The following is a 57,671-nucleotide window of genomic DNA, read 5'->3' on the forward strand; positions in this document are numbered from 1 at the left end:
CTTTGACCAGGTTGATTCGCGGGGAAATGTACCGCATGGGTCGTAGCAGCGTAAGCTGCCGGAGCGCCCATCGGTGTAGTCGCCCCGCCAGTCACCGTTCTAAAAATAGCTTTGCCAGCACTCTCAAAATTTCATGATAGTGCTCACCCAACAAGTGACAACGTAACGCCCGTTTAATATCTAAACGGGCGTTTTTTTATGCTTTAGCGCGTGAATGAAACACTAGCTCAAGATTGCTGAGCCAAATGCGCCCTGCCAGTCATGCTCAAACTGTTCTACTGCCGCTTTAACCGCTGGGGTGCTGATAAACTGCTCGGCGACATCCACGGGAATGGTCACGGACTGGCAACCCGCCAACAAGCAATCCAATACTTGCCGAGGAGTACGGAAGCTGGCTGCCAGCACTTTAGCGCCCGGCGCATGTAAGGTCAGCAATTGCTGTAATTCACGCACCATCGCGATGCCATCACCGCCTTGCGCATCTAACCGGTTAACATAAGGTGCAACGTATTCGGCCCCAGCCAATGCAGACAATAACCCTTGCCCGGCTCCGTATACCGCGGTCCCTAGTGTTGGAATCGACATCGTTTTCAGTTTCTTAATTGCCGCTAACCCTTCGGCAGTGGCTGGCACTTTGATAACCAAACCAGGAATACGCTGAGACAGTAATACTGCCTCTGACACCATCAGTTCGCTGTCGCTGGCCAACACTTGGGCGAAAAGTTTACCGGTTCCACCCAAAGCATCGCGCAACGCAGGGAGCACCTCCCAGATAGGTTTACCCGCTTTCGCCAGAATACTGGGATTGGTGGTGACCCCCTGCAAAGGTAGAATACGCGCCAGGCGTTTAACTGCGGCCACATCCGCTGTATCAAGATAAAGCTCCATAACAACCTCCGGTTTGAATGAGTGAAACAGCCAGACTGATTAAACAAATAACCAGTAAAGCAAATAGAGTGACGAAGAATCATTAGTCGCAATCATAGACCACTCCGTAATCAATAACGTGACTCTGATCAAATCTATTTCATTCGAAAGTAAATTATACTTCAAACGAAAGTTTATTTATTTGGCAGGCCTATGATGAACCCAAGACAGCAAACGATTTTGCAACAGGTGAATGACAACAAACGAGTGAGTGTCAGCGAATTATCCCAAGTAACCCATGTATCAGAAGTCACCATTCGGCAAGATCTCAATCTGCTGGAGAAACGGGGTTTACTCAAACGCGTGCATGGCTTCGCTGTTGCCCTGGAAAGTGATGATATTGATGTGCGCATGATGCGCCATTTCTCAACGAAGCAAAAACTGGCTAATCACGCTGCCTCGCTGGTTAACGACGGTGAGACAATATTTATTGAAAGTGGCAGCAGTAACGCTCTCCTGGCCCATCAGCTGGCAAAACGCCCCGGCATCACATTAGTGACAGTGAGCGGCTATATTGCCCGACAATTAAAAGACTCAGCTTGCGAAGTTATTCTATTGGGCGGGATCTATCAGAAGAAAAGTGACAGCATGGTTGGCCCACTGACACTACTGTGCTTACGTCATGTGAATTTCAGTAAGGCATTTATCGGTATCGACGGTTACCAGATAGATACCGGATTTACTGGGCGAGACGTGCTGCGGGCCGAGGTCATTAATAGCGTATTAGCCAAAGGTGCCGAGAACATCATTTTGGCGGATGCATCAAAGTTTGGTCAGGTGCATCAGAACCTGTTGACCCCTATCTCTGCCGTCAACAGAGTCATCACGGATAATCGCCTGCCCACCAGCTATCAACAACAGTTAGCAAACTATGGAATTCAAGTCGATATTCTAAGTGAATAAGACACAGATACTCTAAATAATTCGAGTTGCAGGAAGGCGGTAACTGAGTGAATCCCGATGAGCTTACTCAGGTAAGTGATTCGGGTGAACGAAAGCAGCCAACGCACATGCAGCTTGAAGTATGACGAGTATAAATAATTATCGGAGCAGCAATGGCAGACATCACCTTCACCCGCGAACAAACCCAACGCATGACATACAAGCTGCAGCGTTATCTGGAGCAAGAGCACAATATTGAGTTGGAAGATTTTGACGCCGAATTTTTACTGCAATTTATCAGTCGGGAATTGGGTGCACATTTTTACAATCAAGGAATCAATGATGCGATCGCGCAAGTCGAGGCAAAAATACTCGATATCAGCGACTCGATATTATGGTTGGAAAAGCCCGTGCACGACTAAACACGGGCGGAGGCCAAACTTAGTTTTTATTGCCCATAATAGGCATTTTTCCCGTGCTTGCGCAGGTAGTGTTTATCCAGCAATTGGGGCTGCATATCCCCCAATTGCGGGTTCAACTGGCGTGAGAAAATCCCCATATAAGCCAGTTCTTCTAGCACAACCGCATTGTGTACAGCATTATTAGCATCCGTTCCCCAGGCAAATGGCCCGTGTGAATTCACCAGAACGGCGGGCACATCTTCTGGCTTAATGCCTCTCTCAGCGAATGTCTCGACAATGACATTACCGGTTTCCCATTCATAACGGCCAGCTATCTCTTCTGGTGTCATCAGGCGGGTACAGGGGATTGCGCCATAGAAATAATCCGCATGCGTGGTGCCCCAGGCGGGTAAATCCAAACCTGCCTGCGCCCAGATGGTGGCGTGGCGTGAATGCGTATGCACAATGCCGCCGATTTGAGGGAAATTAAGGTAAAGCACCCGGTGTGTGTCGGTGTCCGATGAAGGCTTCTTACTGCCCTCCACTACTTTGCCGGTTTCCAACTCCACCACCACCATGTCAGCCACCGTCATCACGTCATACTCAACGCCCGAAGGTTTAATCACCAGCAGGCCGCTTTGCCGATCAACAGCACTAACATTACCCCAGGTAAAAGTGACCAGATTATGGCGTGGCAGTGCCAGATTAGCAGCAAGCACCTGCTGCTTCAGTTCGTTGAGCATCGTCGTATCCTGAATAACTGAATTTATCTCATTTTCAGTGCCACAGGTGAGAACCGGTATGGGAGAAATAGCTATAAACTGCGTGCGGATTGGCTGGAAAGTGGAGTCTGAGAGATGGGCAACCCATATAATCTGTTTTTTTTGAGTACAGACAACGAGTTAATTGTGCCTGTGGCTTCAGATAAGCCTTAATTACCCCCCTGGGCGGGTCAAATTAGGACTATTTACCTATTAAATGAATTACAGGCAATTATACTAGATTCTATTGATGAAGAAACCAGTTCTCAATATTAATTCCAAATTTAAATCAAAATGGCGTTTTTTATTCTAAGCACAAATGGAATAAGCTGACGCCTAATATTAATATAATACCTATACTGAGTAAGGTAAGTTTAATTCAGTATGGATTTGTACTTAGCCAACGTGAGGAAAATAATTATGATGATCAATAAGAGATTTGCGACTGCCGCATTGGCACTAACGCTGGCCCTATCACTATCCGCATGTTCCAACATGTCCAAACGTGACCGTAATACCGCAATTGGTGCCGGTGCTGGTGCAGTTGGCGGCGCAGTATTGACTGGCAGTACCTTAGGGACGCTAGGCGGTGCTGCTATTGGTGGGGTTATTGGCCATCAGGTGGGCAAATAAATCTCCCCGTTTTACTTGGCGTTGCAGGGGTGTTAGCTACGCTCACTCACCCGAATCACTTACCTGTGTAAGCTCATCGGGATTCGTTTGCTTGCTGCCTACCTGCAACGCCAATTAATTAGGGGAGAACTGTTAAATGAAACTCAGACTGCTGACAACTCCCAACGACTCGATCTTGTAAGGTGAGGACAGGTAGAAGAGTAAAGCGTCCGCGCCACGGATGGCGCGGCTCGAGCCCCCAGGGAAGGGTTTACGGCGTCTTTACGATCTACCTGTTTTCACCGCTACGGGCACTTTGTCATTAACCTCAACTATAAATTATTCTCAACCCCCCGCCAGTTTGACTTTCATCCCTTTGGCTTCGAGCAGTTGCTTAAGAAGATCGCGTTTATCTCCTTGAATTTCAATGATACCGTCTTTAATTGAGCCACCGCAGCCGCACTTCTTCTTCAATTCTGCTGCCAGTTTCTCTAGCATTTCATCACTGCCATCAATACCGGTAATCAAACACACGCCCTTGCCTTTGCGCCCACTGGTTTGACGCTGGATGCGAACAATACCATCGCCTTTAGGCCGTTGCGGTTTGACCTCGGGTTCAGTGATACGCCCGGTATCGGTTGAATAGACCAAGCGGCTATTATCATGGCTCATTTTGCCCCCTTACCCAAAGAGGCCAGAATGTCGGTTAAGGTTTTTTCCGGATCAGGAGATTGGGTGATCGGACGCCCTATCACCATATAATCTACACCTGCCGCTACAGCTTGTTCTGGTGTCATAATACGGCGCTGATCGCCAGCATCACTGCCCTCTGGGCGAATCCCCGGTGTCACTAGTTTGAAATCCTCGCCACACACCTGCTTTAAGCGCACAGCTTCGTGGGCAGAACACACTACGCCATCTAAACCGCAATCCCAGGTTAATTTTGCCAACCGCTCTGCATGTTCAGCTGGGGTGATATTAATACCAATATCACGTAAATCCTCGCCATCCATGCTGGTTAGCACCGTCACGGCAATCAGTAATGGTGCTTGTTGGCCAAAGGGTAATAACGCTTCTTTTGCTGCGGTCATCATGCGCATCCCCCCAGTGGCATGGACATTTACCATCCACACACCCAGTTCCGCCGCCGCCGCAACCGCACGGGCGGTAGTGTTAGGAATATCGTGGAATTTCAAATCCAGAAAGACCTCAAAACCGCGCTGATGCAGGTCTCGAACAAGTTGCGGGCCATATAAAGTAAACATCTCTTTGCCTACTTTTAATCGGCAATCTCGTGGGTTAACACGATCAGCAAAAGCTAACGCCGCGTCTTTATTGGCATAATCCAGTGCAACAACGATCGGGGAAGATATTGAGCCACTGTTATTAGTTTTAGTTGCAGACGTCATTTTCAAGCCTTTTTCAGTCAGTTAGTCATGATAACAGCAACATTCTACAGGGTGTGTCACTGAAATTACAGCAGTCGGCAGTGTGAGTTTAGCCACCCTTTGTCAGGCTTCTTCTGGTTACGTAGATTTATGCAAAAGCAGGCGTACTTCTTATACCCGCAGTTAAGTAAAAAAGTTTCAAGAAACGTAAAATGTCATTCGAATTTTTTGATGATAAAAATCAATTTTTTGTGATTTTATTTAAACAACCCTGCGCTATGATGCACTCCATCGCCAGACATTGATTGTCTATATCATGATTTAAATAATGATTTATTATTTAAATGGTAAATAAGTAACAGGAGTTTCACATGAAAAATATTAAATATATTGTCCCTGCTTTGGCCCTTTCTTTGGCTTCATTTGCCAGTGTTGCTGCCACACAGATCCAGCATGCCCCTGCAACAGGCTCGAATGAGATTGGCATCGTTGCCGCCAGCAATGCCGGAACATTAACTGAATTAGAGAACGCACTGGCGAAAAAAGCAGATGAAGCCGGCGCAACCTCATACCTGATTACCTCTGCAACCGGCAACAACAAATTGCACGGTACGGCGATCATTTATCGCTAATAGGTGACGAAGGGGAAAGGTGGTTTCAGCCACTTTTCCCCGCGAGTAAAATTCTGTTCCCCAGGACGGAAACAAACTCAACTTTTCCCGGCGCTGTGTACTGCTTTGCGCGCCGGGAGGTTGAGGATCAGATGTGTAATGATGCCACCGACCAGCCCCCAAAACGCAGAACCAACCCCCAACAATGTCACGCCAGAAGCGGTTATCAAAAACGTGATAATTGCTGCATCACGCTGACGTTCATTTTCCAGCGCACGATACAAACTACCCGCAATGGTGCCAAGTAAGGCCAGACCGGCAATAGTGTGGATAAGCGCGACCGGCAGTGCGGTAAACACCATACCGATTGATCCACCAAACACACCGGCGATCAGATAGAAGAACCCGGCAGCGACCGCCGCCATATAACGTTTTTTCGGATCAAGATGGATATCTTGCCCCATGCAGATCGCCGCAGTAATCGCCGCAATACAGACGGTAAAACCACCAAACGGCGCTAAAACCAGTGCGGTCAGTGCTGTCCATGAAATCAGGGGGGAAACAGGTAGATTGTAACCATGCGCTTTCAATGTGGCGATACCCGGCGCATTTTGTGAGGCCATTGTCACCACGAAAAACGGAACACCGATGCCGAGAAGAGTTGAAATCGTGAAATGTGGCATGACAAAGACGGGGGTGGCAAAAATCAACGTCTGGCCGTGCAGCGCAATATTACCCTGTAATCCGGCCACCATCAGCCCGGCGACCAGTGCCAGAACAATCGCATAGCGCGAAAGGGTTCGTTTTACTAGTAGATACACCAGACACATGGTGCCAGCTAGCGCGAAATCACTTTGTAACGAGGTAAAAGCATCCAAGCCAAACCGCAACAAAATCCCGCCTAACATCGCCGCCGACAGTGCCTGAGGAATATAATGCATCAGTCTGGCGAATAAGCCGGTCACGCCACACAGCAAAATAAGCCCGGTGGCAAACACAAACACCCCAATAGCTTCATTGATCGATGTACCGGGCAAGCTGGTCACCAGTAACGCAGCACCCGGTGTTGACCAGGCAGTGACTACTGGCGTGCGGTAATAGAGCGATAAACCTATGCTAGTCACCCCCATTCCCAGCCCAAGCATACTCAGCCAACCACCGATTTGTGCCACACTGGCACCTGCTGCCTCCGCTGCCTGAAAAATTATTGCCGCTGAACTGGTATAGCCGACCAGGACAGCGACAAATCCGGCGATAACCGCAGAAAAAGTTAAATCTTGCAAACGGAAACGCGATGCCATCGGGGAAAATCCTTCTGATTATCGAACGCGAGCAGTATGCTATTGTGCGTTATAACGTACATCTATTGTATTCAACATATCACCGTGCGTTATAACGCACAAATGTGTTCGATAAAGAATTGTGTTCGATAAAGAGTCACGCTGAAGGAGTCAAGATGAAGGAACTCGCCCACCATATTGGCAGCCAACTGAAAAACGTGCGCCGCGAACGAGGCTGGAGTTTGAGCCAGACGGCGGAGCAAACCGGCGTCAGTAAAGCGATGCTAGGGCAAATTGAACGCGGCGAATCCAGCCCGACAGTGGCGACGCTGTGGAAAATCGCCAGCGGCCTGAACGTCTCTTTCTCACAATTTCTTGAAACACCGCCTGCGCAATCTGCTGCACTGCACCGTCATGGCTTACTCACCACATTCAATAGCGAAACATCGGGAATGCGCGTCGTCCCCCTGTTTCCTTATGACGCCACACTGCGCATGGATATGTTTGTTATCGACCTCGCACCGGGTGGATGCAGTGAGTCAACGCCACACGAAGCCGGCGTGATTGAACATGTGATTGTTATTGAAGGGGAACTGATACTCACCGTCGATGGCGTGACCCGAACTCTGACCACCGGTGAGGCGCTACGATTTGCGGCTGATTGCCCGCACAGCTATCGCAATGAAAGCGGCCATTCTGTGCGCTTCCACGACCTGATACATTATCCACACAGTCGCCCGTAACCTGCATATTTCTCCGGCGTAACTGGCCTTTCACGTCGGTTACGCCAAACCATAATCCTCCATCACTTCAGGTCACCTAATCTTCTGCGCATTGTCTATTTCTGAAACCGCCAATGTGAATTTTTTGTGACAATTGTGTTATCCCCTAGACAGTTTCACTTCCCTCGCTTAGCTTGGTATTTTCCCCTAAGTTGAAGGTTATATGATGAGCGAAATATCTACCTTAACCATTAAAATCCCTCTGGAATTAAAAGAGAAAATTAAAGCTGCCGCCTTAGAAAAACAGTTTTCTCTCAGCACCGAAGTCTGCGAAAGATTAGAAAAAAGTTTTGCGGTTGATGTTAAAAACGGTAAGAGCGGCCATAAAGATGCCAAATTGCATCACAGCGAGATTGATAACCAAGGCGTAGAAGAAATTTCAGAACAGCCGTTAAGCCAGAAAGAATTGAAGAAACTGCGCCAATTGCTAAAAGCGCCGCAGAAGAAAAAATAGATCATTTCATCGTAATACAGTATCTATACCCTAGATAATTCGAGTTGCAGGAAGGCGGTAACTGAGCGAATCCTCAGGAGCTTACACAAGTAAGTGACTGGGGTGAACGAAAGCAGCCAACACACATGCAGCTTGAAGTATGACGGGTATATCTGTCGGGTGATTCAATTCACCCGATATCCCTGAATAACCCACACTTATTGACCATCCAACCCTCTAATAGGCTTAACAGACGCCCAAGCACGGCAAGATGGGCAATGCCAATAGAGTGAGTGCGCGGTAAAACCACACTTGTGGCAGCGATAACGCGGTTTGGTACGGATTTGCTCGCCAACCATATCGCGCAACAACAGTAAGCTCTCTTTCGCCCGCCCTTCTTCGGCATCTGCCAGATGATAGTCCATCAAACGATAGAAAACACGCATGGTTGGATGGCGTTGCAATTGGCGATTAATATAAGTTTGCGCCACATCACGGCCTTCTTGCTGTTCAAGAATTTCCGCCAACATTAACTCAGCCGCCGCGCCAGTGTTATCTTCAACACAGCGTTTCAGGAAATTAGCCCAGGCTTCGGGTTGCTGTAGGTGTTGATAGCATTCACTCAGCATCGGCAATGCTTCACTGACCACTTCTTTATCTTGCACTAACACGCGTTCCAGCGCTTCTACGCCTTTCGCATACTCACCCTTGGCCAGATACACCCGACCTTGCATAATGGACACTCTGGCGCATTGCTTGTCTGCTGAGGCTGCTTTCTTCAACAGGCCCATTGCCTTGTCGAGGTCATCACTTCCCATGGCTTGCAGTGCCAATTCACAATAAAAGTGGGCAATTTCCAGTCGCTGATTCTCTTTCCCCATCTTGACCAGTTTTTCTGCCACTTCGATGGCATTATTCCAATCACTGGTCGCCTGGTGGATAACCAATAACTGTTGTAATGCGCCAAGCCGGAAATCTTGCTCTTCAACCAATTGGTTGAACATATCCTCCGCCCTGTCATATAAACCAGCCGCCATATAATCGCGCCCCAATTGCTGGATCGCCAACAGACGTTGTTCAAAAGTCAGAGAGGCACTTTCCATCAAGGCTTGATGAATGCGGATAGCGCGGTCAACTTCACCACGAGAGCGGAACAAATTACCCAACGTCAGATGTGCTTCAACTGTTGAACTGTCTTCTTTCAGCATTTCAAGAAACAGATCAACCGCTTTGTCTTGCTGGTTTGAGAGAAGGAAGTTAACCCCGGCCACATATTCACGAGACAAGCGGTTAGCATCCTGCTGCTTATCCTGCTGAGCACTTCTGCGCCCCATATACCAACCATAGGCGGCAGCGACTGGTAACAGCAGAAACAGCATTTCTAACATAGAAAATTATTCCTTGCTGACGGCAGGTGTGGATGCAGTCGCACTGGGTTCAATCGGTAGCTCTTGCTGCGATTCAAGGCGTTTAATTTTCCGTTCTGCGCGCCCCAATAAAATGCGAACCCGCAGATAAAAAAGTCCACAAATAATCCACCCCAGAACCAAACCGGCGGCAAACAGCGTTGCTAACAAGGTAGAGACCCGATATTCGCCCTGAGCCAATAAATAATTGAAGGTAACGACCTGATCGTTATTTGCTCCGAGCGTGACTGATATCACGAAAATGACGAGCACTAACAAAAAAATCAGCAAATATTTCACGTTTTTTCCTAAAGGCCGAATCAACCTGATGAATTATGCCAAAAATGTGGCGTCCTTACTCAACAAATTAGCACTTCCTTGCCCCGCAAAGAAACCCTGCACCAAGATAAAGCGCCAAACTGATGCTCAATAGAGATTATTTTAAGCAACTTAATTGCGGATACTTAATGGCAAATAATAATTAATCGCCTCATTTTAGTCATGATCGCGTTTTTCAATCTCATGCTCTTCTTGCGGCGGAATATTCAACGAGCCAAACCATCGCTGCACCAAACTGCATACCATCGCAACTAACAATCCGCTAATTATCGTGGCGGCCATCAGATCGCCAGGCCAATGCATACCTAACACCAGACGGCTCATCATGACCCCCTGCGCCCAGAACATCAGTAAAATAACCGTTTTATAATGTCGCCGTGGCCATAACAAACCGACGGCCAATAATGCCCAACTGGCGGCAAAAACCGTGTGGCCGGAAGGAAAAGCAAAGCCAGTTTCAAACTGCCAATGGCTGCTCAACCACGATGGGATTGCAGATTGATTCTGCAACTGCTGTTTAATCAATTCGCTGCGCTCGGCGCGAGGTAAAGAATAGAAAAAATGGTTATCGATATGATGCTCGGCTTCAAGCCACACCACAAATGGCCGTGGCTCCTGTACCTGTTCTTTAATCAGCGATTTCACTCCCTGGCCCACAACAATAACCACGCCCAATATAACCAACAACCCAATAGCCGGTTTGAGTCGAAAGCGCAGGCACCATAAAAACCAGCCCCCCAGTAGCACGCTGGTGAGGATGCCCCACGGCGCAGTAACGGTTTCTGTTACCCAAAACAACCCTTTTAACCAGCTTTCAGCCCTCCCCGGCTGCCACTGCCAACCGGAAAGCCAAATGACAAAGGTTGGCAGCAGCAAAATAAGTGCTCCCAGAGTAATGCGTTTTGCTATATTCCACATCTGTTACCCTTTCTTTCTGGCAATATCCACAACATATTACCTGTGGTGATAGCACGATTTATATAAGTGCTATATCGATAAAATATAAGTCTCTCTATCCATTGATAACATACACAAATTTTTATCATTTCTAAAATAAGTCTTAGCCAGACATTCTCGCTAACCTTATTGCTGCTTTGTTGAACAGCAGCATGTCAAAAGTTATGGCAATATAACTAATAATGATCGCAGAAAATTTTTATTGAACCTTATCCCCTAAAGCAAAAGGGTATAGCAGGCATTCACGGTAGGGTATGCGACAACCTATCTAAGGGTATGAAGTTATAATATGAACAGCAAGATGCAGCTAAAACGTGTAGCAGAAGCCAAATTACCGACCCCTTGGGGTGATTTCCTGATGGTCGGTTTTGAAGAGTTAGCCACCGGTCATGACCATTTGGCATTAATTTTTGGTGATATTAGCACCGATGAACCGGTGCTCTCCCGTGTTCACTCTGAGTGTCTGACGGGTGATGCCCTCTTTAGCTTGCGTTGCGATTGTGGTTTCCAGCTAGAAGCTGCACTGGCACATATTGCCGAAGAAGGCCGAGGTGTACTGATTTATCATCGTCAGGAAGGCCGCAATATTGGTTTACTGAATAAAATCCGCGCTTATGCTTTGCAAGACTTAGGTGCCGACACCGTTGAAGCTAATCATCAACTCGGTTTCGCTGCCGATGAACGCGACTTCACGCTATGTTCTGATATGTATAAGTTATTGGGTGTCAAAGCCGTGCGCTTGTTGACCAATAACCCGAAGAAGGTCGAAATTCTCTCCGAGGCTGGGATCAATATCGTCGAACGCGTTCCGCTGATTGTCGGGCAGAATCCTAAGAACGAGCACTATATGGCGACCAAAGCCGCCAAGATGGGCCATTTGTTGACCAAATAATGGCCTGGCCCTTCAGATTGCTGACAACGTCAAATGAAGGGGAATCGTGCCGTTGGGGGCGCAGCGACGTAAGTCGCCGAAGTGCCCCCAGGCGCGGTAACCCCTTCACTCACTAAATCGTGATGCTGTCACGTAACTATCAATTTATTACAACATTTTGCGGATCACATAATGCAGGATGCCGCCATTTTCGAAATAAACCAATTCATTGCCTGTATCAATACGACAGCGGGTATCAACCTTTTGTTGCCGTCCATCTACATAAGTGATGGTGACAGGGACTGTTTGCCCCGGTGCCAGACTTTGTAACCCACTGACACTAATAGATTCATCACCGGTCAGGCCTAACGTTTTACGATTGATACCTTGTGGAAATTCCAGCGGCAGAATTCCCATTCCGATTAAATTAGAGCGGTGAATACGCTCAAATGATTCCGCGATAACAACACGCACTCCCAGCAACCTAGGCCCCTTCGCTGCCCAGTCGCGGCTAGAGCCTGAACCATATTCCTTACCGGCAATCACTGCCAGCGGCACATTCTCTTGCTGATAACGCATTGCTGCATCATAGATAGCCATTTGATTTTGAGATGGAATATGGCGAGTGATCCCCCCCTCAACACCGGGCACCATTTCATTGCGAATACGAATATTGGCAAAGGTTCCGCGCATCATCACTTCATGATTACCGCGACGAGAACCGTAGGAGTTAAACTCTTTAATTTCCACGCCGCGATCACGCAGATAACGACCCGCCGGGCTGTCCAGTTTGATATTACCCGCCGGAGAAATGTGGTCGGTGGTAACAGAGTCGGCCAAAATAGCCAGAATACGCGCGTGATGGATATCCTGCACCGGTTCCGGTAATGCTTTCATATCACTGAAGAATGGGGGCAAACGGATGTAAGTGGAATCACTCTGCCAATCGTAGGTTGGTGTGCTATCGACTTGAATGCCCTGCCACTCTTCATCACCATCAAACACCGCAGAATACTCTTTGCGGAACATATCCGTTTTCACTTCTTCAACCGCTTTGGCGATCTCAAGGCCGGTCGGCCAGATATCTTTCAGATAGACCGTATTGCCTTGAGGATCGTTGCCCAACGGATCTTGCGTCAAATTGACATTCATATTGCCAGCCAAAGCATAAGCAACCACCAGCGGTGGTGAGGCCAGCCAGTTGGTTTTGACCAAAGGATGAATACGCCCTTCAAAGTTGCGGTTGCCAGACAGGACAGCACCTACGGTTAAATCTCCCTCTTTGATGGCTTTTTCTATTGGTTCTGGTAATGGGCCAGAGTTACCTATACATGTGGTGCAACCATAGCCCACCAGATTAAAGCCCAAACGATCCAGATAAGGCGTTAAACCGGCTGACTTAAGATATTCAGTGACGACTTTCGAACCGGGAGCTAATGACGTTTTCACCCAGGGCTTGGTTTTAAGCCCTTTTTCTGCGGCTTTTTTGGCCAGTAAGCCAGCCGCCATCAATACGCTGGGGTTGGATGTATTTGTACAAGAAGTAATGGCCGCAATGACCACAGCGCCATGTTCCAACTCGTGAGTTTTGCCATCCTGGGTGAAGGACACATGACTCACTTTATCTTTTTTGCTATTAACTTCCAGTTCTTCAAAAGCATTAAACGCCAAAGGGACTTTTGGCAACGCAACTCTGTCTTGCGGGCGTTTTGGCCCCGCCAGACTGGACTCAACAGTGCTCAGATCAAGTGATAACTGACTGGTGAACACCGGCTCATCTCCCGTATGACGCCATAATCCCTGAGCTTTACTATATGTTTCCACCAGTGCTATCTGTTCATCACTACGGCCACTTAAACGCATATAAGCCAGAGTGACATCATCGACCGGGAAGAAACCGCAGGTAGCACCATATTCCGGTGCCATATTGGCAATAGTAGCGCGATCCGCCAGGGGCAAATCCGCCAGACCATCACCGTAAAACTCGACAAACTTACCCACCACACCATGTTTTCTCAGCATCTGAGTAACGGTCAGCACTAAGTCAGTAGCGGTGATCCCTTCCCGCATCTTGCTGGTCATTTTGAAACCGACGACATCAGGGATAAGCATGGATACCGGTTGACCCAACATCGCAGCTTCTGCTTCAATACCGCCCACGCCCCAGCCCAGAATCCCCAGACCATTAATCATGGTGGTGTGAGAGTCGGTTCCTACCAGGGTATCCGGATAAGCCACCTCTTTATCGCCCTGTTGTTCATGCCAGACGGTTTGCCCCAGATACTCCAGATTCACCTGATGACAAATCCCGGTGCCCGGCGGCACCACGCGAAAACGGCTAAAGGCTTTTTGCCCCCAACGCAGGAAGATATAGCGCTCGTGATTACGTTCCATTTCCAAACGGACATTTTCACCAAATGCCGCTTTATAACCAAACTCATCAACAGTGACCGAGTGGTCTATCACCAAATCAACCGGTGATAACGGGTTAACCTGCGCCACATCACCGCCAAGGCGTTGTACCGCTTCGCGCATTGCGGCCAAATCTACCACCGCCGGGACACCAGTAAAATCTTGCATTAAGACCCGGGCGGGTCGATAAGCGATTTCTTTATCAGCATGGCCGGTCTGTTGCCACGCCACAATGGCTTTAAGGTCATCCTCCTGAACCTGCTCACCGTCCAGATGGCGTAGCAAGTTTTCTAACAACACTTTCAGTGATTTAGGTAATCGGTCGATATCCCCCAGCACTGCCGCCAATTGCGGCAGGCTGTAATAGTGATATTCGTGATTGAGGGCGACCAACCTGGCCATACTCGTTTTTCGCAAATCCAACGACATAGCGCCTCCATTATTTCTTATCGTGTTCTAAGCCACATTCATCATCACAAGGCTATTCCCTTGAAATTATGAGGTCTGTATTAAATATAACACAAAGAAACGTTAACATTTTAGCAACAATGGCACTTACTGGCAGCGATAGGTAGAAACGATGTTAAGGGATAATATTTTAAATATTTAGTCAGTATTACGGTGATCACTGCGGCTATTTCAGTCTCAGATAAGTTAATAAATCAGCATTATTAAATAATGATATTATGAGTATTCTCCTGCCCTAACCTGCAGCCCCATTCAGATAGGTATTATTGATTCCTACACTCGGTGATGGGTAACATATTTAATCCATAAAGAAATTTACTATCGTATATAAAATTAGAATTAATAATAAATTATCGGAAATCCTTTTAATTCTCTTTTGAATTCCCACTAAATATTTTTTTTAAGGTAAACCCATAAATTAAGATTTTAAACTATTTTTCATGACATTTAATTTGAATGGAAACCTGTTTATTTATACAGTTAGTGAGATGTAATGTTACTGATCTATTAAAATGCGACATCAAATACGACCTATAAATTAATTGAGATTAAATAATGTCAAAAAATACCAAGAAAACATCAGCCTCGGTAGCTTCACTCGCTGCACAAATCCTGAAAGATCCTACTGCTTCTGCTATCGAAAAAAGTCTCGCGGGTTCAGCCCTCTCTCAGACGAATACTGATAATCAAACCGGTGCATATATGGAAGATGTGGCAGCACAAGTATTGGCAGAACCAAAATCCAGCAAGCTGGCCAAAACATTGGCAGGTTCTGTACTCGCACAAGCGAACAAGAAGCGCTAATTATACAAAAAGCCCCGGCAAAGGGGCTTCAGACTGCTGAAAAAGTCAAATAAAGAGACAGAGTGCCGTTGAGGTTGCTCTGAGTTCCAAATACAAGTAAGTAAATCATCGGTGCCCTAGGTACGGTAACCCTTTCACTCACTAAGCTATTAATCGCTTTGTTATCAACTCAGCCCCAAATATTCTTTAATTAAAAAATCATTTCGTCGGCAGTTTAATATCTTTAAACATTGCTTCGATATCTTCATTGGAGCGTAGCGCGACCGCTTTATCTACTACATCGCGCGTCAAATGAGGCGCAAAACGTAAAATAAAGTCATACATATAACTGCGCAGGAAGGTACTGCGGCGAAAACCAATTTTAGTGGTGCTATAAGTGAAGATATCACGCGCATCCACTGTCACCAGATCAGGGTCTTGAATCGGATCAACCGCCATGCTGGCAATAACCCCGACACCCAGCCCTAATCTCACATACGTTTTAATCACATCCGCATCGGTGGCGGTAAAGACAATACGTGGAGTCAAACCTGCACGATTAAACGCAGTATCCAGTTCAGAGCGGCCGGTAAACCCAAAAGTGTAGGTCACAATAGGATAAGCGGCTAATTCTTCAATGCTGACATGGGCTTTCCCTGCTAATGGGTGATCGGGCTTCACTACCACCGCCCGATTCCAGTGATAGCACGGCAACATAATCAGGTCGTCATATAAATGCAGCGCTTCTGTCGCAATAGCAAAGTCAGCACTGCCCTTGGACACTGCTTCCGCTATTTGCGTCGGTGAGCCTTGATGCATATGCAGCGACACGCGAGGGTAGCGCTCAATAAAGCCCTTAATCACATTCGGCAATGCATAGCGCGCTTGCGTATGGGTCGTCGCCACATACAAAGACCCTTTATCGGGATAAGTATGTTCGCCGGCAACCGCTTTAATGGCATCAACTTTTGATAAGACTTCACGGGCAATACGGATGATTTCCAACCCTGCGGGGGTCACCTGCGTGAGATGTTTACCACTGCGGGCAAAAATTTGGATACCCAGCTCATCTTCCAACATGCGAACCTGTTTACTGATCCCAGGTTGCGAGGTGTATAGGCCTTCAGCGGTGGACGATACGTTAAGGTTATGATTGACCACCTCAACAATATAACGGAGCTGCTGCAATTTCATAGCTATACCATCCTAGGTTAAACACTGTGGAGACCCACAGCTTGGTATATCGGAATCACCCGGTATCCCGAGAAGTTATTAACTGAAACCCATAACTGCATGATGCTAAAGTGGTCAGTATTGACCTTATAATAACATTAAGTGATAAAAAAATATTTTATATAACTACTATATCATTTCATTCGCAACTGTATATACCCATATTATCGTCGCGTTATCTCGTGCTCATCGAAAGCGGACGCCAATATGCATACCAGTGCCGATACTGGTTTAAGATAGAGAATATTAGCTTAAAAAAATCGCATTTTTCAGCCCAGACAAGCTGCATTAACAATTAAAAACTTCAACAGTTTCACCATGACTATAAAGCACTCGGATAGATTAGCCCAATAAAAAACCAGCCCGAAGGCTGGTTTAAACTGGTTTCTTAATGACCTATCCCAGTAACTCGCTATTTTTTAGCTTCGACCCATTTGCCATCAATATAGAAAGCAGACCAGCCGGTCGCTTTGCCCTCTTTCTCTGAGGAGACATACTGCTGTTTGGTTTTGCGGCTAAAGCGAACCAGAGTCTTATTACCTTCTTTATCCGTCACTGGCGCATCGGCCAGATAACGTAATTTTTCCGGTAAACGATCCTTAAAGCGAACCAGTTCCTCAACTAATGGTGCACGAGTTTCGCGCGATTTCGGGAACGTATTGGCCGCCAGGAAGACACCAGCAGCGCCATCGCGTAACACGAAATAAGCATCTGACTTTTCACAAGGCAGTTCTGGCAAAGGTACTGGATCTTCTTTCGGCGGTGCAACTTCACCACTGCGCAAGATTTTACGAGTATTTTTGCACTCATCATTGGTACAACCCATGTATTTACCAAAACGCCCCATTTTCAGATGCATTTCAGAACCACATTTCTCGCACTCAACAATCGGGCCTTCATACCCTTTAATACGGAACTCACCTTCTTCAATCTCATAACCATCACATGCAGGGTTATTACCACAAACATGTAATTTACGTTGGTTATCAATCAGGTAACTATCCATTGCCGTGCCACACTTCTGACAGCGACGTTTGGCGCGTAATGCGTTAGTTTCTGCATCATCGCCTTCCAGAATATTAAGAACCTCAGCTTCTGGCACCAGATTAATGGTGGTTTTGCAGCGCTCTTTCGGCGGCAATGCATAACCTGAACAACCGAGGAAGACCCCAGTACTGGCAGTCCGAATCCCCATCTGACGACCACAGGTTGGGCAATCGATGCTGGTCATGACCATTTGATTCGGGCGCATACCGCCCTCTTCAGGATCTTTTTCAGCTTTCTCAAGCTGTTCACTGAACTCGGCAAAGAAGCCGTCAAGCACAGCCTTCCACTCAGCCTGATCATTGGCAACCTGATCCAGACCACTTTCCATGCGCGCGGTAAAGTCGTAATTCATCAACTCGCGGAAGTTTTCTTCCAGACGGTCGGTGACGATCTCACCCATTTTCTCAGCATAGAAACGGCGGTTTTCTACCCGGACATAACCGCGGTCCTGAATGGTTGAGATAATCGACGCATAGGTAGACGGGCGGCCAATGCCCCGTTTTTCCAGCTCTTTTACCAATGACGCTTCGCTGTAACGCGCAGGCGGTTTGGTGAAGTGCTGGCTTGGGATCAATTTTTGTAAATCCAGTTCACTACCCACTTCAATCACTGGCAAGGTTCTGTCTTCATCGCCTTTGCGCAATGCTGGCATCACCTTGGTCCAACCATCGAAGCGTAAGGTTCGGCCTTTGGCACGCAGTTGGAAATCGCCAGCCTGTACTGTCAGCGTGGTGGAATCATACTTAGCTGGCGTCATCTGGCAGGCCACAAATTGACGCCAAATCAGCTGATACAACTTCTGGGCGTCAGCTTCCATATCTTTTAGCTGCTCAGCCAGCACATTCACATCAGACGGACGAATGGCTTCATGCGCTTCTTGTGAATTTTCTTTGCTGCTGTATTGATTCGGTGCAGATGGCAAGTATTTGTCGCCAAAGTTATCACCAATATAACCGCGCACCATGGTCAGAGCATCCTGACTTAAGTTGGTGGAGTCAGTACGCATATAGGTGATATGCCCTGCTTCATACAAGCGCTGCGCCATCATCATGGTTTTCTTCACACCAAAGCTCAGGCGGGTACTGGCAGCCTGCTGCAAGGTAGAAGTGATAAACGGTGCCCCGGGCTTGCTACTGGTCGGTTTATCTTCGCGATCCAGCACTTTATAGCGGGCGTTTTCCAGCAGTTTAAGCGCGGCGTGGGTCTGCTCACGATTGACGGGTTTAAACGGCTTATTGTGAGCATGGGTGACTTCCATCTGAATAGGAACTTCACCTTTTGCCAGCAAATCGGCATGCAATTCCCAGTATTCTTCAGGAACAAACGCTTTAATATCTCGCTCACGTTCAACCACCAAACGTACCGCGACTGACTGTACACGCCCTGCAGACAGGCCACGCGCAATCTTTTTCCACAACAGTGGCGAAACCATATAACCCACAACCCGGTCCATAAAGCGACGAGCTTGTTGGGCATTCACCCGGTTGATATTCAATTCACCCGGTTGATTAAATGCCTGTTGGATAGCATTCTTCGTGATTTCGTTAAACACCACTCGACTAAAACGCTTATCGTCCCCCCCAATCACTTCACGCAAATGCCAGGCAATTGCCTCTCCTTCGCGGTCAAGGTCGGTTGCGAGATAGATATGATCAGCGTTTTCGGCTAATGCTTTTAGCTCGGCAACTACTTTCTCTTTGCCGGGCAAAATTTCATACTGCGCTTTCCAGCCATGATAAGGATCGACACCCATGCGATTAACTAACGCAACCTTTTCGTCTTTCTTTACTTTAGTTTTGGGCTTGTCGGCTTTCTTGGCTTTATCTTCTGTTGGGGTAGCGCTCTTCTTACTGGCTGAGCCACTGGTCGGTAAATCACGAATGTGACCGACGCTGGACTTAACCACGTAGTTATTCCCTAAGTATTTATTAATAGTTTTGGCTTTTGCCGGGGACTCAACTATTACGAGAGCTTTGCCCATAATTACCTTTACCTAAATTATTTCTTCTAAAAGAAGGTTTTTATCTTGCCGTACCGCGGCATTCTGAATCTCTTTTTTATATTGCGGTACTTTTTCAGGAGATCAACCTGTTTTTTTGATCGGAGCCATAAATGTACCTTCCGAAGTCCGGTTGACTATCCCGCAAAATCTTTGCTTGCGCCCAATACAACAGCAGTGAATTCTGCCCCATGGCGTCAACAAAACCTTCCACCTAATAGTATAAAATCCCACACTGTACCTGATAAAAAGCGTCACGCAACCTAATTAGTTAGGAATCTGAATTTATCCAATTGCGGTGACAAAACCACCAATGGCTCGAATAAACATTAGTCGGTTTGCGAACAAATGCTAACCCGCAGTAGAATAGGTAAGAGAAATTACCTTGTTCTGAGGAAATATGATTGTTGTGAGGAGATATAATGTTTGGAAACACAGCACCTATTGAGCGTAATAAATTATTGGCAGAAGCCAACGAGATTATTCGTCAACATGAAGATTATCTACACGGAATGAAAGCGACTGAAGTTGAGCAAAAAGGGGCTGTTTTGGTATTTCGCGGGGAATTCTTCCTTGATGAAGAAGGCTTACCTACAGCAAAAACCACCGCCGTATTTAATATGTTTAAACATCTCGCACACGTTTTATCGGCTAAATATCATTTAATCGATTAATAGCAGATAACACCTTTTACTGCTTCTTCCTTTAGCCGCTAAACCAAAAATAACAGGGGGCTTAGCCCCCTGTGTTTATCTCGCCGAATTCATTTCACTTTGGGTTATAACAGTGGTTTTTCACCACGCTGCCACCAACGTAATAATAGACGGTCAGCGCTTTCCGCCGCACTACCTGTAAAGCGATCCATCAGACGTTTACGACGGGAATAACGCACACCGATAACTTCATGATTATCCATCTCAGCTATCAGTAAGTCATCGCTAGTACCAATGGCATCCACCAGCCCTTTCTCTTTGGCTTGGGTGCCAAACCAGTGTTCGCCAGTGGCAACAGCATCGATATCCAAAGACGGCCGTTGTTGATGGACAAATTGCTTGAATAGCAGATGTGTTTCGTTAAGGTCTTCGCGGAATTTTTCGCGACCTTGCTCGGTATTTTCGCCAAACAAAGTAAGGGTTCGCTTAAATTCACCTGCGGTATGCAGTTCTACGTCAATATCGTTCTTTTTAAGTAAACGATGGAAGTTGGGTATTTGGGCCACAACACCAATAGAACCAATAATAGCAAAAGGTGCACTAATGATACGGTCTGCCACACAAGCCATCATGTACCCGCCACTGGCTGCGACTTTATCCACAGCAACAGTCAGACGTATACCTTTATGACGCAAACGTTCCAATTGCGACGCCGCCAAACCATAGCCGTGAACCACACCACCTGGACTTTCCAGGCGAAGTAGCACTTCATCTTGTGCCGTTGCCACCGCCAGTACCGCAGAAATCTCTTCGCGTAATGAAGTCACTTCATGGGCATCAATACTACCTTTAAAGTCAATGACATACAGACAAGGTTTTACTGCTGCTACCGCACCAGATTTGGCGCGCTGTTTCTTCAGTTTTTCGTCAGCTTTCTGCTGCTTTTTGAATTCTTTGCTCCAGGCTTTTTGCTCCGCATGACTCATGCGCGCCAGGCGCATTTCACGCTGCATTTCCTTATACTGCTCACCCAAATCAACCAGCTTGAGTTCTCCCCGTTGCCCTTGTTTCCTCATTCCCTGGCTGACAACCAACAATACAACAGCTCCAATTGCGACCACAATGGTCACCACTTTAGCGAGAAACAGTCCGTACAGAGAAAATAACTCCACAAATACCGCCTTTATTCATCTGCTATTAAAGAGATACCTGCATTCTAGCGAACCCGTAGGCCGCCGTCTTGCGCAAATGAAGAATTGCATTGGTTTCGCTTAAATATAAGAATGTAGGAATTAGCGCGGCATATAAGAGTATCTTTTCCGCCGTCAGTAAGAGGAATAATTATGCATTACCAACCTAAACATGATCTGCTCGATAATCGCACTATTCTAGTGACAGGTGCCGGTGATGGCATTGGTCGCGAAGCGGCTTTGACTTATGCACGTTTTGGTGCTCGGCTGATTCTTGTTGGTCGTACGATGCACAAACTTATTGCAGTACAACAACAGATTGCCGATGCTGGCGGTCTGCCCGCGATGGTTTGGCAACTGGATCTGCTGCATGTAACAAGAGAAGATTGCCAACAATTGGCGGATACTCTCAGTCAGCAAATTTCGCACCTGGACGGCCTTTTGCATAATGCCGGTTTATTGGGTGAAATTGTGCCGATGGCAGAGCAAGACATTATCGTCTGGCAAGAGGTGATGCAAGTGAATGTCAATGCAACTTTTATGCTAACTCAAGCATTGTTGCCATTATTGCTGAAGTCACCAAGTGCTTCTTTGGTCTTTACCAGTTCCAGTGTTGGCCGCCAGGGGCGCTCCGGATGGGGCGCTTATGCTGTGTCAAAATTTGCCACCGAAGGCATGATGCAGGTGCTTGCTGAAGAATATAAGCAGAGTAATTTACGGGTTAATTGTATCAACCCAGGAGGCACGCGGACTCAGATGCGTGCGAGTGCCTTCCCCGATGAAGATGCCAACAAGTTAAAAACACCAGCCGATATTATGCCGCTATATCTCTATCTGATGGGCGATGATAGCCGCAGAAAGACCGGTATCAGCTTCGATGCACAACCCGGCCGTAAGCCCGGCCCCGCCGAATAAAGGAATGTTTTCATGACTGAAGAACGCCACCAGCAACGCCAACAAAAAATAAAAGAAAAGGTTGAGTCTCGGGTTGCAGCCGCACAAGAAATTCGCGGCATCTTGATTGTCTTCACCGGCAATGGCAAAGGTAAAACCACGGCTGCATTTGGTACTGTAACTCGTGCTGTTGGCCATGGACTGAAAGCGGGAGTGATACAATTCATTAAAGGTGAATGGCCGAACGGCGAGAAAAATCTGTTGCAACAACATGGTGTTGAGTTTCAGGTGATGGCAACCGGTTTTACCTGGAATACGCAAAATAGGGAAACAGACACCGCCGCCTGTCAGGGGGTTTGGCAACATGCGCAGCGTATGTTAGCTGATCCAACCTTAGATTTAGTGGTGCTAGATGAACTGACTTATATGGTCGCTTATGACTATTTATCACTGGACGAAGTCGTCAATGCGTTGAAACAGCGCCCTGCTCATCAAACCGTGATAATTACTGGCCGTGGTTGCCATCGGGATCTGTTGGAAATGGCAGATACTGTCAGCGAATTACGCCCGGTTAAACATGCTTTTGATGCCGGTATTAAGGCACAACAAGGTATTGACTGGTAATTTTCAGCCATCTTTGACCAATAAAATGCCGCGAGGCAAAGCCTGCGGCATCAGTGTCTTCTATATAAAGGTATATCTGAAGAAGGGAAAATGTCACTGCCTGGAGTCAATGGGAAGAAAATAATTTCTTCCCATAAATAACTTATCCGCGCTTATTAGATCCACGACGCCCGGTAGCGGCTGCCGGAGCTGCGTTACCTACGTTTTGGCGGGTAGAACCTTTACGGGCTGAGCCTTGACGTCCAGCAACCTGGCGGCCAGCAACTTCAGTATGGCGTTTAACCGCACGACGAATTTGATTAGCTTTGACCCGACGTCGGTCTTTCTCAACTGGCAATTTGCTGACAGTTTCAGAATCCAACTCCACGAGTTCACGCAAGTAATTGGTCGCTTTCAGATCTAATTCAGTCCAACCGCCACGAGGTAAACCTTTTGGCAGATTGATATCACCATAACGAACACGAATCAGACGGCTAACCTGTACACCGACAGCTTCCCACAAGCGGCGAACTTCGCGGTTGCGCCCTTCGGTTAACGTGACGTTATACCACTGGTTAATCCCTTCCCCGCCCTGGAAACTAATGGTGCGGAATGCCGCTGGACCATCTTCCAGTTGAACACCGCGGCTCAGTTGTTTGATTTTTTCGTCATCGATTTGACCAAACACACGCACTGCATATTCGCGTTCAACTTCACGGCTAGGGTGCATTAAGCGGTTAGCCAATTCACCATCAGTGGTGAACAACAATAGGCCTGAGGTATTGACGTCCAGGCGACCTACTGCAACCCAACGCGAACCGCGCAATTTAGGCAAGCGGTCAAATACCGTTGGGCGGCCTTCAGGGTCATTGCGGGTACAGAGTTCGCCTTCCGGCTTGTAATACGCCAGCACACGGCACACCGCTTCTTCAGATTCTTTAATCGAAAGAAGATGGCCGTCCAGACGAATTTTAGTAGCCTGAGTCACCTCAACACGATCACCCAGCTTTGATATTTTACCATCAACGCTGACACGACCCTGTTGAATGATGGCTTCGATTTCCCGACGAGAGCCATGACCTGCTCGTGCCAAGATTTTCTGTAATTTTTCACCCACAACTTTTGTTTTTTCATCCACAATTTTATCGCCCTGTGGTTTAGGGCTTTGTGGCTTTGAGTTTGGTAACTTTTGGTCTTCTGACTTCTCGCTCATTGAGCAACCTCTAATGTCGCCTTCACAGGCGTCGTGTTATATATTGTAATCAATAAGTTAAGCTCACAATCAAGCAGAACTCACTGATTGTAATACATTTTAGAACACAGCGTGGCGCGCAGAAAGTGACGCAAACGCTTCAACACGCTGGTTCGTGACCGGACATATTACACTATTTTCACAGTCAGGGACTCAAAAAGACTCGGATGTCACTAACAATGGCTTATCGCCCGTTCCACTTAGCGGAATGGCGTTGCATCCCCTGCACCTTCGCGGATAACTTCCGGTGAAGAATCAGTCAGGTCAATAACCGTAGTTGGCTGTTGGCCCAGCGAACCGCCGTGAATAATTAAGTCCACTTGCTTGCCCAAGTGCTCTTTGATCTCTTCCGGGTCCGACTCCGCAAAATCATTACCAGGCAGCATCAATGTGGTCGACATCAGCGGCTCGCCTAATACGTCCAGTAACGCCAGCGCAATAGGATTGGACGGCACACGCAAGCCAATTGTTTTGCGTTTGTCATTCATCAAACGCCGCGGCACTTCTTTTGTCGCTTTCAATATAAAGGTGTAGTTGCCGGGAGTGTTGTTCTTGATAAGCCGAAACGCCGAGTTATCAACATAGGCGTAAGTTGACAGCTCCGATAAATCACGACAAACCAAGGTAAAGTTATGGTTACCATCCAACTGGCGAATACGACAAATACGTTCCATTGCAGCTTTATCTTCTAAGCGGCAGCCAAGGGCATAACCCGAATCTGTCGGATAAACAACCACCCCTCCCTTACGTAAAACATCCACACTTTGGTTGATTAACCGTGGCTGAGGGTTTTCTGGGTGAATATAGAAAAATTGACTCATGACTCTACCTAATCATTAAATGTATGAATTAGCTGGACTGACTCTCTATCGGCCAATCACGCCATACCGGTTCCACCCCAGCGGGCAGCCACAATTTGCGGCCCAACTCAATCCAGGAACAAGGTTGATGGAAATCAGACCCCTGGGATGCAAGTAAATTATAGTCACGCGCATACTGAGCAAGTTGTGCCCGCTCAAAGGGAGCCTGCTGGCACTGGGCAACTTCCATGGCATCACCACCATGCTCAGCGAAATGTGCTAATAACCGCTTCAGCCATTTCGCCGTTAAATCATAACGCCCAGGGTGCGCCAGCACAGCTTGTCCGCCTGATTGCTGAATAGCATCAATAGCTTGTTCTATTGTACACCATTGAGCGGGAACATAACCGGTCTTGCCTTTAGCCAAATACTTTTTGAAAACCTGGCCGACGTTACTGGCTAGCCCTAACTCCACCAGATAACGGGCAAAATGGCCTCGCGTCACCTGGCCGCCTTCTGCCAACCGATTAGCCCCTTCCCAGGCATCAGGAATACGCGCTTTCGCCAACCGGGCACTGATTTCTTGCGCCCGGCTATAACGATGTTCGGACTGTTGGCTTAATAACTGGCAGATGCTGGGGTGTTGGATATCCATGCCCAATCCCACAATATGGATTTCATGGTTTTCCCATAATGTGGAAATCTCGACACCGGGAATAAGCCGGATTGGCAGTTGCTGCTGCTCAATAGTCGCGGCGGCTTCTGCTAGCCCTGCGGTGGTATCGTGATCGGTAATCGCCAACACACCTACGCGCATTTGCGCCGCCCTGATCACCAACGCCGCGGGGCTCAGTGAGCCGTCCGATGCGGTGGTATGACTATGTAAGTCATAGAGAGTAAAGGCCGTTGATGTAACAACATCAGTTAAATCAGCCGTATTAGGTGAGGTGGCGTTATCAGACAAAACGGGTTTAGTAGACAAAATAAAAGTCCGGAAAAAGCGTGGCTAACTATCATACTCGCTAATGTGACATTAACGTTAATCAATCTTATTTGGCATCCAACTCATTCTGGCAAATGTCACAGGCAAAAGTGTTTATGAAAAACAATTATTCAGGGGTTGACATTTATCCCGCGAACCAGTTAACTAGTACACAAGTTCACGAGATACCAAGATGCGGCTCAGGAACACCGGGCAACACCCGTTTATTAAGTAAAACAATGAAAGCAATCATAGAGAGTGACTGATAATGAAAACTTCCCTGATTTCCTTACTGCGTTGGTGGCACATCTCCCTCTCTCGGGCGGTGTAATCGCGCATATCAGTCATCAGACAGTGCAGATTGCTTCAGCCCGCTAATAGCGGGCTTTTTTATGGACAGATTTCGGCGTATACCTTTTTTCAGGAACAATAAACAATGCAAACCTCGCGCCCCACTTTACAGTTACTGACCACCACGGCGTGTTACCGTGATGACCCAACCGCACTGTTTCATCAGCTCTGCGGCGCGCGGCCTGCAACATTGCTGCTGGAGTCAGCGGAAGTGACCAGCAAGCAGAACCTGAAAAGTCTGCTCATTATCGATAGTGCGCTGCGTATTACAGCACTAGAGCAGAAAGTCACAATTGAAGCACTGACACGCAATGGTGCGGCTTTATTACCATTGCTGGACGCAGCCTTGCCAGCGCAAGTTGAGATTCAAGTCCGTCCTAATGGCCGTGAATTAACATTCCCCGTGATTACTGATGTGCAAGATGAAGACTCCCGCTTACAGGCGTTATCCGTTTTCGATGCTTTGCGTCTGTTGCTGAAACTGGTCGATGCCCCGCAGACAGAGCGAGAAGCGATGTTTTTGGGTGGTTTGTTTGCCTACGACTTGGTCGCCGGTTTTGAAAACTTGCCGCAGTTACGCCAAGACCAACGTTGTCCGGACTTCTGCTTCTATTTAGCTGAAACCTTGTTGGTGTTAGATCATCAACACCGCTCAACAACATTACAAGCCAGCCTGTTCACCCCGGATAATAGCGAGCACCAGCGCTTGACGGCTCGGTTAGAACAGCTAGCCCACCAATTGCAACAAGCGCCACAGGCCATTCCTGCCAAGTCAGTACCAGAGATGACGTTACAGTGTAACCAATCAGATGCAGAATACGGTGCCGTTGTCAGCGAGTTACAGCAGGCAATCCGCGAGGGTGAGATTTTCCAGGTCGTCCCTTCTCGCCGGTTCTCACTGCCTTGCCCGTCGCCACTGGCGGCGTATCAAACACTGAAAGACAGCAATCCAAGCCCGTATATGTTTTTCATGCAGGATAACGAATTCTCTTTGTTCGGTGCCTCACCTGAAAGCGCACTGAAATATGATGCGACCAATCGTCAAATTGAAATTTACCCGATTGCCGGGACTCGCCCACGCGGCCGCCGCGCTAATGGAGAACTGGACCGCGATTTGGACAGTCGCATTGAACTGGAAATGCGTACCGACCATAAAGAATTGGCGGAACACTTGATGCTGGTGGATTTGGCCCGTAATGACCTGGCGCGTATCTGTGAACCGGGTAGCCGTTATGTGGCTGATTTAACCAAAGTCGACCGTTATTCCTTTGTGATGCATCTGGTTTCTCGCGTAGTGGGCACCTTGCGCCACGATTTGGATGTGCTGCATGCCTATCAGGCCTGCATGAACATGGGGACATTAAGCGGTGCACCAAAAGTTCGGGCGATGCAATTAATCGCCGCCAGTGAGGGCGCGCGTCGCGGCAGTTACGGCGGTGCTGTCGGCTATTTTACCGCTCATGGTGATTTGGATACCTGCATTGTTATTCGCTCGGCTTATGTCGAGGACGGTATCGCCACAGTACAAGCCGGTGCCGGTGTGGTGCTGGATTCAATTCCACAGTCGGAAGCCGATGAAACCCGCAATAAAGCCCGCGCGGTGTTACGCGCTATCGCCACCGCACACCACGCCAGGGAGGTGTTCTAATGGAAAATAATCTAATGGCCGACATCTTGCTGCTCGATAATATCGATTCCTTTACCTACAACCTGGTTGATCAACTGCGCTCCAGTGGCCATCGCGTAGTGATATACCGCAACCAAATTGCGGCTGACACCATTATTGAGCGTTTGCAACAACTTGAAAAACCAGTGTTGATGCTATCACCCGGCCCCGGCACCCCAGCGCAGGCAGGCTGTATGCCTGAGTTGTTGCAGCGTTTACGCGGCCAGCTACCGATTATCGGCATTTGCCTCGGCCACCAAGCCATTGTCGAAGCCTATGGCGGCCATGTTGGTCAGGCTGGCGAAATATTACATGGTAAGGCTTCTGCCATTGAACACGACGGACACGGCATGTTTGCAGGAATGCCTAATCCTTTACCGGTTGCCCGCTACCACTCATTGGTCGGCAGTAATATCCCAACAGAACTCACTGTTAACGCCCGTTTTGGCGAGATGGTCATGGCGGTTCGTCATGATGCCCATCGGGTTTGTGGCTACCAATTCCACCCAGAATCGATTTTAACCACCCAGGGTGCTCGTTTGCTGGAGCAAACCTTAGACTGGGCGCTATCCCCTTCGCGCGTATAACCGCAAGAGTGTTAGCTGTGACTCCAGGCTATTTTGGGATGAAAATTTAAGGAATTGATGATGCACAATCTATTACCAAAAGAATTGTTATTAGAAAAACTGTTTCGGGCCGAGTCGATGACTCAGGCAGAAAGCCAACTGCTATTTGCCGCGATTGTCCGGGGTGAACTGGAAGCCAGCCAATTGGCTGCGGCATTAATCAGCATGAAAGTGCGCGGCGAAACCCCTGCCGAGATTGCCGGCGCAGCACAAGCCTTATTAGCTGATGCTCAACCCTTCCCGCGCCCCGATTACTTGTTTGCCGATATTGTCGGCACCGGTGGCGACGGCACCAACAGCATTAACATTTCCACGGCCAGCGCGTTTGTTGCCGCCAGTTGTGGCGTGAAAGTGGCCAAACACGGTAATCGCAGTGTGTCCAGCCGTTCCGGTTCGTCAGACTTGTTGGCCGCCTTTGGCATTCGTCTGGACATGAGCGCCGAGCAGTCACGCCTGGCATTGGATGAGTTAGGTGTTTGTTTCCTGTTTGCGCCGCAGTATCACACCGGTTTTCGCCATGCGATGCCCGTGCGCCAACAACTCAAAACCCGTACTTTGTTTAATGTGTTAGGGCCATTGATTAACCCTGCCCGCCCACCATTGGCGCTGATTGGTGTTTATAGCCCTGAATTGGTGTTGCCGATTGCTGAAACGCTTAAAGTGCTGGGTTATCAGCGCGCGGCGGTGGTGCATGGCGGCGGCATGGACGAAGTGGCGATTCATGCGCCAACTCAGGTCGCGGAGCTGAATAACGGCAGTATCGAAAGCTACGAATTAGCACCGGAAGATTTTGGCTTAAACCGCTTCGAACTTGGCTCGCTACAGGGCGGCGCACCTGAAGAAAATCGTGACATTTTAGCACGGTTGTTACAAGGTAAGGGTGAGGCAGCGCATGCCGCAGCAGTCGCGGCTAATGTCGCATTATTGCTGAAATTGCATGGGCAGGAAAACCTGCGCCATAACGCACAACAAGCATTGGAAATGATTCACAGCGGTCAGCCTTTTGAACGTGTTACCGCTCTGGCAGCAAGAGGATAAATCATGCAGGAAACCGTACTTCACCAAATAGTGCGCGATAAGGAAATCTGGGTTGCCGCGCGGAAATTACAACAGCCTCTGGCCAGTTTCCAAAATGACATTACCTTGAGTCAGCGCGACTTTTATCAGGCGCTACAGGGCAATAACACGGTGTTTATTCTGGAGTGCAAGAAAGCATCGCCGTCCAAAGGCGTTATTCGCGATAATTTTAATCCAGCAGAGATTGCTGCTGTTTATAAGAATTATGCCTCGGCTATCTCGGTACTGACGGATGAAAAATACTTCCAGGGCAATTTTGACTTTTTGCCACAAGTCAGCGCGGCGGTAACTCAACCGGTATTGTGTAAAGATTTTATTATTGATGCCTACCAAATTCAGCTGGCGCGTTTTTATCAGGCTGACGCTATTTTGCTGATGCTATCTGTGCTTGATGATGAGACTTACCGCCAACTGGCCGCCGTGGCTCATAGTCTGAACATGGGGGTATTAACCGAGGCAAGCAATGCCGAGGAGCTGGATCGCGCGATTGCATTAGAGGCAAAAGTCGTTGGTATCAATAACCGTGACTTACGTGATTTGTCTATCGACCTTAATCGCACCCGCGAGCTGGCACCGCGCCTGCCCAAGGGCGTGACGGTTATCAGCGAATCAGGTATCAATAACTACCGGCAGGTGCGCGAACTCAGCCATTTTGCCAACGGGTTCCTCATTGGCAGCGCATTGATGTCTGAGACAGACCTGAATGCTGCGGTGCGCCGCGTGCTATTGGGTGAAAATAAGGTATGCGGTCTGACCCGCGCCCAAGATGCCGCTGCCGCTTACCAGGCCGGAGCAGTCTATGGTGGTTTGATTTTCGTCGGTAACTCACCACGCTATGTGGATATTGCGCAAGCCCGCACCGTTATCAGTGGCGCGCCGCTGAAGTATGTTGGCGTCTTCCGTGATGCAAAAGTCGAAACCATACAACAAACTGCTGAACGGCTGTCGTTAAGCGCCGTGCAATTACATGGGCATGAAGATCAAAGCTATATCAACCAACTGCGTGAAGTATTGCCTGCCAGTTGCCAGATTTGGAAAGCACTGAGTGTCACTGACGCAGTGCCAGCTCGTCACTTACAGCATGTCGAACGCTATGTTTTGGATAATGGCAACGGCGGCACCGGCCAGAGTTTTGACTGGTCATTATTAACCGGTCAACCATTGGATAATGTCCTGCTGGCGGGGGGGCTTGGGGCTGATAACTGTAGTGCTGCGGCCCAACTGGGTTGCGCTGGTTTGGATCTCAATTCCGGTGTCGAAAGCGCCCCCGGAGTGAAAGATCCCCAAAAGATTGCCGCCGTATTCCAAACATTACGCACCTATTAAATCATAAACACATTTGAGTTAACCCTATACCCAATAGATTTCAAGATGCAGGAAGGCGGCAAGCAAGATAATCCCGATGAGTCTATTTATTTTAAGGTCAACGACCAGTAAGTGATTCGGGTTAGCGAGTGCAGCCAACACACCTGCAGTTTGAAAGATGACGGGTATATAAAGGACAGAAAAATGACCACATTGAATCCTTACTTTGGCGAGTTCGGGGGAATGTATGTCCCCCAGATTCTGATGCCAGCATTGAAGCAACTGGAAGAGGCTTTTGTCAGTGCTCAACTGGATCCTGAGTTTCAGGCAGAATTTCAGGATTTGTTAAAAAACTATGCCGGGCGTCCAACCGCCCTAACCCTGTGTCAAAATCTGACCAAGGGGACTAACACCAAGCTATATCTGAAACGTGAAGACCTGTTACACGGTGGCGCGCACAAGACCAATCAGGTTTTAGGTCAGGCTTTACTAGCCAAACGCATGGGTAAAACAGAAATAATTGCTGAAACTGGTGCGGGTCAACATGGTGTGGCTTCAGCATTAGCCTGTGCCTTACTGGGCTTAAAATGTCGCATCTATATGGGTGCCAAAGACATTGAGCGCCAGTCGCCAAACGTTTTCCGTATGCGCCTGATGGGGGCTGAAGTTATCCCGGTTCACAGCGGTTCATCAACGCTGAAAGATGCGTGTAATGAAGCCCTGCGTGACTGGTCTGGCAGCTACGAAACCGCCCACTATATGCTTGGAACTGCCGCAGGCCCACACCCTTACCCCACTATTGTGCGTGAATTCCAGCGTATGATTGGCGAAGAAACTAAAGCGCAACTGTTGGCCAGAGAAGGCCGCCTGCCCGATGCGGTGCTGGCATGCATCGGCGGTGGTTCTAACGCCATTGGCATGTTTGCTGACTTTATCGATGAGCCGGGTGTAGGGCTGATTGGCGTGGAACCGGCTGGGTTGGGTATCGAAACCGGTCAACATGGTGCTCCACTGAAACATGGCAAAGTTGGCATCTACTTCGGTATGAAATCACCGATGATGCAAACCAGTGATGGTCAAATTGAAGAATCTTACTCAATTTCTGCCGGTTTAGACTTCCCATCTGTCGGGCCACAACATGCTTATTTGAATAGCATCGGGCGCGCTGATTATGTGTCAGTGACTGATGACGAAGCACTGGATGCGTTTAAAGCGCTGTCATGCAAAGAAGGGATTATCCCGGCGTTGGAGTCTTCTCATGCATTGGCCCATGCCCTGAAAATGATTAAAGCAGAGCCGGAAAAAGAACAGATACTGGTGGTGAATCTGTCCGGGCGCGGTGACAAAGATATTTTCACCGTTCACGATATTCTGAAAGCGCGGGGAGAAATTTAATGGAGCGTTATCAACAACTTTTCAAACAGTTGGCTGCCAAAAAAGAAGGCGCATTTGTTCCTTTCGTACAACTCGGCGACCCAACACCGGCTCTCTCCTTAGAAATTATCGACACCTTGATTGCCGCAGGTGCAGATGCATTGGAATTGGGCATCCCCTTCTCTGATCCATTGGCTGATGGCCCGACAATTCAAAACGCCGCGCTACGTGCTTTCGCCGCTGGGGTTACCCCTGGCATCTGTTTTGAGATGCTGGCAGAAATCCGTAAAAAGCACCCAACTATTCCCATTGGGCTGCTGATGTATGCAAATCTGGTATTCCATAACGGGATTGATACTTTCTATCAGCGCTGCGCTGATGTCGGTGTCGACTCGGTGCTGATTGCTGATGTGCCGTTTGAAGAGTCACTGCCGTTCCGCACTGCGGCCTTGCGCCACGGAATTGCGCCAATCTTTATCTGCCCGCCTAATGCCGATGATGATTTATTGCGAGAAATTGCCTCTCATGGTCGTGGCTATACCTACCTACTCTCTCGTGCGGGTGTGACGGGGGCTGAGAATCACGGACAGCTGCCATTGAATCATTTGATAGATAAACTGCGTGAATACAATGCAGCTCCGGCTCTACAAGGTTTTGGTATCTCAGAGCCTGAGCAGGTAAAAATCAGTCTGGCGGCAGGGGCAGCTGGTGCCATTTCAGGCTCTGCTATTGTAAAAATCATTGAAAACAATGTCTCACAGCCCGCAGAGATGCTCGCACAATTGGCTAACTTCGTGACCAATATGAAAGCAGCCACCCGCAGCTAGTTTCCCCAGAGCGCCTGATGACACATCAGATTCAGGCGCTATCTTCCTTATATTCAATGCCTTTCTCACCGTCTATCTGCTGAAAATTTGAATTAAAACCATTCATAACTAATACTAATAATGTGTAACACACTAAGCATTTATTTACATTTAGGATGCTGTGGGTGTCACCGCGCCTTGAGTGAAATATGCGTTAATAGCACGTTGAACTATTGCCCTATCGCATTGATAAACATGGAGAGTCATTTATGAAGATTTTTAAAACCATTTCAGCTTTATGCGTTGCAATGATTATGGCGATGGCAATATCTGCCTGCGCTCCTACAGCAAAATCGGAAGGAACCGGTGGTTATATTGATGACACAGTGGTCACCACTAAAGTGAAATCAGCGCTGTTGGGTGAGAAAAATCTGAAATCGACTGAAATCAGTGTTGAAACGTTCAAAGGGCGGGTTCAGTTGAGTGGTTTTGTTAGCTCACGTCAGGATGCCAACCGTGCAGTACAGATTACCCGTAGCGTACCTGGGGTGAAATCTGTTAGTGATCAGATGCTGATCCGCTAATCACCTGTGGATAAGCACATCTTATAGTCCGGAAACTGGCGGGGCGACTGCACCGATGGGCACTCCGACGGCTTACGCCGTTACGACCCATTCGGTACATTTCCCCGCCTATTGATGCTAAAAACGAAAGATATTAGCCAAAGTCATTGGTGTGACAGCAAGGCAGCCAGCAAACGCATCCCGATGAGCTGACTCCGGTCAGTGATTCGGGTAAGTAAGTGCAGCTAACACCGCTGTAACGCCAAGGACGAAGGATAATCAGAAACGATAACCGGCACCAAACATAAACACCCAAGGATCAAGGCGGGTATGAATACTTTGCTCCTGGCCATTGGCTTTGAATTTCACGTCAGTTTCGATATTCATCCACCAGACAGACATATTCACCATCCAGTTTTCGCTCACCATGTAATCCAGACCCGCCTGACCCGCCACACCCCAAGAATCTTTTACACTCAAATCCGTCAATCCGGCAGAAGCGCCGGTATTGTTGAATTTTTCATCAAAGAAGGTGGTGTAGTTCAGACCAATACCCAAATACGGGCGCAGTTTGTCTTGTTTGTCGCGAAAATAATATTGCGCCATTAATGTTGGTGGTAGTTGCTTAACTTCAGCAATATCCCCAGTCGGCCCAAGCCCTATTTTATGGCGAAAAGGAGTAGCAGCCAGCAATTCCACACCGATATTATCGGTAACCAGATAACTGAAAGTCAGGCCCAACTGAGTATTGTTATCTGCTTTGAAGGAACCATAACCTAATACATCATCAGACCCGGCATTGGGTCTGACTGTTGCCGTCCCTGCCCGGAAAATATAATCGCCTGCTTGATGCGCACTTACCGCAGTCGATGCCAGAGTTGCTACGGCTAATATTGCCAAAGTGACTTTTTTCATTATCCATTCCATTTGTAGGTATATTCGCGGACAGAATATACCCACAAATGAGTATTCATGATCCAATCGAGATCACATCTTTAGTAACAATTTAAATAAATCCTAATTTAAGTAAGGTTATTTAATTCCTTAATAATATTGAAATTGATCTGGATCATAAATAGCCGTTTACACCAAATTGTGCTTCCGGCCATTGCTGAAAAAGACAACAGTTGTCATGCTGCTATGCTTGGATGTTGTATGTGTGAAATCGTGATCGGTTGGCTGTTTACTTGGTAAGGAGCAGTAGATTCAAGATGAGCGCTGAAATTAATCCGTGTGTCAGTTGTGGTGCCTGCTGTGCCTATTTTCGAGTCTCATTTTATTGGTCGGAGGCCAAAGATGGCGGCGGTACAGTTCCCTCCGCGATGACCGAGCAGGTCACCCCGTTTATTAGCTGCATGTGCGGCACTAATGGTAAATCTCCCCGCTGCATTGCCCTCCAGGGCGAGGTCGGCCAGTCTGTTTCTTGTTCAATCTACACCGACCGCCCACCTCCCTGTCATGAATTTGAGCCATCAGGAGAAGCGGGTATTCATAATCCCTATTGTGACCGCGCCCGCGCCCATTACGGCTTGCCACCGTTACCTGTTGATAACATCGAGGTAATTAGATTAGAAGAAATCAGCCGTTGGCCAATGACAGGATCCCACAGCGCACCATAACAAGGTATAATCATCGGCTAAGCGCTATTTTTTCGATCCCAAGGAGTTTTCATGCCTATCACGGCTAACACTTTATACCGTGACAGTTTTAACTTTTTACGTAATCAACTAGCCGCCATTCTGTTACTGGCGCTACTGACTGCGTTCATTACCGTCATGCTGAATCAGGCCTTTATCCCTGATACTGAACAACTGAGTATTTTAAGTTCCACAGAAAGTGATTTTGCGTCGTCAGGGAATATCAGCATTACGGAGTTAGTGGCACAACTCACACCAGAGCAGCAGATTATTCTGCTCAAAGTGTCTGCGGCGGCCACCTTTTCTGCATTAGTGGGTAATGTATTGTTAGTCGGTGGCATGCTGACACTGATTTCTATGGTTTCTCAAGGCCGTCGTGTTAGCGCATTGCAGGCAATTGGTATTTCACTGCCTATTCTACCCCGCTTGCTGTTGCTGATGTTTATTGGGACGCTGTTAATTCAGTTGGGAATCACTCTGTTTATCGTGCCGGGTATCATTATTGCCGTCGCGCTTTCGCTATCGCCGGTTATCGTGACCACGGAAAAGATGGGTGTTTTCGCCGCAATGAAAGCGAGCATTAAATTAGCCTTTGCCAATGTTCGGTTGATTATTCCGGCGATGATGTTGTGGATCGCAGCCAAACTGATTTTGTTATATTTGGTCAACCATCTGACGGCGTTGCCGACCCCTATTGCCAGTGTGGTTTTAGCGTCTCTGAGCAATCTGGTTTCTGCATTATTGCTGGTGTACCTGTTCCGCTTATATATGTTATTGCGCCCAACCGACGTTACTGCGTAAACGTCGGTATCGATAAAACAACCAAGGGCCGTAATGGCCCTTGGTTGTTATTTGAAATTGTTGTTATTTGGCACTCAACAGATTTAAACCCTATCCTCCATCAACCGATTTCGGGTTCGGCTTCAGGTTCTTGTTTCTCGGGTTTTTGTTTCTCTGGTTCTTGTTTCTCAGCTACCCGCTGCTTACTTTGAATCAGCTTGAGAGCCAGATACAAATCGGGCACCAAAACCAGATCATCATCATGGCTTTTGAACTTATTAATCCGGAACCAGCGTGTCAATTCAGTGCGTCGCCCAGCTAATATCAGCTTAATATTACGCTGCTTCAGATCGCGCTTAAGCTCATCTATCGCAGCCAACACACTGATATCAGCATAAGTAAAGCTGGCTACCGCATCAATCACCACCCAGTCAGCGGGATGTGGCGTGCTATCAACCAGATTCAAAATACGTCGTTTGAAGTAGGCAACGTTGAAATACGTTAGCGGTGAGTTAAAGCGGTAAATCATAACGCCGGGCACAGGTTTAATGCCGTTACCACTGCGCATAGAATGGATCATGCCATCAGCATTAATCCCCAATAACTGCTCTGTTGGACGAAATACCGTGCGTAAGAATTGCAATAACCCCAACAACACCGCCAAACCAATACCACTAATCACGCCGACTAAAACAACACTAATGAAAGTAAAGATCGCCAGATAAAAGGCCTGAGTATTACGTTTACGTAACTGCCATAAACTTCTGAACCCGAGTAAAGACCAGGCGGCATAAATCAGCACTACACCCAAGGCTGCGATGGGAATAAATTGCAGTGGACGAGTTAAAAACAGTAATACCATCGCAATAACCAACGCGGCAATAATAGATACCAGTTGGCTCTTACCATTATTGGCATCATTCACGGCAGTTCGGGTACTCGCTCCACTGATAGCAAAACCCTGCGAGAGCGCGGAGACAATATTGGTGACACCAAGCGCGCGCAGCTCGACATCGGCATCCACTTCGTAGCCATTCTTGGCGGCAAAACTACGGGCGGTCAGCATCATACTGACAAAACTGACCACCGCCAGGTTGAGTGCCGGGATAACCATGTCACGCAACAAGCCCGGTTGGAAATCAGGCCAATGTACCATCGGCAAACCACCGTCAAACCCACCGACCACCGCGACACCAAACTGCTGCATATTGGCAGCCCAAGAGACAAAGGTCGCGATGACAATGGCTAACAACGGCGCAGGCCAGTTGGGCCGTAACCACTTAACACCGTACAGCACGACAAAGGTCAGTAATGAAATGGCAACCGTGGGTAAATGGCTGTTGATTAAATTATGTGGCAGAGCCAGCACTCGCTCAATCAATTGAGGTGGGCGGGTCATAAAACCAAATACTTTGCCCAACTGATCAACAATAATGGTGATCGCCACCCCATTAAGCAGGCCGGTCAATATCGGTCGCGATAATAAATCAGCCAAGGCCCCGAGCTTAAAACGGCTGGCCACCAGACACCATGTCCCCATCATCAGTGTCATCATGATAGTCAGTTGCCAGTGAACCTCGCTGTTCCCCGCCGCTAACGGTGCTACCACCGCAGCGATAACCGCGCAGGTCGCCGCGTCAGGCCCAACAATCAATTGCCGTGAGGAGCCAAAAAATGCGTAGGCAATCATCGGCAGAATACATGAATACAACCCGACTGCAGCGCTAACGCCAGTCAATTCCGCATAGGCGATAGCAATGGGCAATGCCACTGCAGCCACCGATAACCCTGCCCTCATATCTGGCTTGAGCCAGCCACGTTCATACGCCATTAATTGGGTCAAACCCGGCATCCAATACCGGAGTGATTTTCTCTGCATACTAACTCCACCAAGTTTTAACCCAATATCTGTTGCTTATCATGCTGGGTTAATACCGAACTGGCAATATACTGACAAAATCTGTTACTTGTTTATCGTAAGTTTCTGCAAATTCCGCTGGCAGAGCGCGCATTCCGACAGATAATTAAGGATAATAGTGTTTTGCCGCAAGTACCCTCACCTCACTGAATCCGGTATAGTCAGGCGGTGTATAAATTATGGATTGATTCATGAAGCAACTTTTAGATTTTCTCCCATTGGTCGTATTTTTCGTTTTCTACAAGATGTATGACATTTTTGTCGCATCAGGGGCGTTGATTGTCGCAACATTACTGGCGCTGGCCTTTACCTGGGTCAAATACCGCAAGGTAGAAAAAATGACGCTGGTCACCGCCATTATGGTGCTGGTGTTCGGCACCTTAACGCTGGCATTCCACAGCGACTTGTTTATTAAGTGGAAAGTGACGGTGCTGTATGTATTATTCGCCGTCGCCTTATTAGTTAGTCAGTGGTTTATGAAAAAACCATTGATTCAGAGGATGCTTGGCAAAGAACTGACGTTACCCGATGCTGTCTGGTCAACGTTGAACATGTCTTGGGCGGTATTTTTCCTGATCTGTGGCTTGTTGAACATCTATGTGGCGTTCTGGTTACCACAAGATATTTGGGTCAATTTCAAAGTGTTTGGCTTAACCGCCCTGACGCTGATATTCACACTTATCAGTGGCGTTTATATTTACCGACATATGCCGGAAGAACAGAAAAAGTCATAATTTAAATAGCAGGCAGAGATGACCCAGGAACAAATATCACCTCGCGGTGAACGGTTATTACCTAGCGGTGAACAAGTATTGCCCAACGGTGAATTGGTACTTCGCACCCTTGCGATGCCCGCCGATACCAATGCCAATGGCGATATTTTTGGTGGCTGGTTGATGTCACAAATGGATATTGGCGGTGCTATTCAAGCTAAAGAGATAGCCCACGGCCGAGTGGTCACGGTAAGAGTTGATGGCATGACCTTCCTCAAACCTGTTGCGGTGGGTGATGTGGTTTGCTGTTATGCCCGCTGCATCAAGACAGGACGTAGCTCTATTACCATCAATATTGAAGTATGGGTGAAAAAGGTCTCTTCCGAACCTATTGGCCAGCGCTATAAAGCCACTGAAGCAGTATTCACCTATGTGGCCGTTGATGATATTGGCAAAGCCCGAGCCTTACCCGAAGGTAGCCGAAATTTTGAAGTAGGCGCAACGCAATAGTTGCCATTTGATTGATGTCAAATGTCAGATGTCAAAAGGGTCGCTTCAGCAGCGACCCTTTTTATTGCAACGTGGATATTGCCGAACACCAATATCACTACTGCCTTAATCCATTTCCGTGGTGCCGCCAATTTTGAACACCACTGTGGTGACATAATCCTTGGCTGCAACCGCTTCAAAACGCCACTTGCGCATCACCTGTTTCACTTCACGCTCAAAGGTATTACGCGGTGTCGCTTCCAGGATACGGACGTTAGTAACACGACCATTTTCGTCAATGTCATATTGCACTTTAACCTGCCCTTCAACCCCTAACGCCAGGGCTCTGGCGGGATAAGTCGGTTTCGCCTTACTCAGGGCTTTTGGCCCAGTAGATGTTGACACACCCGGCACCGATGCTTTTGGTGCTGATTTAACCGGAGCATTGGTAGAAACCAGTGCAGGCTCATCCGATTTGAACGGTTTGTCATCCGGCGGAGCTACTGTCTTTTTAACATCCGGCTTTTTCACTTCCGGTTTTTTAACTTCTTTTTTCACCGGTTTCGGCTTTGGTTTAGGTTTCACCGGTTCAGGGATAGGTACAGGCACCGGTTCTGGCAGCACTTCAGGTTCGGGTGGTGCTTCTTCGATAGGCTCTGGTTCTGCCTGCGGCTCTGCCGCTGCTGGCTGTGGTGCCGCGAAGGTATCTATATTAACCATCGTGACCGCGATCGGCGCATCCTCTATCTCTGGCTGTATTCTCATTTGCTCTACAGATACATACAGCAATGCCGCAATTACGCTGCCATGTATACCTACTGAAAATGCGAGTGGCCATGTAAGCCGTCGACCCAAGAAAAATTTATTTAGCTGCATAATAATTCAGTGTCCTCTAATGCAGCTAAGTTTAAATGCAAATAGCAATCATATTCAATACGCAGTTGCAAACTATCTTAGCGATAGGTCTTAAATGATGCTTTAAACGGCAATATCAACCAAATAACACTTTCCATTTACGCCCGGTTATCATTTTATCTCATTATAAATTACCGGTGTACTCGCTTGAAATCGCAGATATCCCTCTTCTCACAGCTTATTGAATTTATGGATGGAACATGGTGTTATGGATATTGAACACACCTCATCATATTGAAGCATATACCCTAAATAATTCGAGTTGCAGGAAAGCGCAATTGAAGTATGGCGGGTAAGAACATTTAAAGGTGAAACATGCTGTATATAATCTTTGCGACCGATATCCCTGACTCACTAGAGAAGCGCTTGTCAGTGCGCCCGGCACATCTGGCTCGCTTACAAGCATTGCAAGATGAAGGCCGTTTATTGACTGCTGGCCCAAACCCAGCCATCGACAGTGCCGATCCCGGTACTGCCGGATTCACCGGCTCTACCGTGATAGCTGAGTTTGCTTCGCAGCAAGAGGCCGAGGCTTGGGCTGAACAAGATCCTTATGTGGTCGCTGGGGTCTATCAATCAGTTATCGTAAAACCCTATAAGCGCGTATTTTGATTCACCTGCGTATTACATGTCTTTAATCATCTTTACTTATAATTACCGAGAATTAATGTCTAATTGAGTATCGATTATAATATCGAGACAATAAGCCATTTTGTTAAATGCGGAGATGAAGACTATGCAGTGTCCAGTATGCAAAGATACCCAACTGGTTATGTCTGAACGTAAAAGCATTGAGATTGACTATTGCCCAAACTGTCGTGGTGTTTGGTTAGATCGCGGAGAGTTGGATAAAATTATCGAAAAATCAACTGAGAGTGCTCCTGCTACATCTTATTCTGAGCCCAGAGATAACACACGTGACAGCTACGGGTATTCAAAACCTAAGCATTACAAAAAGAAAAGTTTTCTTTCAGAGTTATTTGATTAAGCCTCCCGTAAACACACTGATTCCCATGAAGATTATACGCCTGTTATCAGGCGTATTTGCTTTTGGTGTTACTGCCTCACCACCCACTAGACTTTGTAGTGTTTCAACCAATGTTCTTCACAGGCGTCCACCGCTTTATCCAGCATATGTGCTGGTGATTTCAATATCATATGGTCTTTTCTTACCCAAACAGGATAAGTATGTTTGCCGGCAGCAATGACCTGTTCAACATAAATAGCAGCGTGATAAATCAGCTCAGATTCTTCACAATAGATCTCATATTTATACAGCGTCGGACTGGATTTCAAATCCCCGAAGAATACTGTTTTAGCTAACTTATATTGAGACATTAACTCTAGCCTTTACTGGTGTAGGGATTATATCATCCGCTCAACCGCACCATATAACTGTGATATTCACAGCAAAAGCCCACCTAAGTTAATGTCCTGGCGACAAAAATGACTTTCCCTTGCCAAGTGATATCTCACCGAACATTAAAATGTTCATATTGCAGAGGAAGATGGCGCACCTCATCCAGTGGGCACGAACTGAACAAGTAACCTTGCATGGCATCAACGCCGATGTCAGCAAGTTGACAATACTGCATATGAGTTTCGACCCCCTCAATAACAACATTCTGACAATGTTCACGTAAACGCGTCACCAGGTTATCAAAGGTGACACTACCCGCCCACTGCCAGTAAAAATGTTTATCAATTTTTACACACTCAAAAAAACCACTGGCTGCCGCAGCAAGGTGAGCATTACCACTACCAAAGTCGTCTAACCACAGGGAATATCGTTTAGCCAGCTTACTTAATAATGCGTTCCCGGCACCATCACCGAGGTTAGGGAAACTCTCCATTATTTCCAGTCGGATAAAAGGCATTGAGTCCAACAGTGATATGACATCATCGTCATTCAATACGGCGTTTGTCATATCAAAATCTATATTTATTGAGAGTATTATTTGGTGTTCAATAAACCAATTCTGCTGATTTTTGACTTCACATAATTGAGCATGTAGCAACTTAGCCTTCGTCTGAGCATTAAGTTGATGTAAGAAGCGCTCAGTATAAATAGGCGATTTAAAAGAGGTTGTCGTAAACCGACTCAATAACTCTACAGCAAGTAACTTACCGTCATGCTGGTAAACAGGCTCACAGATAAAAGTGCAATCAACTGCAATGTTTAGTCTGCTATCCACAGTAAAATCCTTTTATTTGATTAGAACAGCAGTATTGATCAATTGATAAAATTGATCAATTTTTTATTATTGATCACTAAAAACGATAAATGATATTGACATGAAAAAATAAAATATAGAACAACTCATTGATAGATAAGAAAGTATCAGATAAACATGATGATTATCATGTTTATTATTCAATAATCATTTGTTTCACCAGGGAATGGTCGCCTCGAACAACCCTACAGTAACACCCCTGAAACTGAACGATTAGAACGAAGCGACCTAATATATAGGGTAGCGCGATCTCATTCTGATGTGAAATAAACTGCCAAAGGACTATTTTGCCCCGTTTATTATTAATATGAACATCAGAATCATCGCATTTTGCTAATTTAGGATAGGTGTAATTTTTCTGCGAGGAAATGCGAAATTTAAAGTGGAAAATATTATTGCCAGATTGCCAATCAATATCACTATGTTAACAATGTTATGTCAATAATCCGTATGGAGGAATGTATTGTGCAAGATGTTTGCAGGTAAAAAATTAATAATCGGCATATCGTGGCTAGAGTGAAAACAAAAACAGCCTCATAACGAGACTGTTTTTACAACCCTCACCGCGCATTACCACTCATAAGCCACAGTAAACAATAGCGACCTACGATGCTGATGCTCGTGGAGCTGCCGGATACCATAGATATGGCGATAACGCCGTGATTGACCTTCAAGCCAGCGACTTTTTCGACGCTGATTTTGCCGCAACATACGCCAGCGGCCTACCTCATTCTTACTCCGTCTCATGAAGCTATTCTTCCAAAGCTGAGAACCGAACTATTATAAACTTTTCATCTGTTGCGCCAAGTCATCGTCGGACAAAAAAGTATGTTTAACCTTAAATCGTATCGCTGCGATGTGGTCAAAACAAAAAATGCCAACTATATAGTTAAGGTCTCCTTGCAAGTCCTTTAGCTTAAAAGACTTTATCCGGTAATATATCCGATTAAAGGTTTCGCCTTTGCCATACTGTGCGTACACTCTTTAGTGACCGTTTGTGAACAGGATTTCCGCCCTTATGACAACATTTTATACCGTAATCAGTTGGCTCTCAGTTTTTGGCTATTGGTTGCTTATTGCCGGGGTCACGTTGCGTATTCTCATGAAACGCAGAGCCGTTCCTTCGGCCATGGCATGGCTACTTGTTATCTATATTCTGCCGTTGGTGGGAATCATCGCTTATCTCTCATTCGGTGAGCTGCATCTCGGTAAGCGTCGAGCTGAACGCGCCAAAGCCATGTGGCCGTCTACCGCGCGCTGGCTCAGTGAGCTGAAAGATTGCCAACATATCTTTGCCAGCTCAAATAGCGAGGTGGCAACCCCGTTATTCCAACTGTGCGAACGTCGCCAGGGCATCAGCGGCGTTAAAGGCAATCAATTACAGTTATTGACCACCACCGATGACACACTAAAAGCCTTAGTCCGTGATATCGAGTTGGCTCGCCATAATATAGAAATGGTGTTTTATATCTGGCAACCGGGCGGCTTGGTTGATCAGGTCGCTGAATCTCTTATGGCTGCGGCACGGCGCGGTGTCCATTGCCGACTGATGCTGGATTCTGCCGGTAGCCAACAATTCTTCCGTACCCCCTATCCTGCCATGATGCGCAACGCCGGAATTGAAGTTGTCGAAGCACTTAAAGTGAATGTCTTCCGGGTATTTTTGCGCCGGATGGATTTACGCCAGCATCGTAAGGTCGTATTGATTGATAATTATGTCGCTTACACCGGCAGCATGAATATGGTTGACCCGCGCTTCTTCAAACAAGACGCTGGCGTCGGTCAATGGATTGATATGATGGCGCGTATGGAAGGCCCGGTGGCGACAACCATTGGCATCGTCTATGCCTGTGACTGGGAAATTGAGACCGGTAAACGTATTCTGCCGCCACCGCCAGATACCCATATCATGCCGTTCGAAGAAGAGAGCGGCCATACTATTCAGGTGATTGCCTCTGGCCCGGGCTTCCCTGAAGAGATGATCCACCAGGCGTTATTAACCGCCGTATATGCGGCACGTAAACAGTTGGTCATGACTACGCCGTACCTCGTGCCAAGTGATGATTTGCTGCACGCTATCTGTACCGCCGCGCAACGTGGTGTTGACGTCAGCATTATCGTTCCGCGCGATAACGACTCAATGATGGTGCGTTGGGCCAGCCGTGCTTTCTTCTCCGAGCTACTTGATGCCGGGGTTAAAATTTACCAATTTGAAGGCGGTTTGCTACACAGCAAAAGTGTTCTGGTCGATGGCCAATTAAGTTTGGTGGGAACAGTGAATCTGGATATGCGCAGCTTATGGTTGAATTTTGAAATCACGCTGGTGATTGATGATGACGGTTTTGGCGCAGATTTGGCACAAGTTCAGGATGATTATATTGCTCGCTCGGTATTATTAGACGGCGAAAAATGGAATAAGCGCCCACTCTGGCATCGCGTAACTGAAAGATTATTCTACTTTTTCAGCCCATTCCTGTGATCAGTGGGAAAGCTAACCATTACCTCATTGTAGATTCTCTGAGTTATTCGCTTTCAATAGCATAATAATTGTAAAAGCAGCATAGAGAATGTTTTAATGTGCGCAATCTGTAAATGACAAATGGGAATCAGCAAATGGACCTTAATAATCGCCTGACTGAAGATGAAACACTGGAACAGGCTTACGATATTTTTCTGGAACTGGCAGGTGATAACCTCGATCCAGCAGATATTTTACTGTTTAACCTTCAGTTTGAAGAGCGCGGCGGTGCTGAGTTATTTGATCCGGCTGAAGATTGGCAAGAACATGTCGATTTTGATCTAAATCCGGACTTTTTCGCCGAAGTTGTCATTGGTCTGGCTGATAGCGATGGTGAAGAGATAAACGATGTGTTTGCTCGTGTTCTACTGTGCCGTGAAAAAGATCATAAACTTTGCCACATCTTGTGGAAAGAGTAACCAGCACCCCACCCACTGCTTAGCTTAGGCAGCAGCTTGATCAAGCTGATGTTTGTCGCTCGTGTACTATACCCAATAAAAAATCTACCCAATAAAAAATCCCCGCTGATTTATCTGGCGGGGATTTTTGCTATCAGACTATTAATATCTGAATAAAGGCATCATAGCGGGTCGACCTTCAGGCAAGAAACCGCATGGCGGAAGCTCCCCTCCAATAATGGGCGAGTTTGTGCACACTCTGGCCCAGCGATTGGGCAGCGGGTACGAAAAACGCAGCCAGATGGCGGATTAATGGGTGACGGTAGCTCCCCCTCCAGCAACTGGATCACTTTCGCCCTTTCTTTATCTGGGTCAGGGATAGGTACGGCCGACATCAATGCTTTGGTGTAGGGATGCTGAGGATTATGGTAAACCTCATCATAAGTGCCAAGCTCTACCGCATGCCCCAGATACATCACTAATACCCGGTCAGAAATGTGTTTTACCACCGCCAGATCATGTGCGATGAAAATCAGTGACAGCCCCATTTCACGTTGTAATTGCTGTAACAGATTTACCACTTGCGCCTGAATTGATACATCCAGTGCTGATACCGGCTCATCGCAAATAACCAGTTTCGGTTCAAGGATCAACGCGCGAGCAATCCCGATACGTTGGCACTGACCACCCGAGAATTCATGAGGATAACGGTTGATTAAGTTAGGCAGTAACCCCACTTTCAGCATCATGGCTTTAACTTTATCTTTAACTTCCTGACGCGGCATTTTGGGATGATAAGTCCGCAGTGGTTCAGCAATGATTTCACCGATAGTCATTCGCGGATTTAATGATGCCAGTGGGTCCTGGAATATCATCTGGATATCGCTGCGCGTCTCACGCCACTGCGCATCACTCATGTTAAGTAAATCTTTACCTAACCACGCCACACTGCCGCCAGTCGCTTTCACCAAACCAATAATAGCGCGGGCAAAAGTTGATTTACCGCAACCAGACTCACCCACCACTCCTAAGGTTTCACCTTCGTACAAACGCAAGGTGACGCCATCGACAGCTTTGAGGGTTTTTGACGGCTGCCAGAACCACTGTTTACCATCCTGAATATCAAAATGGACTTTCAGGTCAGCCACTTCTAATAATACTTTTTTCTCTGTCATGGCATTCATACTAATTCCCCTACTGGCTTGTAGCAGGCACGTAAACGGCCATCACCAAAATGCTCTAATGCTGGAGCGGTGCTACAGCTCTCCATTGCATACTGGCAACGAGGCTGGAATGGGCACCCTTTCGGCAAGCGCAGTAAATTGGGTGGATTACCCGGAATAGTCATGAGAGATTCACCTTCAGCATCAAGGCGAGGCACTGCATTCAGCAAGCCAATAGAATAAGGGTGACTCGGATGATAAAACACATCCCGCGCCTGACCATATTCCATCGTTCTGCCTGCATACATCACCAGAACTTTATTACAAATACCGGCAACTACCCCAAGGTCATGGGTAATCATAATGATCGCCGTATTGAACTCATTCTTAAGTTCATTCAGCAACGTCATGATTTGAGCCTGAACAGTCACATCCAGTGCTGTTGTCGGTTCATCCGCAATCAACAGTTTAGGACGACACAGCAACGCCATAGCTATCATCACGCGCTGACGCATTCCTCCTGAAAATTCATGCGGATACATACGCATACGCTTCCGCGCTTCAGGCATTTTTACCGCATCAAGCATGCGAATTGACTCTTCAAAGGCCTCACTCTTACTCATCTTTTTATGCAATTGCAGCACTTCCATTAGCTGCTCACCCACGCGCATATAAGGATTCAGGGAGGTCATTGGGTCCTGGAAGATCATTGAGATCTCTTCTGCCCGTAAACGGTTCAACTGCTTTTCGGGTAAATTGAGGATCTCACGGCCATTAAACTTCGCCGAACCCCCTATCCGACCATTACTGGCCAGCAGCCCCATCAATGCAAATGCTGTTTGGGATTTACCTGAGCCTGACTCGCCCACAATACCCAGCGTTTCACCGGCGCGCAGGTCAAAATTAAGCGCGTTTACCGCAGTCACATCACCGTCGGGTGTGCCGAATGTAACGGTCAGGTCTTTGACATCCAACAGAACCTTTTGCTGAACAGCAGACTGATTATCAATAGTCGTCATAGTGCTACTCCTCAGCGATCTTTCGGGTCGAGGGCATCACGTAAGCCATCGCCGATAAAGTTGAAACAAAACAGTGTGACCACCAGGAAACCGGCAGGAAACATCAATAACCAGGGAGAAACTTCCATCGAGTTGGCACCATCACTGAGTAATGCGCCCCAACTACTCAGCGGCTCTTGCGTCCCTAACCCTAAGAAGCTCAGGAATGATTCAAACAAAATCATGCTAGGAACCAGTAACGAGGCGTACACCACCACCACGCCCAATACGTTTGGCACGATATGGCGCAACACAATATTACGCGTGGAAACACCGCCCACCAACGCAGCTTCGATGAACTCTTTGCGTTTCAGACTTAATGTTTGCCCACGCACAATACGCGCCATATCCAGCCAGGACACCATACCGATCGCAACAAATATCAGTAAAATATTCTGACCAAAGAAAGTCACCAGCAAAATGACGAAGAACATGAAGGGGAATGAGTTAAGAATTTCCAGCAAACGCATCATCAGTGAGTCGACTTTCCCACCCAGATAGCCTGATAGCGATCCATATAAGGTGCCAACCACCACGGCAACCAAGGCCGCAGCAACACCCACCATCAATGAGATGCGTCCACCAATCGCTACGCGTACCAATAAGTCGCGACCTGATGAATCCGTACCAAAGTAGTGTCCGGACTCAAGATCGGGTGCCGCTGACATCATGCCCCAGTCGGTATCGGCATAGGAAAACTGCGCTAACATCGGGGCAAAAATGACAAATAAAGTAATTAACATCAGGATCACCAAACTGGTGATCGCCGCGCGGTTATGAACAAAGCGGCGGCGGGCATCCTGCCAAAGGCTACGCCCTTCAACTTCCAGTTTTTCACTGAAAACTTCCAGAGCTTCGCTATTTTTCTTGCTCAACATAATTGGCGTGCTCCAGTGCTAGTAACGGATTTTCGGATCGATAACGGCATATAACACGTCAACAATCGCATTGAATAAAATGGTTAATGCGCCTACCAAAATGGTCAGACTCAGGACCAGTGAGTAATCGCGATTTAACGCTCCGTTGACAAACAACTGACCAATACCTGGCAAACCAAAAATGGTTTCAATGACCATTGAACCGGTGATAATGCCAACAAATGCTGGCCCCATATAGGATAAGACAGGTAACAACGCAGGCTTTAACGCATGACGTAATACAATCGTTCGCAGTGGCAAACCCTTGGCCCGCGCAGTACGAATAAAGTTGGAATGTAAAACTTCAATCATGGAGCCACGGGTAATACGCGCGATACTGGCGATATAAGCCAATGACAGCGCCACCATCGGCAAAATAATAAATTTCGGTGCACCGCCGTTCCAACCACCACCCGGCAGCCATTTTAATATAATGGCGAAAACCAGCACTAATAAAGGTGCCACAACAAAGCTCGGAATAACCACTCCGGTCATGGCAAACCCCATGACGGTATAATCCCACTTGGTATTTTGGTTCAACGCAGCAATAACCCCGGCACTGACGCCTAAAATTACCGCCAGTAGGAATGCCGCAAGCCCCAGTTTTGCTGAAACTGGAAACGACGCTGAGACCAACTCATTGACCGTGTAGTCTTTGTATTTAAATGAAGGCCCAAGATCACCTTGAGCCAGTTGACCCAAGTAATTGAAATACTGTTTATAAACTGGGTCATTGAGGTGATATTTTGCCTCAATATTCGCCATCACTTCGGGTGGAAGATTACGTTCGCCAGTGAATGGGCTGCCTGGGGCGAGACGCATCATGAAGAATGAGATGGTGATCAAAATAAAAAGTGTCGGAATTGCTTCCAGACAGCGGCGTAGAATAAATTTTAACATTGCCTGTACCTTTAGCCTTTTTGAATTATCAAGCAATAAGGGCAGCACGCAAATTAAGCGGCTGCCCTTAAGATATTAGTGCTTGATAATATAAAGATCTTTAACGTGCATATTATCCAGTGGATCTTTACCGGTATAACCACCGACATAAGGTTTCACTAAACGGGCATTCACGTAATAGAACAACGGTACAATTGCAGAGTCTTTATCCAACAGGACTTCAGCTTGTTGATACAAGCCGGCACGCTCTTTCTCGGTTTGAACTTTCAGCGTATCACCAATCAGCTTATCAAACGCCGGGCTCTTATAATGCACGGTGTTGTTGCTGCTATCAGATAGCATCATATTCAGGAATGAAGAAGGTTCGTTATAGTCAGCACACCAGCCGGCACGAGCGACATCGAAAGTCCCTTGATGGCGGGTATCCAGGAAGGTTTTCCACTCTTGGTTTTCCAGCTTAACGTCAACACCCAGGTTTTTCTTCCAGATAGATGCCGCCGCAATGGCCAGTTTCTTATGCAAATCTGAAGTGTTATATAACAGGTTGAATGTCAGTGGTTTATCTTTAGTGTAACCGGCTTCAGCCAGTAACTTTTTAGCCACTTCATTACGTTTTTCTTGTGTCCAACTGAACCATTCTGGAGGTGTCAACTCGGCACCACTGGTGTATGGCGGAGTGAAACCATAAGCCGGTAAATCACCCTGGTTTTTCACTTTGTTGACAATGATATCGCGATCCATACCCAGTTTCAGGGCTTCACGGACACGGGCATCAGTGAATGGTGCTTTTTGGTTGTTGATTTCGTAGTAATAGGTGCACAGATAGGGGTCAACATGCACTTCTTGTGGGATCTCTTTTTTCAGTTTCTGGAATAATTCGATCGGCATGTTGTTATACGTCATGTCGATTTCACCGCTGCGATAGCGGTTAACGTCAGTCACTTCAGAAGAGATTGGCAGGTATGTAACTTGATTAATAACGGTCTTCGCATTATCCCAATAGGTTGGGCTGCGCTCTAACACAATACGTTCGTTAACGACCCAATCTTTCAACTTATAAGCGCCGTTACCGACAAAGTTTTGTGGTTGCGTCCACTTCTCGCCAAACTTCTCAATAACTGTTTTGTTCACCGGAGACATAGAAGGATGAGCTAACAATTTTTCCAAATAAGGAACCGGCTCACTCAACGTCACTTCTAAAGTATGGTCATCCAGAGCTTTTACACCCAAGGTATCAGGTGATTTTTTACCGGTGATAATATCGTCAATATTAGCGATATGCGCATATTGCACATAGCTTGCATAAGGAGAAACAGTTTTAGGATCAGCCAGGCGCTGCCAGCTATAAACAAAATCTTGTGCCGTTACAGGGTCACCATTTGACCATTTAGCATCTTTACGAATATGGAAAGTCCATACTTTAAAGTCTTTATTGTCCCAGCTTTCCGCTGCACCGGGCAGGATCTTGCCGTTAGGATCATTAATAACCAATCCTTCTAACAGATCACGAGAGATATTTGATTCAGGTACACCTTCGATTTTATGTGGGTCTAATGACTGAGGCTCGGAACCATTATTGCGAACTAAAACTTGCTTCTCCGCCAGTTGTACGCCTGCGGGTACATTGGCTGCAAAAGTATTGCCTACAACCGTCATTCCCAAGGCAGCCACAATGCCTGCAGCCAGGAGACTTTTTTTCGTGATGTTGGTCATGCTTATATCTACTCCAGTTTTTATTATTGCATCGCCCTATCGTCAGGCGAGCTTCACCTTTAAAAGGTATTTGTCAATTACATCGCACGGGGAACGAATCCGGCCATGTAATACCCTATATGTATTAACATCAGACGAAAATTCGTACTGTGTTATACATTCCTACTACCCTGTTTGTTTTCCTAAATACTTTATGAGACGACTTCTACTGCTAACCGCTTTTTCACTACTGTAATTTACGGATATAAAGATTTTTTAAATCAATCAAGTCTTGTGGGTCTTTACCGCTATATCCACCCACGGTTGGCCTAATAAGCCGTACACTGACACGGTAATATACCGGCACCATCGCTGAATCCTTGTCCAACAAATTCTCTGCTTGCTGGTACAAAGCGGTACGGGCTTTAACATCAGGTGCGGCCAACGTTTTGGCTAATAATGCATCAAACTCTGGATTTTTATAGAAGAAGGTATTATTGCTACTGTCTGATAACAGCATATTAAGGAATGCTGTTGGTTCGTTGTAATCGCCACACCAGGTTGCTCTGGCAACATCAAACTGGCCCTGATGACGACTTTCTAACGATGTTTTCCATTCCTGATTCTGTAAGGTCACAGTAGCACCGAGATTCTTTTGCCACATAGATGCAGCAGCAATAGCTTGTTGTTTATTTTGATCTGAGGTGTTGTAGAGCAAATTAAACTTTAATGGGTTCTCAGCATTAAAACCGGCTTCAGCAAGTAATTTTTTCGCCTCGGCATTACGTTTTTCCTGTGGCCAACTTGCCCACTCAGGTAAAACAAAATTAGCGCCCTCGGTAAATGTTGGGGTAAAGCCATAAGCAGGGATCTGCCCTTGCCCCATAATTTTGGTGGCGATAATGTCGCGATCGAGCGTTAACTTAATCGCTGTTCTGACCCTTGCATCAGTGAACGGTGCTTTTTCATTATTAATTTCGTAATAAAAAGTACAAAGATACGGGCTGACATGAACCTGCGCTGGCAGGTCTTTCTTCATTTTGGCAAACAGATTGGGAGGAATGGCGCTGTTAGTAATATCAATTTCACCACTACGATAGCGATTAATATCACTCACTTCAGAACTAATCGGCAAGAAAGTCGCTTTATTGATGACTGTTTCTTTATTATTCCAATAAGTCGGACTGCGTTCGAGCACAATACGCTCATTAACCACCCAGTCTTTTAATTTATAAGCGCCATTGCCGACAAAGTTTTGTGGCAGCGTCCATTTATCACCATATTTTTCAACGATATCACGCTTCACCGGCTTCATTGAGGTGTGTGACAACATGCTAATAAAGTAAGGGACAGGTTCGGTTAACGTAACTTGCAAGGTTTTGGCATCTAATGCTTTTACCCCTAGCTCATCTGGCTTTTTGACACCTTTTAGCACCGTGTCAACATTCTCAATTTGGGCATACTGCAAATAACTGGCGTAGGGAGAACCTATTTTAGGATTGGCCAAACGCTGCCAGCTATAAACAAAGTCCTGCGCCGTGACGGGTGTGTCATCACTCCACACTGCGTCATCACGCAGATGGAAAGTCCAGACTTTATAGCCGTCATTATCCCAATGACTTGCGACGGCCGGAATGATATGACCGTTCGCATCATTACTCACCAGCCCTTCCAGCAGATTCATAATAATATTGGTTTCAGGATTGCCCTCGACCTTATGTGGGTCTAAAGAAGCAACTTCGGAGCCATTATTAATAGTAATACTCTGATCTAGCGCTAATTCCACTCCAGGAGGAACTGCTACTGCCATTGATCCAGCCGAAAAAGATAAACCCAAAATAGTGCCAATTATTGCCAGAGGTCGCTGTTTAAACTTTATTTGCATTTCTAACCGCCCTTTTATGAGACTTGTGATGTTTTTCTCAAGGTTTTGCGTCAATCTGCCGCCAACAACGACTAGCAATAACTATTCCAAAAATAAAAATTACGCGTCAGTTTTATTGAAAAAACAAGAAATCTCTCGCTATGGAGTTGTCCGAAAACTAACAGAAGCCGAAATCTGACGCCAATAATTTTTACAGAAATGTTAAGCAATTCTCTTTTTCAATCGGGTACTAACGATAGTAACTCATTATATTAGCATTCGAGTCAAGCCGTAATCCATTGAATTTATTGGTTATATATAATAACGATTTTAAATTTACGGCAAAAATTATGTTCAAAAACAGCAGAAAGAAACATAAAGTTAACATTTTTACCGTTACCAGAATAAACACCTATTCATTGCAGTGTAATCACTAATAACATCTAGATAAATTCAGCACAAGCCCTACAGAATGATGTGAGCATTTTAACAACAAATAGCGTATTTAATTTAATCGGACGGCTAATCAGCCATTTATTAAAGGTAAACAAATAGGCCTTAAGCCAAATTATTTGTGCAGAGCAACTATTAATGCAGCATTTGAGTGCAATAGATTAAAGTTCATTCATTATTTGCACCAAAATAATGCCTGATGACTTAAATATCATGCTAATGGCAAGAAAAAGGCCACCGGTAATAAACAGGTGACCTTTTAACTATGATGAAGGCGGAATTATGATGAGTTGTCTTCGCAGGGATTAAAGCAATCCGGGGAAAATTGCCTTGATACCAGTCACTATGAATTCGATACCCAATGCCATCAGCAGTAAACCCATAATACGTGTAATCACGTTAATACCGGTTTGACCGAGTAATCGCACCAATAGTGGTGCAGCCCGGAATAATAACCAGCAACAGAATGCAAAAAGCGCAATCGCGACCGTTAACCCGAGCAAGTTTTGCCAACTGTGGTAACGAGAACTCCAAACGATAGTTGAACTAATAGCACCCGGCCCGGCCATCAAGGGTAATGCCAATGGGACGACACCAATACTTTCGCGCACCGCAGTTTCTGTTTTTTCTTGTTTGTTCTGCTTATCTTCACCAAGTTTGCCGCTGATCATCGACATGGCAATACTCACCACCAAGATCCCACCAGCAATACGGAATGAATCAATAGAAATACCAAATATTTTCAGGATGGCATCGCCAAGGAACAGAGAGATCCATAGAATAATCGCCACCGACAGATTGGCTGTCAGGTTAGTTTTATTCCGCCCCGCTGCTGCCTGATAGCTGGTCATACTGATAAATACCGGCAAAATACCCACCGGGTTCACCAGCGCAAATAAGCCAACAAAAAACTTGATGTAACCTGAAAGGTCCAACAGAGATTGACTCACACATCACTCCGCGAAATTGCTCGTAAATACATCACAGATATCAGGTCATTATACTGAATGCCCCGAGACAACACATCTTATGGTTAAGTTGGGTAAATTTGCAGTGCACATAATAATGTCCTCAGTACCGCTCAGACCTTCATGGCCCAAATGCCTGACAACAGTTCTTTTCACTGAAAATCACCCTTAGGACGTCCCCCAATAGATGTGCGCGCTAATGTAATAGAATTAGTCATAGGAATCCATGGAATAAACCAGCATTTATGCATGGTTAATTATTACCATCTAAAATAACTAATATTGTTAATATTCTGTGGTGTTAATGATGATTTAACGTCATGATTTATCGTTTCATTTGCGTTAATGATAATTACTCTCAACTAATAATTGCTGAATGGTGTCAGCTTAACGATTTTGTGATTTAAATCACGAAAAACATACCTAAGAATAGTTAAGCTCAGAGCCGTGGTAGAAAGTCACTCTGTTGGAAAATAGCGTATCAGGGTTGAAAATAGTTCGTTTTCCCCCACTTTATTCCTAGTGTACTTAAAGCTCTTTCAGTAAATCAGCGGTAAGCAATGAGAAAGTAGGCTATAAAAACTATCTCTAATTGACAGTACAGCACGGCTTAGCCTGTCTATACTAGAGGCTTCAACAGCTCATTTACTAAAAGAGTTTAACATTATCAGGAGAGCATTATGGCTGTAACGAATGTCGCTGAACTTAACGAGCTAGTAGCACGCGTCAAGAAAGCCCAGCGCGAGTATGCCAACTTCACTCAAGAGCAGGTTGATAAAATCTTCCGTGCCGCAGCTCTGGCTGCAGCAGATGCCCGTATTCCTCTGGCTAAATTAGCTGTAGAAGAATCAGGCATGGGTATTGTGGAAGACAAAGTAATCAAAAACCACTTTGCTTCTGAATACATTTACAATGCTTACAAAGATGAAAAGACTTGTGGCATTTTAGAAGAAGATAAAACCTTTGGTACTATCACTATCGCTGAACCTATCGGTTTGATTTGCGGTATCGTGCCAACGACTAACCCAACTTCTACCGCTATCTTTAAGGCATTGATTAGCCTGAAGACCCGTAACGGTATCGTATTCTCTCCACATCCACGTGCAAAAGACGCAACCAATAAAGCCGCAGATATCGTGCTTCAAGCCGCAATCGCTGCAGGTGCGCCAGCCGATATTATTGGTTGGATTGATGCGCCGACAGTTGAGTTGTCTAACCAACTGATGCATCACCCAGACATTAACCTGATTCTGGCGACCGGTGGTCCAGGCATGGTTAAAGCTGCTTACAGTTCTGGTAAGCCAGCTATCGGTGTTGGTGCGGGTAACACGCCAGTTGTTGTTGATGAAACAGCAGACATCAAACGTGTTGTCGCCTCTATTCTGATGTCTAAAACCTTTGATAACGGCGTCATCTGTGCGTCAGAGCAGTCTATCATTGTGGTTGACTCAGTTTATGATGCTGTCCGTGAGCGCTTCGCTTCCCACGGTGGCTACCTGTTACAAGGTAAAGAACTGAAAGCTGTTCAGGATATCATCCTGAAAAACGGTGGCCTGAATGCGGCTATCGTGGGTCAGCCAGCAACTAAAATTGCTGAAATGGCTGGCATCAAAGTTCCTGCTAATACCAAGATTCTTATCGGCGAAGTTAAAGTTGTTGATGAATCAGAGCCATTCGCTCACGAAAAACTGTCTCCTACTTTGGCGATGTATCGTGCGAAGAGCTTCGAAGACGCAGTTGAAAAAGCAGAAAAACTGGTGGAAATGGGCGGTATCGGCCATACATCTTGCCTGTATACAGACCAGGATAACCAGCCTGCGCGCGTTAAGTATTTCGGCGATAAAATGAAAACCGCACGAATCTTAATCAACACTCCTGCCTCTCATGGTGGTATCGGTGACCTGTATAACTTCAAAGTAGCGCCATCACTGACGCTGGGTTGCGGTTCTTGGGGTGGTAACTCCATCTCTGAAAACGTCGGTCCGAAACACTTGATCAACAAGAAAACTGTGGCTAAGCGAGCAGAAAACATGTTGTGGCATAAACTACCGAAATCTATCTACTTCCGCCGTGGCTCTCTGCCTATCGCGTTGGAAGAAGTGGCAACTGACGGTGCAAAACGTGCCTTCATCGTGACTGACCGCTACCTGTTCAACAACGGCTATGCAGATCAAATCACTAGCGTACTGAAATCTCACGGTATCGAAACTGAAGTCTTCTTCGAAGTAGAAGCAGACCCTACCCTGAGCATCGTACGTAAAGGTGCAGAGCAGATGAACTCCTTCAAACCAGACGTGATCATCGCGCTGGGTGGTGGTTCACCGATGGATGCTGCCAAAATCATGTGGGTGATGTACGAACATCCTGAAACTCACTTCGAAGAACTGGCATTGCGCTTTATGGATATCCGTAAACGTATTTACAAGTTCCCGAAAATGGGCGTGAAAGCGAAAATGATCGCCGTCACTACCACATCAGGTACTGGTTCAGAAGTCACACCATTCGCCGTTGTGACCGACGATGCAACGGGTCAGAAATATCCATTGGCTGACTATGCATTGACTCCAGATATGGCAATCGTAGATGCCAACCTGGTTATGAATATGCCTAAGTCTCTGTGTGCCTTCGGTGGTTTGGACGCAGTAACCCATGCTCTGGAAGCCTATGTTTCTGTATTGGCGAACGAATACTCTGACGGTCAGGCTCTGCAAGCGCTGAAACTGCTGAAAGAATTCCTGCCAGCCAGTTATCACGAAGGAGCAAAAAATCCGGTTGCACGTGAACGTGTTCACAACGCCGCGACTATTGCCGGTATCGCTTTTGCTAACGCCTTCTTGGGTGTCTGTCACTCAATGGCCCATAAACTGGGTTCTGAGTTCCACATTCCACACGGCCTGGCAAACGCCATGTTGATTTCTAACGTTATCCGCTATAACGCGAATGACAACCCAACCAAACAGACGGCTTTCAGCCAGTATGACCGTCCACAAGCGCGTCGTCGTTATGCTGAAATTGCAGACCATCTGGGTCTGAGTGCTCCGGGCGACCGTACTGCACAGAAAATCCAGAAACTGCTGGCTTGGTTAGATGAAATCAAAGCTGATTTGGGCATCCCGGCGTCAATTCGTGAAGCTGGCGTTCAAGAAGCAGATTTCCTGGCTAAAGTAGACAAACTGTCTGAAGATGCATTCGATGACCAGTGTACAGGTGCTAACCCACGCTACCCACTGATCTCTGAGCTGAAACAGATCCTGATGGATACTTACTACGGCCGTGAATTTAGCGAAGAGCTTGACCGTGAAGAAGTTGCTGTAGCAGCT

56 protein-coding genes and 1 other annotated feature (1 of these 57 cut by a window edge) are annotated in these 57,671 nt (G+C 46.8%); of the genes, 28 read left to right on the forward strand and 28 right to left on the reverse strand.

All coding sequences use genetic code 11. The features are described 5' to 3' along the window. Positions 1–222: 222 nt before the first annotated feature. On the reverse strand, positions 223–888 hold the full coding sequence (gene fsa, locus FTB31_RS18320; RefSeq protein WP_050075590.1) for a fructose-6-phosphate aldolase: 666 nt from the start codon (positions 886–888) through the stop codon (positions 223–225). Positions 889–1,083: 195 nt separating this feature from the next. Between fsa and FTB31_RS18325 the strand changes: the two genes are divergently transcribed. Together FTB31_RS18325 and FTB31_RS18330 are read left to right on the forward strand one after the other, a co-directional pair. Beyond that, the gene (locus FTB31_RS18325) at positions 1,084–1,830 is read left to right on the forward strand and encodes a DeoR/GlpR family DNA-binding transcription regulator (protein WP_077294137.1); all 747 of its coding nucleotides are present in this window, start codon (positions 1,084–1,086) and stop codon (positions 1,828–1,830) included. A 152-nt stretch (positions 1,831–1,982) separates the two neighbouring features. Further along, positions 1,983–2,231 (forward strand): DUF2164 domain-containing protein, encoded by a 249-nt coding sequence (locus FTB31_RS18330; RefSeq protein WP_050075589.1) that lies wholly within the window; start codon positions 1,983–1,985, stop codon positions 2,229–2,231. Between the two features lie 26 nt (positions 2,232–2,257). Here the strand turns inward: FTB31_RS18330 and araD are convergent, their stop codons facing one another. After that, entirely contained in the window at positions 2,258–2,953 is a 696-nt protein-coding gene (araD, locus tag FTB31_RS18335; protein WP_077174753.1) for an L-ribulose-5-phosphate 4-epimerase, read from the reverse strand. A gap of 435 nt (positions 2,954–3,388) precedes the next feature. Here araD and osmB point away from each other — a divergent pair, with 435 nt between their 5' ends. Further along, on the forward strand, positions 3,389–3,604 hold the full coding sequence (gene osmB, locus FTB31_RS18340) for an osmotically-inducible lipoprotein OsmB (protein WP_026017843.1): 216 nt from the start codon (positions 3,389–3,391) through the stop codon (positions 3,602–3,604). Between the two features lie 324 nt (positions 3,605–3,928). Here the strand turns inward: osmB and yciH are convergent, their stop codons facing one another. Together yciH and pyrF are read right to left on the reverse strand one after the other, a co-directional pair. Next, on the reverse strand, positions 3,929–4,255 hold the full coding sequence (yciH, locus tag FTB31_RS18345; RefSeq protein ID WP_019079480.1) for a stress response translation initiation inhibitor YciH: 327 nt from the start codon (positions 4,253–4,255) through the stop codon (positions 3,929–3,931). Further along, a complete protein-coding gene (pyrF, locus tag FTB31_RS18350; RefSeq protein ID WP_050075587.1) occupies positions 4,252–4,992 on the reverse strand; it encodes an orotidine-5'-phosphate decarboxylase in 741 nt (246 codons plus the stop codon). Before pyrF ends, yciH begins: the two co-directional genes overlap by 4 nt. A gap of 350 nt (positions 4,993–5,342) precedes the next feature. Between pyrF and bhsA the strand changes: the two genes are divergently transcribed. Further along, on the forward strand, positions 5,343–5,603 hold the full coding sequence (gene bhsA, locus FTB31_RS18355; RefSeq protein ID WP_077174754.1) for a multiple stress resistance protein BhsA: 261 nt from the start codon (positions 5,343–5,345) through the stop codon (positions 5,601–5,603). A gap of 77 nt (positions 5,604–5,680) precedes the next feature. On the opposite strand, the gene FTB31_RS18360 is transcribed toward bhsA, so the two are convergent. Further along, positions 5,681–6,883, reverse strand: coding sequence for a benzoate/H(+) symporter BenE family transporter (locus FTB31_RS18360; RefSeq protein WP_227731683.1), 1,203 nt, complete (start codon positions 6,881–6,883; stop codon positions 5,681–5,683). Positions 6,884–7,038: 155 nt separating this feature from the next. Between FTB31_RS18360 and FTB31_RS18365 the strand changes: the two genes are divergently transcribed. Next, the gene (locus FTB31_RS18365; RefSeq protein ID WP_050075584.1) at positions 7,039–7,605 is read left to right on the forward strand and encodes a helix-turn-helix domain-containing protein; all 567 of its coding nucleotides are present in this window, start codon (positions 7,039–7,041) and stop codon (positions 7,603–7,605) included. A gap of 205 nt (positions 7,606–7,810) precedes the next feature. Next, positions 7,811–8,098: a hypothetical protein gene (locus tag FTB31_RS18370; RefSeq protein WP_175628052.1), complete on the forward strand. Its 288-nt coding sequence runs from the start codon at positions 7,811–7,813 to the stop codon at positions 8,096–8,098. A 197-nt stretch (positions 8,099–8,295) separates the two neighbouring features. Here the strand turns inward: FTB31_RS18370 and lapB are convergent, their stop codons facing one another. The 3 genes from lapB to pgpB all read right to left on the reverse strand — a co-directional run bounded on the left by lapB (position 8,296) and on the right by pgpB (position 10,740). Continuing rightward, complete coding sequence (gene lapB / locus FTB31_RS18375; RefSeq protein WP_077174758.1) at positions 8,296–9,465, reverse strand: lipopolysaccharide assembly protein LapB; 1,170 nt, start codon at positions 9,463–9,465, stop codon at positions 8,296–8,298. Positions 9,466–9,471: 6 nt separating this feature from the next. Continuing rightward, the gene (locus FTB31_RS18380; RefSeq protein WP_050075581.1) at positions 9,472–9,783 is read right to left on the reverse strand and encodes a LapA family protein; all 312 of its coding nucleotides are present in this window, start codon (positions 9,781–9,783) and stop codon (positions 9,472–9,474) included. Between the two features lie 195 nt (positions 9,784–9,978). After that, positions 9,979–10,740, reverse strand: a complete 762-nt coding sequence (pgpB, locus tag FTB31_RS18385) for a phosphatidylglycerophosphatase B (RefSeq protein ID WP_227721806.1) — start codon at positions 10,738–10,740, stop codon at positions 9,979–9,981. 340 nt (positions 10,741–11,080) lie between these two features. Here pgpB and ribA point away from each other — a divergent pair, with 340 nt between their 5' ends. Next, positions 11,081–11,671, forward strand: a complete 591-nt coding sequence (ribA, locus tag FTB31_RS18390) for a GTP cyclohydrolase II (RefSeq protein WP_050075620.1) — start codon at positions 11,081–11,083, stop codon at positions 11,669–11,671. 147 nt (positions 11,672–11,818) lie between these two features. Here the strand turns inward: ribA and acnA are convergent, their stop codons facing one another. After that, the gene (gene acnA, locus FTB31_RS18395) at positions 11,819–14,491 is read right to left on the reverse strand and encodes an aconitate hydratase AcnA (RefSeq protein WP_227731684.1); all 2,673 of its coding nucleotides are present in this window, start codon (positions 14,489–14,491) and stop codon (positions 11,819–11,821) included. Between the two features lie 594 nt (positions 14,492–15,085). Between acnA and FTB31_RS18400 the strand changes: the two genes are divergently transcribed. Further along, complete coding sequence (locus FTB31_RS18400) at positions 15,086–15,334, forward strand: hypothetical protein (RefSeq protein ID WP_050075578.1); 249 nt, start codon at positions 15,086–15,088, stop codon at positions 15,332–15,334. A gap of 198 nt (positions 15,335–15,532) precedes the next feature. Here FTB31_RS18400 and cysB read toward each other — a convergent pair whose 3' ends face one another. After that, complete coding sequence (gene cysB / locus FTB31_RS18405; protein ID WP_005165856.1) at positions 15,533–16,507, reverse strand: HTH-type transcriptional regulator CysB; 975 nt, start codon at positions 16,505–16,507, stop codon at positions 15,533–15,535. 451 nt (positions 16,508–16,958) lie between these two features. Then, the gene (gene topA, locus FTB31_RS18410) at positions 16,959–19,574 is read right to left on the reverse strand and encodes a type I DNA topoisomerase (protein WP_077174760.1); all 2,616 of its coding nucleotides are present in this window, start codon (positions 19,572–19,574) and stop codon (positions 16,959–16,961) included. Between the two features lie 440 nt (positions 19,575–20,014). Between topA and FTB31_RS18415 the strand changes: the two genes are divergently transcribed. Beyond that, a complete protein-coding gene (locus FTB31_RS18415; RefSeq protein WP_050075576.1) occupies positions 20,015–20,266 on the forward strand; it encodes a YciN family protein in 252 nt (83 codons plus the stop codon). A 104-nt stretch (positions 20,267–20,370) separates the two neighbouring features. Here FTB31_RS18415 and sohB read toward each other — a convergent pair whose 3' ends face one another. Beyond that, positions 20,371–21,417 (reverse strand): protease SohB, encoded by a 1,047-nt coding sequence (gene sohB / locus FTB31_RS18420; RefSeq protein ID WP_077174761.1) that lies wholly within the window; start codon positions 21,415–21,417, stop codon positions 20,371–20,373. Positions 21,418–21,588: 171 nt separating this feature from the next. On the opposite strand from sohB, the gene FTB31_RS18425 reads away from it, so the two are divergent. Further along, a complete protein-coding gene (locus tag FTB31_RS18425; RefSeq protein WP_077174762.1) occupies positions 21,589–22,350 on the forward strand; it encodes a YciK family oxidoreductase in 762 nt (253 codons plus the stop codon). A 12-nt stretch (positions 22,351–22,362) separates the two neighbouring features. Next, complete coding sequence (gene cobO / locus FTB31_RS18430) at positions 22,363–22,953, forward strand: cob(I)yrinic acid a,c-diamide adenosyltransferase (RefSeq protein ID WP_050075573.1); 591 nt, start codon at positions 22,363–22,365, stop codon at positions 22,951–22,953. 142 nt (positions 22,954–23,095) lie between these two features. Here cobO and rluB read toward each other — a convergent pair whose 3' ends face one another. From rluB to rnm, 3 genes are all read right to left on the reverse strand, one after another. After that, positions 23,096–24,145 (reverse strand): 23S rRNA pseudouridine(2605) synthase RluB, encoded by a 1,050-nt coding sequence (gene rluB / locus FTB31_RS18435; RefSeq protein ID WP_050075572.1) that lies wholly within the window; start codon positions 24,143–24,145, stop codon positions 23,096–23,098. A gap of 239 nt (positions 24,146–24,384) precedes the next feature. Then, on the reverse strand, positions 24,385–25,005 hold the full coding sequence (locus FTB31_RS18440; RefSeq protein ID WP_038633141.1) for an L-threonylcarbamoyladenylate synthase: 621 nt from the start codon (positions 25,003–25,005) through the stop codon (positions 24,385–24,387). 28 nt (positions 25,006–25,033) lie between these two features. Continuing rightward, positions 25,034–25,948, reverse strand: a complete 915-nt coding sequence (gene rnm, locus FTB31_RS18445) for an RNase RNM (RefSeq protein ID WP_139343683.1) — start codon at positions 25,946–25,948, stop codon at positions 25,034–25,036. A gap of 286 nt (positions 25,949–26,234) precedes the next feature. Between rnm and trpL the strand changes: the two genes are divergently transcribed. The 8 genes from trpL to FTB31_RS18485 all read left to right on the forward strand — a co-directional run bounded on the left by trpL (position 26,235) and on the right by FTB31_RS18485 (position 33,755). Further along, positions 26,235–26,297 (forward strand): trp operon leader peptide, encoded by a 63-nt coding sequence (gene trpL / locus FTB31_RS18450; RefSeq protein ID WP_061512357.1) that lies wholly within the window; start codon positions 26,235–26,237, stop codon positions 26,295–26,297. Then, positions 26,259–26,360: a sequence feature (Trp leader region), on the forward strand. It overlaps the preceding gene by 39 nt. Positions 26,361–26,402: 42 nt before the next feature. Beyond that, entirely contained in the window at positions 26,403–27,965 is a 1,563-nt protein-coding gene (locus FTB31_RS18455; RefSeq protein ID WP_050075570.1) for an anthranilate synthase component 1, read from the forward strand. Positions 27,966–27,979: 14 nt separating this feature from the next. Beyond that, the gene (locus tag FTB31_RS18460; protein WP_050075619.1) at positions 27,980–28,570 is read left to right on the forward strand and encodes a glutamine amidotransferase-related protein; all 591 of its coding nucleotides are present in this window, start codon (positions 27,980–27,982) and stop codon (positions 28,568–28,570) included. Positions 28,571–28,630: 60 nt separating this feature from the next. After that, positions 28,631–29,647, forward strand: coding sequence for an anthranilate phosphoribosyltransferase (gene trpD, locus FTB31_RS18465; RefSeq protein ID WP_019079502.1), 1,017 nt, complete (start codon positions 28,631–28,633; stop codon positions 29,645–29,647). Between the two features lie 3 nt (positions 29,648–29,650). Further along, positions 29,651–31,012 carry a bifunctional indole-3-glycerol-phosphate synthase TrpC/phosphoribosylanthranilate isomerase TrpF gene (gene trpCF, locus FTB31_RS18470; protein ID WP_050075568.1) on the forward strand — a complete coding sequence of 454 codons (1,362 nt, stop codon included), beginning with the start codon at positions 29,651–29,653 and terminating at the stop codon, positions 31,010–31,012. A 183-nt stretch (positions 31,013–31,195) separates the two neighbouring features. Beyond that, positions 31,196–32,386, forward strand: coding sequence for a tryptophan synthase subunit beta (trpB, locus tag FTB31_RS18475; RefSeq protein WP_050075567.1), 1,191 nt, complete (start codon positions 31,196–31,198; stop codon positions 32,384–32,386). After that, a complete protein-coding gene (gene trpA / locus FTB31_RS18480) occupies positions 32,386–33,192 on the forward strand; it encodes a tryptophan synthase subunit alpha (RefSeq protein WP_019079505.1) in 807 nt (268 codons plus the stop codon). The genes trpB and trpA overlap by 1 nt, the downstream gene beginning before the upstream one ends. A gap of 248 nt (positions 33,193–33,440) precedes the next feature. Next, positions 33,441–33,755: a BON domain-containing protein gene (locus tag FTB31_RS18485; RefSeq protein WP_050075566.1), complete on the forward strand. Its 315-nt coding sequence runs from the start codon at positions 33,441–33,443 to the stop codon at positions 33,753–33,755. A 258-nt stretch (positions 33,756–34,013) separates the two neighbouring features. Here FTB31_RS18485 and ompW read toward each other — a convergent pair whose 3' ends face one another. Then, positions 34,014–34,649, reverse strand: coding sequence for an outer membrane protein OmpW (gene ompW, locus FTB31_RS18490; RefSeq protein ID WP_005164191.1), 636 nt, complete (start codon positions 34,647–34,649; stop codon positions 34,014–34,016). Between the two features lie 296 nt (positions 34,650–34,945). Here ompW and FTB31_RS18495 point away from each other — a divergent pair, with 296 nt between their 5' ends. Together FTB31_RS18495 and FTB31_RS18500 are read left to right on the forward strand one after the other, a co-directional pair. Next, positions 34,946–35,353, forward strand: a complete 408-nt coding sequence (locus FTB31_RS18495) for a YkgJ family cysteine cluster protein (RefSeq protein WP_175631696.1) — start codon at positions 34,946–34,948, stop codon at positions 35,351–35,353. A 51-nt stretch (positions 35,354–35,404) separates the two neighbouring features. Beyond that, positions 35,405–36,172, forward strand: a complete 768-nt coding sequence (locus FTB31_RS18500; RefSeq protein WP_050075564.1) for a YciC family protein — start codon at positions 35,405–35,407, stop codon at positions 36,170–36,172. A 100-nt stretch (positions 36,173–36,272) separates the two neighbouring features. On the opposite strand, the gene FTB31_RS18505 is transcribed toward FTB31_RS18500, so the two are convergent. Further along, the gene (locus tag FTB31_RS18505; RefSeq protein ID WP_050075563.1) at positions 36,273–38,030 is read right to left on the reverse strand and encodes a SulP family inorganic anion transporter; all 1,758 of its coding nucleotides are present in this window, start codon (positions 38,028–38,030) and stop codon (positions 36,273–36,275) included. Positions 38,031–38,260: 230 nt separating this feature from the next. Between FTB31_RS18505 and FTB31_RS18510 the strand changes: the two genes are divergently transcribed. Further along, positions 38,261–38,803, forward strand: coding sequence for a septation protein A (locus FTB31_RS18510; protein WP_050075562.1), 543 nt, complete (start codon positions 38,261–38,263; stop codon positions 38,801–38,803). Between the two features lie 18 nt (positions 38,804–38,821). Then, complete coding sequence (yciA, locus tag FTB31_RS18515) at positions 38,822–39,292, forward strand: acyl-CoA thioester hydrolase YciA (RefSeq protein ID WP_077174767.1); 471 nt, start codon at positions 38,822–38,824, stop codon at positions 39,290–39,292. A 105-nt stretch (positions 39,293–39,397) separates the two neighbouring features. On the opposite strand, the gene tonB is transcribed toward yciA, so the two are convergent. Further along, on the reverse strand, positions 39,398–40,147 hold the full coding sequence (tonB, locus tag FTB31_RS18520; RefSeq protein ID WP_050075560.1) for a TonB system transport protein TonB: 750 nt from the start codon (positions 40,145–40,147) through the stop codon (positions 39,398–39,400). A gap of 354 nt (positions 40,148–40,501) precedes the next feature. Here tonB and FTB31_RS18525 point away from each other — a divergent pair, with 354 nt between their 5' ends. After that, positions 40,502–40,798, forward strand: a complete 297-nt coding sequence (locus FTB31_RS18525; RefSeq protein ID WP_050075559.1) for a YciI family protein — start codon at positions 40,502–40,504, stop codon at positions 40,796–40,798. 124 nt (positions 40,799–40,922) lie between these two features. Next, positions 40,923–41,174, forward strand: coding sequence for a TFIIB-type zinc ribbon-containing protein (locus tag FTB31_RS18530; RefSeq protein ID WP_050075558.1), 252 nt, complete (start codon positions 40,923–40,925; stop codon positions 41,172–41,174). 86 nt (positions 41,175–41,260) lie between these two features. On the opposite strand, the gene FTB31_RS18535 is transcribed toward FTB31_RS18530, so the two are convergent. From FTB31_RS18535 to FTB31_RS18545, 3 genes are all read right to left on the reverse strand, one after another. After that, positions 41,261–41,524 carry a hypothetical protein gene (locus FTB31_RS18535; protein WP_050075557.1) on the reverse strand — a complete coding sequence of 88 codons (264 nt, stop codon included), beginning with the start codon at positions 41,522–41,524 and terminating at the stop codon, positions 41,261–41,263. Between the two features lie 134 nt (positions 41,525–41,658). Further along, positions 41,659–42,381 (reverse strand): EAL domain-containing protein, encoded by a 723-nt coding sequence (locus tag FTB31_RS18540; RefSeq protein ID WP_077293829.1) that lies wholly within the window; start codon positions 42,379–42,381, stop codon positions 41,659–41,661. Between the two features lie 609 nt (positions 42,382–42,990). Next, a complete protein-coding gene (locus FTB31_RS18545; RefSeq protein ID WP_072081612.1) occupies positions 42,991–43,167 on the reverse strand; it encodes a YciY family protein in 177 nt (58 codons plus the stop codon). 271 nt (positions 43,168–43,438) lie between these two features. Between FTB31_RS18545 and cls the strand changes: the two genes are divergently transcribed. Next, on the forward strand, positions 43,439–44,899 hold the full coding sequence (gene cls, locus FTB31_RS18550; protein ID WP_050075554.1) for a cardiolipin synthase: 1,461 nt from the start codon (positions 43,439–43,441) through the stop codon (positions 44,897–44,899). A 134-nt stretch (positions 44,900–45,033) separates the two neighbouring features. Continuing rightward, positions 45,034–45,357, forward strand: a complete 324-nt coding sequence (locus FTB31_RS18555) for an HI1450 family dsDNA-mimic protein (RefSeq protein ID WP_032819973.1) — start codon at positions 45,034–45,036, stop codon at positions 45,355–45,357. A 161-nt stretch (positions 45,358–45,518) separates the two neighbouring features. Here FTB31_RS18555 and oppF read toward each other — a convergent pair whose 3' ends face one another. The 7 genes from oppF to FTB31_RS18590 form a co-directional block, all read right to left on the reverse strand. Beyond that, positions 45,519–46,520, reverse strand: a complete 1,002-nt coding sequence (oppF, locus tag FTB31_RS18560; RefSeq protein ID WP_077174769.1) for a murein tripeptide/oligopeptide ABC transporter ATP binding protein OppF — start codon at positions 46,518–46,520, stop codon at positions 45,519–45,521. Then, positions 46,517–47,518: an ABC transporter ATP-binding protein gene (oppD, locus tag FTB31_RS18565; protein WP_050075552.1), complete on the reverse strand. Its 1,002-nt coding sequence runs from the start codon at positions 47,516–47,518 to the stop codon at positions 46,517–46,519. Before oppD ends, oppF begins: the two co-directional genes overlap by 4 nt. Before the next feature lie 11 nt (positions 47,519–47,529). After that, the gene (gene oppC, locus FTB31_RS18570; protein WP_050075551.1) at positions 47,530–48,438 is read right to left on the reverse strand and encodes an oligopeptide ABC transporter permease OppC; all 909 of its coding nucleotides are present in this window, start codon (positions 48,436–48,438) and stop codon (positions 47,530–47,532) included. A gap of 15 nt (positions 48,439–48,453) precedes the next feature. Next, positions 48,454–49,374 carry an oligopeptide ABC transporter permease OppB gene (gene oppB, locus FTB31_RS18575; protein ID WP_005164166.1) on the reverse strand — a complete coding sequence of 307 codons (921 nt, stop codon included), beginning with the start codon at positions 49,372–49,374 and terminating at the stop codon, positions 48,454–48,456. A gap of 75 nt (positions 49,375–49,449) precedes the next feature. Further along, on the reverse strand, positions 49,450–51,087 hold the full coding sequence (gene oppA, locus FTB31_RS18580; RefSeq protein WP_050075550.1) for an oligopeptide ABC transporter substrate-binding protein OppA: 1,638 nt from the start codon (positions 51,085–51,087) through the stop codon (positions 49,450–49,452). Between the two features lie 226 nt (positions 51,088–51,313). Next, entirely contained in the window at positions 51,314–52,951 is a 1,638-nt protein-coding gene (locus tag FTB31_RS18585; RefSeq protein ID WP_227731685.1) for an ABC transporter substrate-binding protein, read from the reverse strand. Positions 52,952–53,688: 737 nt separating this feature from the next. Continuing rightward, positions 53,689–54,333, reverse strand: a complete 645-nt coding sequence (locus FTB31_RS18590; RefSeq protein WP_050075548.1) for a YchE family NAAT transporter — start codon at positions 54,331–54,333, stop codon at positions 53,689–53,691. Between the two features lie 698 nt (positions 54,334–55,031). Here FTB31_RS18590 and adhE point away from each other — a divergent pair. Further along, positions 55,032–57,671: the 5' portion of a bifunctional acetaldehyde-CoA/alcohol dehydrogenase gene (adhE, locus tag FTB31_RS18595; RefSeq protein WP_019079517.1), read on the forward strand. Its footprint extends 36 nt past the window's final position; 2,640 of the gene's 2,676 nt are visible here — the first part of the coding sequence; its start codon is at positions 55,032–55,034; the stop codon falls past the right edge of the window.

Source organism: Yersinia proxima (assembly GCF_902170785.1).
In the GTDB taxonomy this organism is placed as follows: domain Bacteria; phylum Pseudomonadota; class Gammaproteobacteria; order Enterobacterales; family Enterobacteriaceae; genus Yersinia; species Yersinia proxima.

What these genes read in the sequence shown, in the direction of transcription:
- FTB31_RS18460 (WP_050075619.1), top strand. Translation starts at nt 27,980, where the DNA reads ATGGCCGACATCTTGCTGCTCGATAATATCGATTCCTTTACCTACAAC.
- FTB31_RS18415 (WP_050075576.1), top strand. Translation starts at nt 20,015, where the DNA reads ATGTTTGGAAACACAGCACCTATTGAGCGTAATAAATTATTGGCAGAA.
- oppF (WP_077174769.1), bottom strand. Translation starts at nt 46,520, where the DNA reads ATGAATGCCATGACAGAGAAAAAAGTATTATTAGAAGTGGCTGACCTG.
- FTB31_RS18530 (WP_050075558.1), top strand. Translation starts at nt 40,923, where the DNA reads ATGCAGTGTCCAGTATGCAAAGATACCCAACTGGTTATGTCTGAACGT.
- cobO (WP_050075573.1), top strand. Translation starts at nt 22,363, where the DNA reads ATGACTGAAGAACGCCACCAGCAACGCCAACAAAAAATAAAAGAAAAG.
- ribA (WP_050075620.1), top strand. Translation starts at nt 11,081, where the DNA reads ATGCAGCTAAAACGTGTAGCAGAAGCCAAATTACCGACCCCTTGGGGT.
- lapB (WP_077174758.1), bottom strand. Translation starts at nt 9,465, where the DNA reads ATGTTAGAAATGCTGTTTCTGCTGTTACCAGTCGCTGCCGCCTATGGT.
- trpB (WP_050075567.1), top strand. Translation starts at nt 31,196, where the DNA reads ATGACCACATTGAATCCTTACTTTGGCGAGTTCGGGGGAATGTATGTC.
- oppD (WP_050075552.1), bottom strand. Translation starts at nt 47,518, where the DNA reads ATGACGACTATTGATAATCAGTCTGCTGTTCAGCAAAAGGTTCTGTTG.
- fsa (WP_050075590.1), bottom strand. Translation starts at nt 888, where the DNA reads ATGGAGCTTTATCTTGATACAGCGGATGTGGCCGCAGTTAAACGCCTG.
- trpA (WP_019079505.1), top strand. Translation starts at nt 32,386, where the DNA reads ATGGAGCGTTATCAACAACTTTTCAAACAGTTGGCTGCCAAAAAAGAA.
- FTB31_RS18500 (WP_050075564.1), top strand. Translation starts at nt 35,405, where the DNA reads ATGCCTATCACGGCTAACACTTTATACCGTGACAGTTTTAACTTTTTA.
- topA (WP_077174760.1), bottom strand. Translation starts at nt 19,574, where the DNA reads ATGGGCAAAGCTCTCGTAATAGTTGAGTCCCCGGCAAAAGCCAAAACT.
- FTB31_RS18360 (WP_227731683.1), bottom strand. Translation starts at nt 6,883, where the DNA reads ATGGCATCGCGTTTCCGTTTGCAAGATTTAACTTTTTCTGCGGTTATC.
- FTB31_RS18585 (WP_227731685.1), bottom strand. Translation starts at nt 52,951, where the DNA reads ATGCAAATAAAGTTTAAACAGCGACCTCTGGCAATAATTGGCACTATT.
- ompW (WP_005164191.1), bottom strand. Translation starts at nt 34,649, where the DNA reads ATGAAAAAAGTCACTTTGGCAATATTAGCCGTAGCAACTCTGGCATCG.
- FTB31_RS18440 (WP_038633141.1), bottom strand. Translation starts at nt 25,005, where the DNA reads ATGAGTCAATTTTTCTATATTCACCCAGAAAACCCTCAGCCACGGTTA.
- FTB31_RS18495 (WP_175631696.1), top strand. Translation starts at nt 34,946, where the DNA reads ATGAGCGCTGAAATTAATCCGTGTGTCAGTTGTGGTGCCTGCTGTGCC.
- FTB31_RS18425 (WP_077174762.1), top strand. Translation starts at nt 21,589, where the DNA reads ATGCATTACCAACCTAAACATGATCTGCTCGATAATCGCACTATTCTA.
- FTB31_RS18505 (WP_050075563.1), bottom strand. Translation starts at nt 38,030, where the DNA reads ATGCAGAGAAAATCACTCCGGTATTGGATGCCGGGTTTGACCCAATTA.
- rluB (WP_050075572.1), bottom strand. Translation starts at nt 24,145, where the DNA reads ATGAGCGAGAAGTCAGAAGACCAAAAGTTACCAAACTCAAAGCCACAA.
- FTB31_RS18525 (WP_050075559.1), top strand. Translation starts at nt 40,502, where the DNA reads ATGCTGTATATAATCTTTGCGACCGATATCCCTGACTCACTAGAGAAG.
- oppB (WP_005164166.1), bottom strand. Translation starts at nt 49,374, where the DNA reads ATGTTAAAATTTATTCTACGCCGCTGTCTGGAAGCAATTCCGACACTT.
- trpCF (WP_050075568.1), top strand. Translation starts at nt 29,651, where the DNA reads ATGCAGGAAACCGTACTTCACCAAATAGTGCGCGATAAGGAAATCTGG.
- FTB31_RS18400 (WP_050075578.1), top strand. Translation starts at nt 15,086, where the DNA reads ATGTCAAAAAATACCAAGAAAACATCAGCCTCGGTAGCTTCACTCGCT.
- cysB (WP_005165856.1), bottom strand. Translation starts at nt 16,507, where the DNA reads ATGAAATTGCAGCAGCTCCGTTATATTGTTGAGGTGGTCAATCATAAC.
- acnA (WP_227731684.1), bottom strand. Translation starts at nt 14,491, where the DNA reads ATGTCGTTGGATTTGCGAAAAACGAGTATGGCCAGGTTGGTCGCCCTC.
- yciH (WP_019079480.1), bottom strand. Translation starts at nt 4,255, where the DNA reads ATGAGCCATGATAATAGCCGCTTGGTCTATTCAACCGATACCGGGCGT.
- FTB31_RS18510 (WP_050075562.1), top strand. Translation starts at nt 38,261, where the DNA reads ATGAAGCAACTTTTAGATTTTCTCCCATTGGTCGTATTTTTCGTTTTC.
- tonB (WP_050075560.1), bottom strand. Translation starts at nt 40,147, where the DNA reads ATGCAGCTAAATAAATTTTTCTTGGGTCGACGGCTTACATGGCCACTC.
- FTB31_RS18545 (WP_072081612.1), bottom strand. Translation starts at nt 43,167, where the DNA reads ATGAGACGGAGTAAGAATGAGGTAGGCCGCTGGCGTATGTTGCGGCAA.
- trpD (WP_019079502.1), top strand. Translation starts at nt 28,631, where the DNA reads ATGCACAATCTATTACCAAAAGAATTGTTATTAGAAAAACTGTTTCGG.
- cls (WP_050075554.1), top strand. Translation starts at nt 43,439, where the DNA reads ATGACAACATTTTATACCGTAATCAGTTGGCTCTCAGTTTTTGGCTAT.
- araD (WP_077174753.1), bottom strand. Translation starts at nt 2,953, where the DNA reads ATGCTCAACGAACTGAAGCAGCAGGTGCTTGCTGCTAATCTGGCACTG.
- FTB31_RS18455 (WP_050075570.1), top strand. Translation starts at nt 26,403, where the DNA reads ATGCAAACCTCGCGCCCCACTTTACAGTTACTGACCACCACGGCGTGT.
- FTB31_RS18370 (WP_175628052.1), top strand. Translation starts at nt 7,811, where the DNA reads ATGAGCGAAATATCTACCTTAACCATTAAAATCCCTCTGGAATTAAAA.
- pyrF (WP_050075587.1), bottom strand. Translation starts at nt 4,992, where the DNA reads ATGACGTCTGCAACTAAAACTAATAACAGTGGCTCAATATCTTCCCCG.
- FTB31_RS18365 (WP_050075584.1), top strand. Translation starts at nt 7,039, where the DNA reads ATGAAGGAACTCGCCCACCATATTGGCAGCCAACTGAAAAACGTGCGC.
- bhsA (WP_077174754.1), top strand. Translation starts at nt 5,343, where the DNA reads ATGAAAAATATTAAATATATTGTCCCTGCTTTGGCCCTTTCTTTGGCT.
- pgpB (WP_227721806.1), bottom strand. Translation starts at nt 10,740, where the DNA reads ATGTGGAATATAGCAAAACGCATTACTCTGGGAGCACTTATTTTGCTG.
- FTB31_RS18535 (WP_050075557.1), bottom strand. Translation starts at nt 41,524, where the DNA reads ATGTCTCAATATAAGTTAGCTAAAACAGTATTCTTCGGGGATTTGAAA.
- FTB31_RS18330 (WP_050075589.1), top strand. Translation starts at nt 1,983, where the DNA reads ATGGCAGACATCACCTTCACCCGCGAACAAACCCAACGCATGACATAC.
- yciA (WP_077174767.1), top strand. Translation starts at nt 38,822, where the DNA reads ATGACCCAGGAACAAATATCACCTCGCGGTGAACGGTTATTACCTAGC.
- FTB31_RS18325 (WP_077294137.1), top strand. Translation starts at nt 1,084, where the DNA reads ATGAACCCAAGACAGCAAACGATTTTGCAACAGGTGAATGACAACAAA.
- FTB31_RS18485 (WP_050075566.1), top strand. Translation starts at nt 33,441, where the DNA reads ATGAAGATTTTTAAAACCATTTCAGCTTTATGCGTTGCAATGATTATG.
- FTB31_RS18555 (WP_032819973.1), top strand. Translation starts at nt 45,034, where the DNA reads ATGGACCTTAATAATCGCCTGACTGAAGATGAAACACTGGAACAGGCT.
- oppA (WP_050075550.1), bottom strand. Translation starts at nt 51,087, where the DNA reads ATGACCAACATCACGAAAAAAAGTCTCCTGGCTGCAGGCATTGTGGCT.